Genomic DNA, 57671 nt, shown 5'->3' with positions numbered 1-57671 from the left:
GGCGGCGCGCGGCCGGGTGCTCCGTACCGCCGCCCCCGGCGCCACCGTCGCCGTGGGCGGCACCGTCGCGGTCGTCGATCCGGTCACCGGACCACTGCGGGCGCTGCTCCTGGTCGGCCAGGACCGGGTCGGCGCGCTCACCGCCGGACAGCCCGTCACGGTCGGCGGCACGGGCGGCACGGGGCAGGGACGGGTGCGCGACGTCGATCCCTACCCCGCCTCAGGCGAGTTGCTCCGCCCACTGTTCGGCGAGGCGCTGCGGGCGGACGGCCGGTACCTGGTGACCGTCGACCTCGACCGCCCGGCCTGGCCCGGCGCCACGCTCACCCCGGTGTCGGCGGAGATCACCGTCGCGGTCGTCCGGCCCGTGGATGCGCTCTTCCCCGGGGGCAACCGTGGATAAGACGGCGAAAAGGCCACGCCCCGTACGCACCGAGCGCCGCCCGCAGATGGAGGACGCCGACTGCGGACCCGCCTGCCTCAGCATGATCTTCTCCTACCACGGCCTGCGCGTACCCCTGCACGAGATCAGGGAGCGGTGCGGGGTCGGCAGGGACGGGCTGACCGGAGCGGGGCTGAAGGCGGCGGCGCAGGAGTACGGCTTCGACATCAGCGGCTGGCGGGTGGCGGCCGATGAGCTGGAGACCTACCCCGTCCCATCGATGATCTTCGTCGATCACCGGCACTACGTGGTGCTGGAGGGCATGCGCAGGCGGTGGGCGTACGTGAACGACCCCGCCGTGGGCAGGATCCGGCTGAGCCGGGCGGAGTTCCGGAAGCGGTTCAGCGGGATCGTGCTGGTGCCGCGCCCGGGCGAGGGCTTCACGCCGGGCGGGGCACGCTTCCCCCTGGCCCGTTCGGCGCTGGCGAAGGTGCGTCCGTACCTGTCCGCGCTGCTCGCCATCGCCGTCATGGCCTTCGCGCTCGCCCTCCCCGCGGCGGCCACCTCGCTGCTCACCCGGCTGCTCCTGGGCAGGGTGCTGGTCGCGGGAGATCCCACCTGGTCCGCGCCCGTGCTGCTCGGACTGCTCGGCTGCGCCGCCTTCACCCTGGCCGGGGTCTGGGCGCAGCAGCGGCTGCTCGGCGCCGTGCAGACGGCGATGGCGGCCGACCTGTCTGGCCGCTACCTGTGGCGGATGCTCAGGTTGCCGGGCGACTACTTCCACCGGCGGATGACGGGCGGCCTGGTGACCAGGACCTCCTTCGGCGCGGGACTGGCCCTGCTCCTGTCGGACCGGGTCGCCGCGGCCGTCGCGGCGGTCCTGGCCATGCTGGTGCACTCCTCGATCCTGTTCTTCTTCCACCCGGCCTTCGCCGCGGTCGCCGCGGTGCTGGCGGCGGTCAACCTGGTGGCGATGCGCGCGGTCAGCCGCCGCAGCGCCCCGCACCAGCAGCGGCTGATCTTCGACGAGCACCGCAGGGACAGCATGGCCTTCAACGGGATCTCGATGGCCGAGTCGCTGAAGGCGGACGGCGCCGAGGGCTGGTTCTTCGCCAAGTGGGCGGGCCTGTCGGCGCGTACCCTGTCGGCCACCCAGGACCTCATCCGGGTGACGCAGGCGCTGCTGGTGGTGCCCGCCGCCCTCGGCTCGCTCGCCGGGGCCGCGATAGTGATCACCGGGGCGGTGCTGATGGCCCGCGGCGAGGTCACCATGGAGACGGTCATCGCCGCCCAGCTCCTGGTCGGCGCCTTCCTCGTGCCGGTGAGCTCGCTGGTCGGGCTCGGCGCCGAGGCGCAGATCGTGGTCGCGCAGACCAGCATGCTCGACGACGCGCTCACCGCCGAGCCCGACCCGCAGTACGCGACGCTGCCCGAGGCGCCCGAGCGGGCCGGCGGCCTGCGCGGCACGGTGGAGTTCGACGAGGTCACCTTCGGCTACGACCGCCAGCACGGGCCGGTCGTCAAGGGGCTGTCGTTCCGCGTCGAGCCCGGCCGGCGGGTCGCCATCGTCGGCCGTACGGGCAGCGGCAAGTCCACGGTCGCCCGCCTGCTCACCGGCGCGGTCCGGCCGTGGTCGGGGCGGATCCTGCTCGACGGCGTCCCCAGGGAGCAGACGCCCAGGGAGACGCTCACCACCTCGGTGGGCTACGTCGAGCAGAACCTCCAGGTGTTCGAGGGCACGGTGGCCGACAATCTCACGCTCTGGGATCCGACGGTCCCGCCGCACCGGCTGCGCGGGGCACTCGCCGACGCCTCGCTGGCCGAGGTCGTCGACCGCAGGGGCGGGCTCTCCGGCGGCTGGATCCAGGAACGGGGCCGCAACCTGTCCGGCGGCGAACGGCAGCGCCTGGAGATCGCCAGAGCGCTCGCGCTCTCCCCCTCGGTCCTCGTGCTCGACGAGGCCACCAGCGCGCTGGACGCCGAGACCGAGGCGCTGGTGGACGCGAACCTGAAGGCCAGAGGCTGCACCTGCGTGGTGATCGCGCACCGGCTCAGCACCGTACGGGACAGCGACCTGATCCTCGTGCTCGACCGGGGCGAGGTCGTCCAGCGCGGCACGCACACCGAACTCATCACCGCCCCCGGTCCCTACCGCGCGCTCGTCGAGGAAGCCTCATGAACGGACCCACGGTCAACGAGAACGGGACGCTGGCGCTCCTGCCGGGCGATGTGGCGGAGGCCGGCCGGGACGACTGGCGCGCGGCCAGGGTGGCGGCCACGGGCGAGACGCTGAGCCGGTCCTTCGCCGACCTCGCGGCCGCCGCGGGCGCGCGGCCCTCGCCCGACACGCCCCGTACGGGCGCCGACCACGCCGTGGAGGTCGTCAAGGCGCTCGGCGACCACTGCGGTTTCACCGCGCGGGACATCGGGCCCGCGCCGGGCGACCCACTCGGCGCGGCGCTGGACGCCGCCAGGGTCAGGTACCGGCGCGTACGCCTGGAGGAGCGGTGGTGGCGGAAGGCCACCGTCCCCCTGGTCGGCTTCACCCGGGAGGGCGAGCGGCCCGTGGCGCTCCTCCCGCACCGGGGCGGCTACCGGATCGCCGACCCGGCCGCGGACGTGCGCCGGGTGACCGAGGACGTGGCCGCCACCCTCGCCCCGGACGCCTGGCAGGTCTACCCGCCGCTCGGCGAAGGCATCACCTCGCCGCTCGCCCTGCTCAGGTTCGGCCTGCGCGGCGCGGGCAGGGAGCTGGCCTGGCTGCTGGCGGCCGGGGGTGGCGCCGCGCTGCTCGCGCTCGGCGTCCCCCTGTTCACCTTCGCCCTGCTGAGCGCCGCGGGAAACCCCGCCGACCGGCCGGGGATGGTCTGGATCGCCGTGGTCATCGCGGGCGCGGTGTGCGCGAGCGCCATGCTCCTCGCGGTACGGAACTCGGTGCTCGTCCGGGTGCAGGGCCGCCTGCAGGAGCGGCTCGAACCCGCTGTCTGGAGCCATCTCGTCTCGCTCGACCTGCCGTTCTTCGCCCAGTACAGCACCGGGGAGCTGGTCCAGCGGGCCAACGCCGTCTCCGACATGCGCAAGTCGCTCGGGGAGGCCGCGGTCAACTCGCTCCTGGGTGGCGTGTTCTCCCTGCTCGGCCTGCTGGTCCTGGTGGCCGTGGACTGGCGTCTCGCGCTGGCCGCGCTGGGCGGGGTGGTGGCGCTGCTGGCCGTACTGGCCGTGCGCGCGGCCCGCCAGCAGCGGCACGAGCTGGTCACCCACGAGCAGTACGGGAAGGTCTACTCGCTGCTGTACTCCTGCCTCACCGCGATCGACAAAATCCACGTCTCGGGCCGGGAGGCGCAGGTCTTCGGGCTCTGGGCGCGGCTGTTCGCCACGCAGCAGCGCGCCGCCGCCGCCGCGCGGCGCGAGCAGGCGGTGTCGGCGGCGATCGGCGCCGCGGCACAGCCGACGCTGCTGCTCCTCCTCGCGGTGACCGGACTGGCCCTGGGCGTGCCCGCGGTCTCCTTCGTGATCGCCGCCGTGGCGCTGGGCCAGTTCGTGCTCGCGCTCGGCCAGATGAACCGGGCGGTGGAGGCGGCCTTCGCCCTGCTGCCCCGGTTCGCGCGCCTGCGGCCGCTGCTGGAACGGGCGCCCGAGACGCCGCCGGGGGCGAAGGACCCGGGCGAGCTGACCGGACTGGTACGGCTCAGCGGCGTCTCCTTCGCCTACCCCGGCACCACGAAGCGGATTCTCGACGACGTGTCGATGGTGTTCCGGCCGGGCGAGTTCGTCGCGGTCACCGGCCCCTCGGGCGCGGGCAAGTCCACCCTGGTACGGCTCCTGCTGGGCTTCGAGCCGCCACGCACCGGCCAGATCCTCTACGACGGGGGCGATCTGCGCGACCTCGACCTGCGCCGGCTCCGCGCCCAGGTGGGCGTGGTGATGCAGCAGGCCAGAGTGCTCCGGGGCGCGATCCTGGAGAACATCATCGGGGACGTGCCCGGCGCCACGGAGGAGGACGCCTGGCGGGCGGCCCGCCTCGCCGACCTGGACGGCGACATCGCCCTGATGCCGATGGGCATGCACACCGTCGTCAGCGAGGACAACGCCTCCTTCTCCGGAGGCCAGCTCCAGCGGCTGCTCATCGCCAGAGCGCTGGTGAAGCGGCCCCGGATCCTCATCCTCGACGAGGCCACCAGCGCCCTGGACAACCTCACGCAGGCGCTGGTCAGCCGGAGGATCGCCGAGCTTGACATCACCAGGATCGTGATCGCGCACCGGCTGAGCACCATCAGGTCGGCGGATCGGATCTACGTACTCGACCAGGGCAGGGTCGCCGCCAGCGGCTCCTTCGAGGCGCTGGTGGACCAGAACCAGCTCTTCGCCCGCATGGTCCGCCGACAGGAGGTCTGAGATGCCGGTCCCGGTTCACCAGGGAAACGCCGAAGCGCAGAGCGAGGGGCTGCTCGCCGTCCCCGGCGGGGACGAGCGGCTGATAGCCGTGCTGGCGGCCGCCGCGCCCTTCCACGAACGGGTGGCGGGCGAGTTCTTCGTCCCGGTCGTGGGGCGCGGCCTGCGCCAGGCGTCCGAGCGCACCCAGCGCTGGCTCAGGGCGGCCGTGGGCGACGACGAGGACGCGAAGCGGGCGGTGCTCCACCACCGCAGGCGCTCGGGCCGTGACCTGGGCGCCGGGCTCGTCGACGTCCGGGTGGCCGATCCGCGCAGGCTGCCGGACTGGGCGTACGCCCTGGTGGACTTCCTGCTCGCGCAGCCGCCCACGGCCGCGTCCGACCCGGCGACCGGGCGACCCGGCGCCCCGTTCGTGGCGTTCCGGCGGGCGGTGAACCGGCTCGTCGACATCAACGACGGGACGGTGCGCGGCGTGCCGGTGACCGCCGAGGCGTGCGAGGACATCGCGGGCCAGCTCGTCGAGCGCCTGACGCAGGTGTGCTTCGCGGGGTTCGCGTTCGAGGCCCAGCTCGCCGGCACCGCGGGCGACGTGACCGCCTGGCTGCAGAGCCCCGGCCTGGACGTCAGCCAGTCGGGCTGGCTCGACCGGCTGGAGACGCTGCCGGGGCTCGCCTACGTGATGGGCATGACGTGCCTGCAGTGGCGGCGCGTGGTCCACGAGCTGTTCGACCGGCTCGGCGCCGACCTGCCGGACCTGCGCAGGACGCTGTGGAGCTGGGCCTCCCCCGGCCCCGTCACCGGGTACTCCGGCGACTCGGGCGACCCGCACAACCACGGCAGGGTGGTCACCCTGCTCACCTTCGCCTCGGGCGAGCGCGTGGTCTACAAGCCGAAGGACCTGCGCTCGGTGGCCGGGGTGATGGACGTGTGCGCCCTGCTCAACAACCACGGGCTGGCGCTCCCCCTGCACACCCGCGAGGTCGTGCTGCGCGACGGCTACGGCTGGGAGGAGTACGTCACCGCCGAGCCGGGGACCGACGAGGCCAGCGTCCGCCGCTACTACACGCGCCTGGGCATGTTCGCCAGACTCGCCCAGTTCCTGGAGTGCCGCGACCTGTGGGCGGACAACCTGGTCGCGATGGGCGACACACCGGTCTTCATCGACCTGGAGAACGTCCTGCAGGCCCGCATCAGCAAGCCGACCCTCATCGGCGAGCGGATCCAGTCCCTGTGGGGGAGGGTCGAGGACACGGTGGCCAAGACCGCCGTCGTCACCTTCCCCCGAGTGATCGCGGGCGGTGTCCAGGCGCAGGACATCGGCTGCCTGGCCGCGCTCCAGGAACAGGTCGCGCAGAACTCCCAGGGGTTTCCGTTCGGCTGGGAGGCGCCGCCGTACCGGCCCACGTGGGGCGCGGGCGAGCTGGCCGACCCCCGCCACTACGCCGACGAGGTGGCCGAGGGCTACCGGCAGATGCAGGACTGCCTGGCCCGCAACCAGGAGCTGCTGGCCGACCCGCGCGGGCCGCTGGCCCTGCTCAGGGACGCGCCGGTCCGCTACATCTGGCGCAGCACCTGGGACTGCGTCGACCTGCTCCGCACGAGCGTCGGCCCGGGCGCGCTGATCGACGGCGTGGCCAGGGAGATCTGCCTGGCCCACGTGTTCCGCAGCGCCCTGGGGACGCTCCGGGTGGACCCCGGGCGTACCGACATCCTGGAGATCATCGAGCAGGAGATGGACGCGTTCCGCCGGATGGACGTCCCGCTCTTCACCGCCAGGCCGAACTCTGACTCGGTGTTCACGCCCGACGGCGTCGAGATCCCCGGGCACTTCGCGGGTACGGCCTGGCAGCGCCTCCAGGACCGGGTCGCCGACCTCGCGGGGTTCCCGCTGGCGGAGCACCTCGCGGTCCTGGAGACCTGCCTCGACATCACCGGCGCGGGCGAACTGCCCACCTCGTTCCCCAGTGCCGGGCGACGGCCCCGGACGGTACGTGAGATCGGCCTGCACGCCTACGACCTGTCTGGCCGGCGGGAGGAGCCGCCGGCCGAGGTGCTGCTCGCCCGCGCGGGCGAGGTGGCCGACGAGGTGCTCGCCGCCGCCGTGCCGCTCGGCGAGGACCGGTCGGCCTGGATGGGCGTGGTCTCCTACCCCGCGCACGGTCTCGACCAGATCGAACCCCTCCACGGTGACCTGCTGACCGGTACGGCGGGCCTGGCCGTCTTCCTCGCCGAGTTGTACGCCAACACCGGCGCCCCCGGCCACTGGACGGCCGCGCAGGAGGCGCTGGACGCCTCGGTCGAGTTCGTGACGCTGGCCCCCCAGTCGGGCTTCTACCGCAGGATGTGCGGGGCGATGGCCCCCGTCGGGGCCTTCGTCGGCATCGGCTCCGCCATCTACGCGCTGAGCCGCTGCGGCGGCGCGCTGGCCGACCCCCGGCTGGTGGAGCGGGCGGCCGGGTTGGTGCCGCTGGCGGAGAGCGAGCTGGCCAAGCCGACCTCGGCCGAGCCCGTGCTCGGCCGGGCGGGACTGTTGCTGGCCCTGCACAAACTGCGCGAAGCCTCCCCCGTGGCGGTTCCCGCGGCCGACGCGCTCGCCGCGCGGCTCCATGCGGAGCTGCTGGCCGAGCTCGCCTCGGGCGCCGCGTCCCGGCCGCCGTACCCGCCGGGGGTGCCCGCCCTCGACGGGCTGCCCACCGGCGTGGACGGGCTGGTGTGGGCGCTGGCCGCCAGCGCCGCCGCGCTCGGGGAGACCGGCGCGGCGCTCGCCCCGCTGCTGGCGCACCGCTTCGGTCTCGGCACGCCTGGCTCGCTGCTCGCCGCGGTCGCCACGGCCCACACCCTCACCGGGGAGGTCCCCGACGCGCTCCGGGAGCGGGTGGCCAGGCACTGCGCGCCCGCCTCGGGACGCGCCTGCGTACGGCTCGTGGTGGACGCCGAGGTCGCGATCCACACCGCCCGCCTGACCGGCGATCCGGCGACGGCGCGGTCCGCCAGGGAGCTGACCGCCGAGCTGCTGAACCGCCGGAGTCACACCGGCCGCTGGTTCGCCGACCGGCGGCGCGCCGATCGGCTCACCCTGTCCGCCGTCAACGGGCTGGCCGCCGCGGGCCTCACCCTCCTCCGGCTGGCCGACGACCAGGTCGCCTCGCTCCGACTCGTGCACTGAAAGGAACCTCATGGACGCCCGGCCAGCATTCCGCCGCCACTTCCGCGTGGAGACCATCGACGGAGAAGGGGTCTTCCTGATCTCCGAGCGCGACCTGCACCTGCTCACCGGCCGATCGATCGAGGCGGTGGCGGGTCTGCTCGACGGCAAGCACACCGTTTCCGACATCCTCACCGCGGTGGACCCCGACATCCCGCCCGAGCACGTCTACTACGTGCTCCACCAGCTCAGGACGCGCGACCTGCTGGTCGACGTCACCGAGGACCTGGAGCGGGGCACGGCCGCCTACTGGGAGATGGCGGGTCAGCAGGCCGAGGCGGCGGTCGCGGGCGTACGGAACGGGCGGGCCGAGGTCCTCACGGTGGGCCAGGTACCGGGCGAGGAGTTGCGACGGCTGCTCGCCGCCGAGGGAGTGGCGGTCACCGGCCCCGGGCCAGGGGTGCTGACCGTGGTGCTGACCGACGACTACCTCCACGGGGAACTCGCCGAGATCAACAGGCGTCACCTGGCGGAGGGACGGCCGTGGCTGCTGGCCCGCCCCACGGGCCCCGTCCTGTGGCTGGGGCCCGTCTTCCAGCCGGGCGAGAGCGGCTGCTGGCGCTGCCTGACGCAGCGGCTGGAAGGGCACCGGCAGTCGGTGAACTACCTGGAGAACCGGCTGCGCAGCGCGCGTCCGCTGACCCTGCCCACCGCCGACCTGCCGCTGACGCGTGACGCGGGGACGCGCCTGGTCGCGGCCGAGGTGGTGAAGTGGCTGGCGGGGGCCAGGAGCGAACAGCAGCGCGACGTGATCACCTTCGACACCCAGCGGCTCGGCACCACCCGCCACCCGCTGCGCCGCAGGCCGCAGTGCCCCGAGTGCGGCGACCCGGGGCTGATGGCCGCGGCCGCCGGGCGGCCGGTCGACCTGCGCTCCCGGCCGAAGACCTTCACGGCCGACGGCGGCCACCGCTCCCGGCACCCCGAGGACACCGTCGAGCAGTACGGCCACCTCGTCAGCCCGGTCACCGGCGTCGTCAAGGAGCTCACCAGGCTGGACACCGGAACGCCCTTCGTCAAGACGTACGTGGCGGGGCACAACTTCTCCCGGCAGATCCGCGACCTGCGCGGGCTCCGCAGCGGCCTGCGCAGCCAGAGCGCCGGCAAGGGCACGACCGACCTGCAGGCGAAGGTCAGCGCCATGTGCGAGGCGATGGAACGCTACTCGGGCATCTTCCAGGGGGACGAGGCCAGGCGCGAGGCCAGCTTCCGGGAGCTGGGCGCGGACGCGGTCCACCCGAACGCGTGCTCGCTCTACAGCCAGGCGCAGTACCGCACCCGGCGGGAACTGGGCGCGACCTCCAGCTACGACTACGTCAACGATCCCCTCGACGAGGACGCCGTGCTGGAGTGGACGCCCGTGTGGTCGCTGACCGAGCGGCGGCACAAGTACCTGCCCACCGGCTACCTGTACTACTACCACCGCGACCTCTCCCCCGCCGGACCGGTCTACGCCTGGGCCGACTCCAACGGCAACGCCGCGGGATCCTCGTTGGAGGACGCCGTGGTCCAGGGCTTCATGGAACTCGTCGAGCGGGACGCGGTGGGCCTGTGGTGGTACAACCGGGTCACCCGTCCCGCCTTCGACCTCGGCAGCTTCGCCGACCCGTGGATGACCGAGTTCCAGGAGGTCTACGCGGGGCTCGGCCGCGAGCTGCACGTGCTCGACCTCACCACCGACCTGGGCGTCCCGGTGGCCGCCGCGATCAGCCGCCGCGTCGAGGGGCCGAGCGAGGACATCCTCATGGCCTTCGGCGCCCACTTCGACGTGCGGATCGCCGTCCAGCGGGCGCTGGCCGAGATGAACCAGTTCATCCCGGCGGTCATCGACGTCGGACCGGACGGCGCCACCCAGTACCGGTTCCACGAGAGCGACCAGCTCAACTGGTGGAAGCACGCGCGCATGGCGGCACACCCCTACCTGATGCCCGGCGGATCGCCCGTGCTCGCGTCGGCGTACGCCAGACCCGCCACCGGGGACCTGCTCGACGACGTCGCCGCGGCCCGCGCCCTGGTCGAGGAGCGCGGCATGGAGATGCTGGTCCTGGACCAGACCCGGCCCGACATCGGCCTGCCCGTGGTCAAGGTCATCGTGCCGGGGCTCCGCCACTTCTGGCGGCGGCTGGCACCCGGCCGCCTCTACGACGTGCCCGTCCAGCTCGGCTGGCTGTCCGAGCCCACCCCGGAGGAGCGGATGAACCCCATCACGATGTTCCTATGAACCCCCCAACGCGCCTGATCGGCCTGCGTGAGGACGCCGTTCTGGCGTGGGCGGACGGTGTGCTGACCATCACGCACCCCTTCGGCACGGTCACCGCCCGCGGCCTGACCCCGGGCATCGCCGCGCTGCTCCAGGAGCTTCCCGGCACGCTGGCCGACGAGGACGAGCTGGCGGAGCGGCTGCTGGCGGCGGGCGGGACGAGCCAGGAGGTCGCCCTTTTCTATCTGGCGCTGTCCCGGCTGCGCCCGGTCCTGGTCCATGCGCTGGAGCCGCTGCTGCGGGTGGTCCCGATCGCCCGCGACGCGGTGTTCGAGCCGCCCGCGCTGTCCGCCGACGACACCGTGCGGCTGTCCCGGTTCGCGCTGGTGCGCAGGTCGGGCGAGGGACTGATCCTGGAGTCCCCGCTGTCGCGGCACCGGGTCACGCTGACCGAGGAGGCCATGCCGCTGATCGCGGCGCTCGGCCGTGGGGTCCTGGTGAAGGAGGCGCCCGAGGCGCTCGGTCACCTGGTCGCGGCCGGTCTGGCGGGCGCGGACGAGGCCGAGGAGGAGCATCCCGCGCTCCGCGCCTGGGAGTTCCACGACCTGCTCTTCCACAGCAGGACCCGGGTGGGGCGGCACGACCAGCCGTTCGGCGCGACCTTCCGGTTCCTCGCGGAGGAGCCGCCCGAGCCGGTGGCCAAGCCGCTGCCCGAGGGCCCGGCGGTGGAGCTGTTCCGGCCCTCGCTGGACGCGGCCGCCGCGGCCGATCCCCCGTTCACCACGGTGCTGGAGTCGCGCCGGTCGGTGCGCGCGTACGCGGACGAGCCGCTCACGGTCCGGCGGCTCGGCGAGTTCCTCTACCGGGTGGCCCGGGTCAGGGGCGTCTTCGGGCCGGCGCCCGGCATGCCGTACGAGGCCAGCAGCCGTCCCTACCCCGGCGGCGGGGCCGCCTACGAGCTGGAGCTGTACCTGACCGTCGGCAGATGTGACGGGCTGGATAGCGGCGTCTACTACTACGACCCGTTCGGTCACCGGCTCATCAGGCTGCCCGCCAGGGACCAGGACGCGCGGGCGATGCTGGCCACCGCGAGCGTGTCGACGGGCGGGACCGCCCAGCCCGAGGTGCTCATCACCATGACCTCGCGCTTCCGGCGGATGTCGTGGAAGTACTCCGGCCTGGCGTACGCCGCCACGCTGAAGAACGTCGGCGTGCTCTACCAGACCCTCTACCTGGTGGCCACCGCGATGGGGATGGCGCCCTGCGGCCTCGGCAGCGGCGACGCCGACCTGGCGGCCCGGACCTTCGGGCTCGACTGGGCCACGGAGTCCTCGGTCGGGGACTTCCTCATCGGCGGCGCCCCTCGTGTGCCCGGTTCGTGATGTCCGTCATGGGTGACAGGTGTCGTCTGCATCTGCCCGCCCCTGCCGGTATTCGGGATCGTTGCAGGTGAGAGACCCCGCTAACGGAGAGAACGGGAGTTGTCGATGGCCGAGAGCATCTACATTCTCGGAGATGAGGATCGTAAGAAGTTCGCCCGACTGATCGCGGCGGCGTGGGGCGACGGTGAGCTCCGGGAGCGCTACGAGACCGACCCCAGAACCGTGCTCAGCCAGTACGGCATCGTCTACCCCGACGGCGTGCCCACTCCGCCGCTGCCCGCCAAACCCGACGGCGAGTTCGACATCGCCAACCTGGAGTCCGCGGCCGGTTACAGCGTCAGCTCGGTCAGCTGCGTCACCATTCCCACCGCTGCCACCTACTACATCGACCCCGGGGAGACCACGGGATGAGCGAGACGGTGATCGAGGTCGCGGGCCTCCGCAAGCGATACGGGGACTTCACCGCCGTGGACGGCATCTCCTTCGACGTCCGCAAGGGCGAGGTGTTCGCCCTGCTCGGCACCAACGGAGCCGGCAAGACCACCACGATCGAGATCCTGGAGGGCTACCTCAAGGCCACCGAGGGCACGGCCAGGGTGTTCGGCCACGACCCCGCCGACCGCGGCCCGCTGCGGTCCAGGATCGGCCTGGTGCTCCAGGAGTCCGGCCTGTTCGGCGACCTGTCTGCGGCCGAGACGGTGGCGGCCTGGCGCAGGTTCACCTCCAACGCCAGGCCCGTGGCCGAGGCCCTGGACCTGGTGGGGCTCACCGGTCAGGCGGGGACCCGGGTCAAGCGGATGTCCGGCGGGGAGCGGCGCAAGCTCGACATCGCGCTGGCCACGCTCGGCCACCCCGAGCTGCTCTTCCTCGACGAGCCGACCACGGGTCTCGACCCCGAGGCCAGGCGCCGGGTCCGTGACCTGGTCAGGGATCTGGCGGGCCGGGGGATGACCGTGCTGCTCACCACGCACTACCTGGAGGAGGCCCAGGAGCTGGCCGCCCGGGTGGCCATCATGGACAAGGGCAGGATCGTGGTGCACGGCACGATGGCCGAGGTGCTCGGGCAGGGCTCGGGGCGGGTCGCCTTCGAGCTGCCCGACGGCGTGGTTCCCGAAGGACTGCCGGTGGGCGAGTCGGGCACGCTGACCGTGACGGGCCGGCGGTGCGTGATCGTCACGGCGGAGCCCGAGTCGGTCGCGCACGCCGTACTGGGCTGGGCGCAGAGCCGGGGCGTGCGGATCAGCGGCCTCGACGTCCGCCAGGCCACGCTCGAAGAGATCTTCCTGGACGTCGCCGAGACGAGCGGGCAGGAGGTCAGGACGTGACCGCCTACACGCTCGCGCACTACCGGCTGACCCTGACCCTCTTCTGGCGCACGCCCGTGTCGGTCGGCGTCGCCCTGGGCTTCCCCATCCTGTTCTCCTGGCTGCTCCCGATGATGGTCCCGGGCGGGGTCAAAGGCGGGGCGCCCGTCGAGGTCGCCATCGTCACCGGCGTCATCGTGATGGGGATCGCCTTCCTGGGGTTCATGACGCTGGTGGAGTCCTTCGTCATCAAGCGGCAGCTGCTGATACTCAAGCGGCTGCGCGGGACGGAGCTCCCCGATCTGGCCGTCTTCGGCGGGGAGATCCTGACCGTGGTGTCGGCCGGCCTGCTCCAGCTCGCGGGCATCGTCGCCGTGGCGAAGATCGTGCACGGTGTCGACCTGCCGGCCAACCCCGTGCTGCTGGTGGTCACCGTGGTCCTGGCGCTCGCGGTGTTCGCCGCGATGGCCATCGCGGTGAGCGGCAGGATTCCCGCGCAGGGCTCCACCGTGGTGGTGAGCCTGCCGTTCCTGGTGCTCACTCTCGGCCTGTCGGGGTTCGCGTACCCGGTCTCGGCGTTTCCCGACTGGCTGCGGACCGCCTCCTCCTTCCTGCCGTTCGGGCGGGTGGCCGAGGGGATCACCACCGCCTACCTCGGGCGGGACTACGTCGGCTACGCGGGCTCGGCCGTACCTCCCGAGGTCGGGTTCCTGGAGGGGTTCCAGGTGATGGCGCCGGGGTGGCTGGTCCTGGCCGCCTGGCTTGTCCTGTCGTTACTCGCGGCGAAGAGGTGGTTCAGGTGGGAGCCCCGGAGAGGCTGACGGGCGTGGGGCCGGGCACCGTACGGCTCGCGCGCGCCGGAGCCGCGGTCTTCTCGGTGGGCATGGCGGCCTTCGCCGCCGTCCCCCTCATGGAGGCACTCGGCGGATTCCCCGTGCTCAGGGCCGCCGCCGCGGTGCTCCTCATCACCGGCCTCACCGGCTGCTACCTGTGGCTCGGCGTGCGGGCCGTGCTCGACCGGAGCTCCCGGCGGGACCTGGTGGTGCTGGCGGTGATGGCGGCGCTGGCCGTGGCCGTGCCGTTCGCCGCGGGGCCCTCCTGGCTGGGTCTCGGGTTCATGCTCCCGTTCGCGTTCGCGGTCACCCTGCGGGGCTGGCGGGCGGCGGCGGGCTTCTTCGCCGCGCTCGCCGTCAACGTCGCCCTGTCGGCCTCCCAGGAGCTGAGCTGGGTGCTCTTCGGCGGCCTGCAGAGCATGCTCACGGCGGGCGCGCTCGCGGGCCTGACCATCTTCGCGACGCTGCTGAGCGAACTCCAGCGCACCCGCGAGGAGCTGGCCAGGCTCGCCATCACCGAGGAGCGGCTGCGGTTCGCCCGCGAGCTGCACGACGTGCTCGGGCACAACCTCTCGGTCATCGCGATGCGGACGGAACTGTCCACGCGGATCCCCGCGGAGCAGATCGCCCGGCTGCACGGTGAGCTGGCGGAGATCCACGACATCGCCAGGCGCTCCCTCCACGACGTACGGGCGGTGGTCAAGGGCTACCGCGAGATGTCGCTGGAGCGGGAGCTGAGCGGGGTGCGCCGGGTGCTGGAGACCGCGGGCGTCAGGTGTGACTTCGCCGAGCTGCCGGCCGCGCTGCCCGCCGAGGTCCGCGTGGCGCTGGCCTGGGCGGTACGCGAGGCGGCCACCAACCTGCTACGGCACAGCAACGCCACCGTCTGCCTGCTCGGCGTCGAGACGGACGGCGACCGGATCAGGGTCACCGTGGCCAACGACGGCGTACGTCCTTCGGAAGGCGACGCCAGGACCGACGGTGTCGGCGGCAGCGGCCTGGCCGGACTCGACGAACGGCTCGCCCAGGTCGGCGGGAGCAGCGAACGGTACACCGAAGACGGCTGGTTCACGCTGTCGCTGGACGTTCCCGGCCGCCCCATGGCGGCCGCACTCACCTCTGCCACAGGAGACCGGAAATGATCAAAGTTCTTATCGCGGAGGACCACGATCTCATCAGGGGCGCGCTCATCGCCCTGCTGTCGGAGGAGCGGGACATCCGCGTGATCGAGGAGGTGTCCAGGGGCGATGAGATCCTGCCCGCCGTCGTCGGCTGCAAGCCCGACGTGGCCCTCCTCGACATCGGGCTGCCGGGCATCGACGGCCTGGCGGCCGCGGGCCTGATCAAGGAGCTGGAGCAGCCGCCGCCGGTGCTCATCCTCACCAGCGTCGGCTCACCCGGCAACTTCGACCGGGCCATGGCCGCGGGGGTGCGCGGCTTCCTGGTCAAGGACGCGCCCGCCCACCGGCTCACCGACGCCATCCGCGCCGTGGCCAGGGGGGAACGCTACATCGACCTGGACCTGGCGGCCGACGGTGGCGAGCCGGAGGTCAACACCAACCCGCTGACCGCGCGGGAGATCAGCGTCCTGTCGGCCCTCGCGGCCGGCGAGCGCGGCAGCGACCTGCGGGGCAGCCTGGGGCTGTCCGCCCACACAATCAGGAACTACCTCGCCGCCGCCCGCCTGAAGACCGGCGCCCGTAGCGACGAGGAAGCGGTCCGCATCGCGCGGGCCAACGGCTGGTTACAGGAGTAGGCAGATCGCCGCCAGCGGTTGATCGGGGCTCCGGAAAGCGTCACGATCAGTACGAAAACATGACGCCTCGGACATGTGTGGAGACCACCCGTGGCTCAGGAGACCGAAGCGCAGGTCAAGTGGCTGTCCACAGGCGTCGTCGCGGTGACGGGGGCCCTGTGGGCACTCACCCCCCTCGCGTTCCTGCTCATCGGCGACGTGGTCCGGGCCCTGCTGTCGAGCGTGGTTCTGGGCGGGTTGCTGGTGGTGTACACGCGGGTCGTCACCGGGCACATCGCGGGAACGGGCCCAGGGCCGCACCGGGTGCGGACCTTCGCCCTGTTCGCGGTGGCCGTCTACGGGGCCTTTCCCTTCCTCGGCCCGGTCTGGGTCTACACGCCGCTCATCGTCGCCACCGCGGGCCTGCTCCTGCTGCCGTTCAGGTACGCCGTCGGCGTCCTCCTCGTGGTGGCCGTCGCCGAGTTCCCGCTCACGCTGACCCTGGACGGGGCCAAGCCCTTGGACGCGCTGCAGGACGGCGCCGGAGTGCTCGTCTCCTCCGTGGTCGCCGCGGGGATCGTGCACTACGCCAGGTTCGTACGGGAGCTGCGTGAACTGCGGGCGGTGCTGGCGGAGATGGCCGTGGACCAGGACCGGGTCCGCATGGCGGGAGAACTCCACGACCTGCTCGGCCAGACCCTGGCGTCGATCACGCTCAAGACCGAGGTGGCCCTGGCCATGGTGGACCTGGACAGGAAGCGGGCCATCGGTGAGGTCGAGGCCACGATCGCGATCGCCCGCGCGGCGCGCCAGGAGGTCGGTGACGTCGTGGCGGCCAGGCGCTCGCTCGCCGTCGGCGCCGAGCTGTCGGCGGCCGTCGCGCTGATCGAACTGACCGGCGCGTGCTGCGACCTGCGCCTGGGGATCAGCGAGATCGACGAGGAGACGGGCGATACGCTCGGCTGGGTCGTGCGCGAGGCGGCCACGAACATCGTCAGGCACAGCGACGCCCGGCACTGCCTGATCGAGTTGGACCGCGTCGACGGGCGGATCCACCTACTGGTGCGGAACGACGGCGCCCGCCGCGAATCGGGCAAGGGGCACGGATCTGGACTCGCCGGGCTCAGACAGCGGGTGGACAGGCTGGGCGGGTCCCTGCACGCGGGTAGCACAGGCGGTGACGGGTTCGAAGTGCGGGTGTGGCTGCCCGCCGTACACGACCAGGAGAGAGTGATCACCATTGATTCGTGTTCTGCTGGCTGAGGACCACGGCGTGGTCAGGGGCGCGCTCACCGTCCTGCTGAACCTGACGGGCGACATCGAAGTGGTGGCCGAGGCGGATCGGGGGGACAGGGTCGTCGCCCACGCGCTCGCCGCTTCGCCCGACGTGGCCGTCCTCGACATCGAGATGCCGGGCGTGGACGGAATCGAGGCCACCTGCCGTCTGCGGCGGGCCGTGCCGACCTGCCGCGTGCTCATCCTCACCGCGCTCGCCCAGACCACGCTGCTCAAGCGGGCGATGGAGGCGGGCGCGAGCGGCTTCCTGCTGAAGGACTCCCCCACCGAGCGGCTGGCCGAGAGCATCCGCAGGATCGCCCAGGGCGAGCGGGTGATCGACGCGTCCCTGGCCGTGGCGGCGATGAACGCGACGGCCAGTCTGCTCACCGACCGGGAGGCGGCCGTGCTGAGCCTGGTCGGCCTGGGGGCCACGACCGGGGAGATCGCCGCTGAACTGCACCTGTCGGCGGCGACCGTCCGCAACTACGTCTCCAGCATCATCACCAAGACCGGGGCCCGTAACCGGACGGACGCCGTGCGCATCGCCGTGGACTACGGGTGGATCGAACGGCCGCGCCCCAACTGCGTCACCCCGGGCCTTCGACGCTGAATTCCCTCCCCGTACCGTTTCGAGTTGTGGATCTGCTCATACGCAACGCCGCCCTCCGGGGCCGTCCCGGCCGCTGGATGATCGCCGCCGAGGACGGGCTGATCTCCGCCGTCACTCCCGAGGATCGGGACGCGCCCACCGCCGCCACCGTCCTGGACGCCGACGGCCACCTGGTCACCGAGCCGTTCACCGACGGCCACCTGCACCTCTGCAAGGTCCACACCCTCGACCTGGCGGGGCCGTCCGCGCTGGCCGACTACACCGGCGGCTCGATGGGCGCGGCCATGACCGCGATCGAGAGTGCCGCCGCAGTCAAGGCCGACCAGTCGGCCGCCGCGGTCCGCGCGCGGGCCCGCGCCGCCCTGACCGAGTCGGTACGGCACGGCGTCCGCCGCGTCCAGGCGTTCGCCGACGTGGACCCCACGGCCGGGCTCACCGGGGTGACGGCGCTCCTCGAACTGAAGGAGGAGTTCCGTTCCCTGGTCGACATCCAGGTGGTCGCCTTCCCCCAGGACGGCCTGCTCCGCTCCCCCGGCGCCGAGGAACTGGTCGAGGAGGCGATCCGCGTGGGCGCGGACGTCGTCGGCGGCATCCCGTGGATCGAGTGGACCGACGCCGACGCCGCCGAGCACGTCCGCCGCATGGTCGCCCTCGCCCACCGGTACGGCAAACGCGTCGCCATGCTGGTCGACGACGCGGGCGACCCCTCCCTGCGTACCACGGAGATGCTGGCCACCGCCCTCCTGGAACACGGCATGTACGGCCGCGGCACCGCCCAGCACGCCCGTGCCATGTCGCTCTACCCGCAGCCCTACCTGCGCCGCCTGATCGGGCTGTGCCGCGCGGCGGGCCTGGGCTTCGTCAGCGACCCGCACACCGGCCCGCTCCACCTGCCGGTCTTCACCCTCGCCGACGCGGGCATCCCCGTGGCCCTCGGCCAGGACGACATCGAGGACGCCTACTATCCCTTCGGCCGCCACAACATGCTGGAGGTCGCCTTCCTCGCCGCCCACCTGCTCGACGCCCGCACCGACCCCGAGCTCGACCGGCTCTACGACATGATCACTGTGACCGCCGCCCGCGTCCTGGGCGTCCCGGCGCCGGAAACAGTCCCCGGCGCTCCCGCCGACCTGGTCGTGCTCCAGGGGCGTACCATCAGGCAGGCCCTGACCGCCCACGCGCCGCCGAGCCACGTGGTGATCGGGGGTAGGGTGGCCGCCTCGACCACCACCCGGACCGAATTCCACTGACCGCGAGGGAGCCCAGTGGACGATGCGTTCGCCGAACTCGCCGAGCGGCATCGGCATGAGTTGCGGGTGCACTGTTACCGGATGCTGGGGTCGTTCGGTGACGCCGAGGATCTGGTGCAGGAGACGTTCTTGCGGGCCTGGCGAGGGCGGGCGGGGTTCGCCGGGCGGTCGACGTTTCGGGCCTGGTTGTATCGGATCGCCACGAATGTGTGCCTGGATGCGCTGGCTCGTCGCGAGGTGACGACGGCGGCGTACGGGACGGCGGGGTCGCCGATGGTGGAGGTGCCGTGGCTGGAGCCGTATCCGGATGAGTTGCTGGATCTGGCGGCGCCGGACGAGGGCGGGCCCGATGCGGTGGTGATCACGCGGGAGACCATCGAGCTGGCGTTTCTGGCGGCGATCCAGCATCTGCCGCCACGGCAACGGGCCGTGCTCATCCTGCGGGACGTGGTCGGCTGGCCGGTGCCGGAGATCTGCGAGGCGCTGGAAGCGCGTGAGGCCTCGGTCAAGAGCGCGCTCCAGCGGGCCAGGGCGACGTTGCGGGAACGGCTGCCGCGGCGGCGTGAGGAGTGGGCGGCGACCGCCGCTCCCAGTGCGGAGGAACGCGCCCTGCTCCAGCGCTATGTCACCGCCTCCCGGCAGGCCGACCTGAGGGCCCTGGCGGAACTGCTGCGCGAGGATGCCCGGCAGACCATGCCCCCACTCAACCTGGTGTACGAGGGGCGCGCGGCGATCCTGGACATGTGGCGGCCGTTCCTGGAAGGGGACCGGAGCTGGGACGAGTGGCGTTCGGTTCCGTTGGCGGTGAACCGGCAGCCCGCCGCGGCCACCTACGCCCGGCGGCCCGGCGAGACCGCCGTCACCGCGATCAACATCGACGTGCTGCGGATCGAGGACGGCCTGATCGCGGAGATCACCACGTTCGGTCCCGAACTCCTGTCCGTCATCGGCCTGGGCGCACCGCCCGCCGTAGTGTGACAGAGGTCACATCGATTCACCGATTCCGTTCGCGGGCCGTCCCGGTCATACGGGCGACATCAGCGGAACGGAAGCGGGAGAGCACCATGGCGGAGATCGAGAACACCCAGGCCGCGCAGCCGGACGAGCAGGTCCTGGCGCTGGACCGGCTGGCCGGCACGTGGCGGGTGAGCGGCGGCGCGAAGGGCACGGTCACCTACCGGTGGCTGGCGGGCGGATTCTTCCTCATCCAGGACATCGCGCTGGAGCACGACGGGCGGAAGATCACCGGCATCGAGGTCATCGGCCGGGAGAGGCCCTTCATGTCGGACAAGTCCAGCGAGGACATCAAGTCCCGCGTGTACGACAGCGAAGGCAACACCCTCGACTACGTCTACGAACTCGATGGCGACACCCTGACCATCTGGGGCCTGGAGAAGGGCTCCCCGGCGTATTACCGGGGCACCTTCGACGCCGACGGCGACACCGTCAGGGGCGGCTGGGTCTTCCCCGGTGGTGGCTATCAGACCGTCATGACCAGAATCGGCTGACCCGAATTCCGGTGAGTACGGGGTTACTCATGCGCGGAGGCCCCCTCCGGGCGCACTGTGTTGTCGGAGGCGTACCGACAGGCAGGAGGAGAGCCGATGACCATCGGCGAGCGGTACACGTTCGACCCCGTCCGGCTGGCGCTGCGGGCGGGCGAGGAGCCCGAGGAGGGGGCCGCGGAGGCCGAGGCGGCGCCGGTGTGGCAGCTGACGGATCTGAAGCTGGACGACTTCCTGGCCGGGGCGGGCGAGCTCAGCCAGGAGGAGCGGCTGGCGCTGGTGGAGCAGGCGCTGGTGGTGCTGGAGGGCAACTACGCGCACCTGCCGCTGAAGATCGCCATGCACGGGGTCAACCCGTTGCAGCGGCTACGGCTGCTCCAGGCCCGGGTGCTCCGGCAGATGACCGGCACGCCGGACCCGGAGTGGGAGTTCCACTCCGAGCTGCTGTCGATCTTCCACTCGGTCCGGGACCTGCACACGCTCTACCTGCTGCCGCGCCCGTTCGCGGACACGGCGGCGGTGCTGCCGTTCCGGATCGAGGAGGCCGCCGAGGCGGACGGGCGGTCCCGGTATCTGGTGGCCGGGGTGGACAACCCGGCGCTGCTGCCGCAGGACCTGGCGGCGGTGTTCGTCAAGGGCGTGACGGTCACGCACTGGAACGGCGTGCCGATCGGCCGCGCGGTGGACCGGCAGGGGGCCCGGTTCTCCGGGGGCAACGCGGCCGCCCGGCACAGCAGGGCGCTGGCCTCGATGACCAGCCGCTCGCTGGTGGTGCACCTGCCGCCGGACGAGGAGTGGGTGCAGATCGGCTTCCTGGACCTGACGGGCAAGCCGCAGGAACTGCGCATGCCGTGGCTGGTGCTGCGCAGGACGGTCCCGGCGGCGCCGGGCGGGAACGGGGTCACCGCGGCGACCCGCGGGGTGGACCTGGAGGGCCTGGAGATCGCCAACATCCGGCGCACCCTGCTGCCCCCCGAGCAGGCTGCGGCCGTGTCGGCGTCGGCGTACACGGCGACCGGCAGTTTCCTGTGGCGCCGGGTGACCACGTCCACCGGCACGTACGGCCACATCCGCATCCGCGATTTCGACCTGGGCGAGTTCCAGACCAACGACGAGTTCGAGGCGGCGCTGTTCAAGTTCCAGTCCGACTTCGTGACGATCGCCACCAGCCTGCCGGAGGACGGGCTGATCCTCGACATTCGCGGCAACCCGGGTGGGGTGATCCTGGCCGGGGAGACGCTGCTCCAGTTCCTCACCCCGGGCCGCATCCAGCCGGAGCCCGCGCAGCTGCTCAACACGCCGCTCAACCTGCGGCTCGGCCGCCAGGCGCCCGGCGTCTTCGGGGCGTGGGCGCCGTCGATGGAGCAGGCGGTGGAGACCGGGGCGGTCTACTCGGACGCGTTTCCGCTCACCCCGGTCGAGCTGGCCAACGCCTACGGGCAGTACTACCACGGCCCGGTGGTGCTGATCACCGACGCCCGGTGCTACTCCACCGCGGACATCTTCGCGGCGGGCTTCGCCGACCACGGCATCGGCACGATCATCGGGGTGGACGGCAACACCGGCGCCGGGGGCGGCAACGTGCTGCACCACGCCTGGTTGCGGAGTGCCCTGGAGGACGATCAGGGCACTCCTTACCAGGAGCTGCCGAAGGGGGCCGACATGACGGTGGCCATCCGGCGGCTGCTCCGGGTCGGCGGCTCGGCCGGGGTGCCGCTGGAGGACCTCGGCGTGACGCCCGCCGTGCTGCACCGGATGACCCCGGCCGACGTGCTGCAGGGCAACCCCGACCTGATGGAGCTGGCCGGGCGGGAGCTGGCCGCGCTGCCGAAGCGGCGGCTGCGGGTCTCGGCCGTGCCGGGCGACGACGTGCTCAACGTGACGCTGGACACGGTGGGTCTGGACCGGGTCGACCTCTGGCTGGACGGGCGCCCCCGCGGCTCGTTCGACATCGGCGCCGACCCGGCCCCCACGGTGGTGGTGCCCGGCGTGGTGAGCGCCGGGGTCATCCGGGCCGAGGGTTACCAGGAGGGCGCGCCGGCCGCGGTGGCCACCGTTTTCCTCTGAACCCGGTGCCCCCGCTGGCCCCATCCCGGGCTGCGCTGTCCCCGGGGCACCCGGCGTACCCGCTTGTCCAGCCAGGTGGGCCCGCTGGAGGTCACGGTGACCGGGGCGCCCAGTTCGTCGGCCACGAAGGCCGGCCACGGGCCCGGCACCGGTTCCAGGACCGGCCGGGCCGTGGCCAGCCGCTCGGCCAGCGCGGCCTGGTTGGCCAGGTCGCCGGGCGTGAGCCGTACCTGCTGGTCATAGGCGCGGCAGACGCGCAGTTCGCGGTGCTCCTCGGCGACGTCCAGGTGGGTGAGGGCCAGCTCGTCCACGCCGCCGCAGACGCGCACGGCGTACCGGGTGGCGACCAGGTCCAGGTGGCCGACCCGGAACGCGCCCTGCCACTCGCCGGTGGCGTTGTGCCGTTCCGGCAGGGTCAGCGCGGGGTCCTCGGTGACGAACGGCCCGGCGCCGTGCCGGGTGGCGTAGGTGCGCAGCACGCCCATGCGCTTGGCGTCGCCCGCGCCCGCCTCGCCGAGCAGCAGGAAGGCATTGGTGAAGGTGGTGGTGGACCAGGTGGTGTACGGATGGAAGCCGTACCGCTCGTCCAGCAGCACCCCCTGGGCGCCCTCGAAGACGAGCGGCCCGCCGGAGGGCAGCCGCCCGGTGCGGATGCGGCCGGCGAAGGCGTGGAAGGCGTCGGCCACGTCCTCCACCGCCGGGGTGGGCACCGGCCCGACCTCGTCCAGCACCCACTCGCGCAGCCGCCGCAGCAGTAACCGGAGGGCGCGCGGGTTGCCGCAGTCGGCCACCCGGGGCGCGGCGGCGGAATGGGAGACCGCGTAGGAGGCCGTCTCTCCGACTCCCATTCCGCACGACCCGTGGCGGGCCGCACCCCGCGCACGCTCCCTGGCCCGGTTGACGGCCTTGTGGTAGGGCGTGGTCACCAGCGCCTCCGGGGCGACGGTGAGCAGCTCGAACGGGTCCGGCACGCCGAGCCAGCGCAGGTGCGCGTGCTCGGCGGCCAGGGCCAGCGGGTCCACCATCATGAACCGGGACAGGAAGGTGGGCACGCCCCAGAAGGTGCCGGAACCGAACTGCGCGAAGGTGTGGTGCCGCCCGTCGGGGGTGACCACGTTGTGGCCGGCCTGCGCGCCGCCGTTGTACCGCACCACCGCGTGCACCTGGCTGCGGGAGCAGAGCCAGTCCACGATCGTGCCCTTGCCGGCGTCGCCGTACCCCAGGTCGGCGATGATCAGGTGCTCGTCCATCCCTGTCTCCTCCGGTTACCGCGCTCGTTGGGACATGACCCGGTCGACCACGGTGAGCGCGATGGTCTCGCAGATCTCCGACAGGTCCTCGATCTCGATCAGCCGGTCCCCGAGCAGGGTGCGCCAGAAGCCGGTGACGATCTGGTTGCGCCCGTGCGAGGTGCCGCCCGGGATGATGAAGTTGATGTCCCAGCTGGCCATGGCCTCGTGCAGGATGCTCTCCAGCCGGATGTCCTGCTGCAGGGACTCGCCGAAGATGTGCGCCACCTCGTCGGCCTTGACCGCCGGGTAGGCGGTCTCGTCGCCGATCACGAAGGCGATGCCGCGCACCCCGCGCTTGCGGAGGCAGTCCAGTTGGGTGTGCCGGGCCAGGAAGTAGAAGGCCAGCTCGTACGACTCGGTCAGGTTGCCCCCGCCGCCGCCCTCCAGCAGGATGCGGCGCAGGTCCTCGTCCATGCGGTTGTCCGACTCGAACTGGCCGATCTGGAGCGGGGCCCGGTCGCAGGTGGCGTCCCCGATGGCGCCGAACAGGATCTGCGGGTCCTTGATGTGCCGGCTGATGGTGCCGAGCAGCCGGGGCAGCCGGGCCTGGAGTTCGCGCGGCACCAGCTGCATGGAGCCGGTGACGTCGAAGAACACGGCGATGGCCAGGCTCTCGGGGTGTTCGTCGGAGTCCATGGCCTCCCGCGTGCGCACGCCGATCGGGTCGAGCGCCTGGTGCACCCGCCACTGGTGGCGGTTGAGCCGCCGCATGTCGTCGGTGTGCCCGAAGGCGCTCAGTCCGTGCTGCTCGCGGTAGGCCTGGGCGGCGTCATAGGAGTCCAGGGACCAGCGTCCGCTCCCCATCGGGATATCTCCTTCGTCTATCGGATCTCGTCTTCACGTGAAGGGCGCAGCAGGGCCGGGTGGAGCAGCCTGGCGTCGCCCTTGCGGTAGAGGCGGGCGCGGGGGCCCCCACGTGGTCCCCCGCGCTCGGTGGTGGTTCCGGTGGCTTCGACGAATCCCGGCACCGAGAGCACCTTGCGGTGGAAGTTGCCGGGGTGCAGCGGCTCCCCCCAGACCACCTCGTACACGGCGCGGAGCTCGGAGATGGTGAACTCGTCGCCGACGAACGAGGTCGCCAGCGGCGTGTACTCCAGCTTCGAGCGGGCCCGCTCCAGGCCGTCCTCCAGGATGTCGCCGTGGTCGAAGGCCAGCTCCCTGGTGGCAGTCAGGGGGGTCCACGCGGCGGCTTCCGCGTCGGATCCGGCTTTCGGGTCGGGCATCCAGGCGGCGAAGGCGAGGAAGGCGACGGTGACCACGCGCATCCGCGGGTCCCGCCCAGGCTTGCCGTACGTGCCGAGTTGTTCCAGGTGGACGCGGTCGAGGTCGTGCGGGAGCAGGCCGGTCTCCTCCGCGAGCTCGCGGGCGGCGGCGTCCTTCAGGTCGTCGCCGCGGACGAAGCCGCCGGGCAGCGCCCACATGCCCTGGTGCGGCGGTTCCGCCCGCCGGATCAGCAGCACGTGCAGCCGCCCGTCCCGGATGGTCAGCGCCACGACGTCGGCCGTGACGGCCATCGGCTCGTAGGCCGTGGGGTCGTAGTCCCGGAGGAAGTCCGACTCGTTCATCCGCCTCGTCTTTCTCAGTTCGAGTAAATCTCCATCTGAGAATAACCGGCGAAAGGCCGGAGAACAAGGAGGTTGGTGAACGTTTCACCGCCTTTGCGACAACTGCGCACGTCGGCGGTGACGTAGGCGAAACACCCTGTACGCCAACCCGAAACGAACGGACATTGGGAGCGCTCCCAATACGGGGATTGGGCGCAGCTTGGAGCCGTTACCGCAATTCGGGACGGCGCGGACCCCATATGGCTGGGAGATGATCAGTTTGAGATCAAGATCCTGGCGAGGTCGCCTCATGGCGGTGGCTACCGCTTTAGCCACCGCCCTGGCCCTTGCCACCATCACCTCCACCCCGGCGAGCGCCGCCGTGGCCTGCCAGGTGACCTACACCAGGACCTGGGAGGGCGGTAACGGCTTCGGTGTGCAGGTTCGCCTGCAGAACCTCGGTGACCCGGTCAGCAACTGGCGGATCACCTACTCCTACTCCGGCAGCCAGACGTTGCAGAACGGCTGGGAGGGCAACTGGTCCCAGTCGGGGCAGAACATCACGATCGCGGCGCCGGACTGGGCCCCGAACCTGGCCGCCAACGCGGTCGTGCAGCCGGGCGCCAACTTCACCTTCACCGGGACCAACACCAACCCGACCGCGTTCTCGCTGAACGGCACCCCGTGCACCGGCCAGCCGCAGACGCAGTCCCTGGTCGTCTCGCCGACCAGCCTGTCGGTGAACTCGGGCGGCACCAACACCTTCTCGGTCCGCCTGTCCTCCGCTCCCACCGCCAACGTGACGGTGACCAGCACCGCCGCCTCCAGCGGTGACACCGGCATCACGGTGTCCGGCGGGGCGTCGCTGACCTTCACGCCGTCCAACTGGCAGACCCCGCAGAACGTGACGGTGTCCGGCGCCACCGGGGGCACCCCCGGCACCAGGACCGTCAACGTCGCCTCCAGCGGCCTGACCACGGTCCCGGTCACCGTGACCCGGACCACCGTGACCCCCCAGTCGCTGATCGTCTCGCCGACCAGCGTGTCGGTGGCCTCGGGCAGCACCGCCACCTACTCGGTCCGCCTGGCCGCCCAGCCGAGCGGCAACGTGACGGTGACCAGCACCGCCGCCTCCAGCGGTGACACCGGCATCACGGTGACCGGCGGCGCTTCGCTCACGTTCACCACCAGCAACTGGGCGACACCGCAGACGGTGACGGTGACCGGCGCGACCGGCGGCACCCCCGGCACCCGGACGATCAACGTCGCCTCCAGCGGCCTGACCACGGTCCCGGTCACCGTGACCCGGACCACCGTGACCCAGCAGTCGCTGATCGTCTCGCCCACCAACGTCACCGTGCCCGAGGGCTCCACGGCCATCTTCAGCGTCCGCCTGGCCGTCCAGCCGAGCGGCAACGTGACGGTGACCAGCACCGCGGGCTCCGGCGACACGGACATCACGGTGACCGGCGGCGCCTCGCTGACCTTCACCACCGGCAACTGGGCCACCCCGCAGAACGTGACGCTGTCCGCGGCACAGGACGCGGACCAGACCAACGGCACGCGGACCATCAACGTCGCCTCGACCGGCCTGACCACGGTTGCGGTGACCGCGACCGAGGCGGACGACGACAGCCCGGCCAACAGCTACATCACCGAGTTCCAGGCCCAGTACAACAAGCTGAAGGCGTCGGCCAGCGGCTACCTCTCCCCCGAGGGCATCCCGTACCACTCGATCGAGACGCTGATGGTGGAGGCCCCCGACCACGGTCACGAGACCACGTCGGAGGCGTTCAGCTTCCTGATCTGGCTGGAGGCCCAGTACGGCCGGGTGACCGGCAACTGGGCGCCGTTCAACGCCGCCTGGACGCTGATGGAGACCTACATCATCCCGTCCGCGGCCAACCAGCCGGGCGGCCAGACCTCCTACAACCCGGCCGACCCGGCCGACTACGCGCCCGAGTTCGGTCAGCCGAGCCAGTACCCGTCCCCGCTCAGCACCTCGGTGGTGGCGGGCCAGGACCCGCTGGCCAGCGAGCTCCAGTCGACGTACGGCAACCGCAACATGTACGCCATGCACTGGCTGCTGGACGTGGACGACATCTACGGTTACGGCACCGGCCGGGGCAGCTCGCTGACCGAGTGCGGCGACAACACCAAGCGGGTCACCTACATCAACACCTACCAGCGCGGCCCGCAGGAGTCGGTGTGGGAGACCGTCCCGCACCCCTCGTGTGAGACCCAGCGGTTCGGCCAGTCGGGCGGCGGCTACCAGCCGCTGTTCATCCAGGGCACCGCGGCTCCGCAGTGGCGGTACACCAACGCTCCGGACGCCGACGCCCGCGCCGTTCAGGCCGCCTACTGGGCGCTGACCTGGGCGACCGCGCAGGGCAACCAGTCGCAGATCTCGGCCACCCTGGCCAAGGCGGCCAAGCTCGGCGACTACCTGCGCTACGCGATGTACGACAAGTACTTCAAGAACCCCGGCTGCGCCTCGCCCACCTGCACCGCCGGCAGCGGCAAGAGCAGCTCGGCGTACCTGCTGAGCTGGTACTTCGCCTGGGGTGGCGCGCTGGACGGCACCTGGGCGTGGCGGATCGGCTCCAGCCACAACCACGGTGGCTACCAGAACCCGCTCGCCGCGTGGGCGCTGTCCCCGTCCGGCCCGTCGGCGCTGCGCCCGCAGTCGCCGACCGCCGCGTCGGACTGGAACCAGAGCCTCACCCGGCAGGTGCAGTTCTACAAGTGGCTGCAGTCGGCCGAGGGCGCCATCGCCGGTGGCGCGACCAACAGCTGGGACGGCGCCTACGCGGCCCGGCCGTCCAACCTGCCGCAGTTCTTCGGCATGACGTACGACGTGGCCCCGGTCTACCACGACCCGCCGTCGAACCAGTGGTTCGGCTTCCAGGGCTGGGGTGTGCAGCGCCTCGCGGAGCTGTACTACGTGACCGGCAACACGATGGCCAAGTCCGTGCTGGACAAGTGGGTGGCCTGGGCCGTCTCGCAGACCACGCTCGGCACCGGCAGCACCTTCCAGATCCCGAACGAGATGGACTGGAGCGGCGCGCCGTCGGCCAGCTTCAACAGCACCACCGGCACTCCGGCGGACAACCCGGGCCTGCACGTCACGGTGCGCAACTACACCAACGACGTCGGTGTCGCCGCCGCGTACGCCCGGACGCTGATCTACTACGCGGCCAAGGAGGGCAGCACCACGCTGGGCACCTCGGCCAAGAACACGGCCAAGGGCCTGCTGGACCGGATGCTGCTGCTGAAGGACTCCCGCGGCATCGTGGTGCCGGAGACCCGCGGCGACTACAACCGGTTCAACCAGGTGTGGAACTCCACCACCCAGCAGGGTCTGTACATCCCCTCCGGCTACAGCGGTGTCATGCCCAACGGCGACACCATCGTGCCGGGCAAGACCTTCCTGGGCATCCGCTCGTTCTACCTGAACGACCCGGACTGGCCGAAGGTCCAGGCCCACCTGGACGGCGGCCCGGCGCCGACGTTCACCTACCACCGATTCTGGGCCCAGGCGGACATCGCGATGGCGTTCGCCGACTACGGCTCGTTCTTCCCGACAGGCTGACCTAAGCCCGTCAGGTACGGCCGCCGCCCCGGCGGGGTGGCGGCCGTACCGCCCGCATGAAAGTTTCACTCCCGCTTGACGCCGGTGGGGGGAGGTGGGAGCGTTCCCATCGTCTCCCCACCGGCTCCTCGTACCACTTATCCAAAGGGTCCAAAGAGCTTCGATGCTCCACTTGTCCTTGTCACTCGCTCAGGAACGCCTGTGGTTCCTGCACCGGCTCGATCCCCGGGACCCGTCCTACCACCTGTTCCACGTCGCCCGGCTGACCGGCCCGCTCGACACCGGACAGCTGGCCGCCGCGCTGACCGGGGTGACCACCCGGCACGAGGCGCTCCGGGCCCGCTTCCCGCTCCAGGACGGCGCCCCGGTCCAGGTCATCGACCCGCCCGAGCCGTTCGCGCTCGACGTGCTGGACGCGCTAGACCCGGACCCACTGGTCACCGAGCACATCTGCCGCCCGTTCGACCTGGCCGCCGACCGCCTGATCCGGGCTCTCCTGATCCGCACCGGCCCCGAGCGTTTCACCTTCTGCCTGGTGGTCCACCACATCGTGGCGGACGCCTGGTCGATGGGGGTGCTCCGCCGCGAGCTGGCCCAGTTCTACGGGGGCGAGCAGCCGCCGCCGCTGCCGGCCTCGTACGCCGACTTCACGCACGAGCCGCAGAGCGGGACCGAGGCCTCCCTGGCGTACTGGACCGAGACGCTGGCCGGGGCCGCGCCGCTGGACCTGCCGACCGACCGGCCGCGCCCGCCGGTGGCCACCACCCGGGGCGGGCACGTGCAGCGGGAGCTGCCCGAGACGCTCTTCGCCGACCTGGAGAAGTTCGCCAGGGGGGAACGCTGCACCCTGTTCATGGTGCTGATGGCGGCCTACCAGGCCCTGCTGGCCGGGCGGAGCGGCGGCACGGACATCTCGGTGGGCTTCGCGGTCGCCGGGCGGCACAAGGTCGAGCACGAGCCCCTGATCGGCCTGTTCGCCGACACCCTGGTGCTCCGCGGCGACCTGTCCGGGGATCCGACCTTCCGTGAGCTGCTGCGCCGCACCCGGACCCGGCTGCTGGCCGCCCACCGGCACCAGGACGTGCCGTTCGACCGGCTGCTGACCGCCCTCGACGTGCCCAGGGACGAGAGCAGGACGCCGCTCTTCCAGACCATGTTCGGCCTGTTCAACCTGGCCGACCCGCAGATCGAGCTGCCGGGGATCGCCGCCGACTACGTGGAGCCGGAGGTCCCGCACGCCACCCACGAGCTGCGCTTCGCCCTCTACCCCGGCGGCATGCTGGCGGTCTACAACGCCGACCTGTTCGACGCGGCCACCGTCGCCAGGTACACCGAGGACTACCAGGCCATCCTGGAGCGGGTGCTGCGCGACCCCGAGATCCGCCTGTCCCGGCTGACCGCCCCGCGCGGCGCGGAACGCGAGCTGCTGGTGCACGGCTGGAACCAGGCTCCCCCGGCCGTGACCGGCACCTTCGACGCGCTGTTCACGGCCCAGGTCCGGGCCACGCCGGACGCGCTCGCCCTGGTCGGCGGGGACGAGCGGCTGACCTACGCCGAGCTGGACGCCCGCGCCCGCACGCTGGCGGCGCGTCTGCCGGTGGGTCCCGGCGACCTGGTGGCGATCAAGCTGCCCCGCACGACGGAGCTGCTGGTGGCGCTACTGGCCGTGCAGAAATCGGGGGCGGCCTACGTACCCCTGGATCCGGAGTATCCGCCCGCCCGGCTGACATATGTGCTGGAGGACTCGGGGGCCACGCCGCTGGAGGACCTTCGCCAACCGGAAGGCGTCCCCGCGGGGCCGCGTCCCGGCGACCCGGCGTACGTGCTCTACACCTCCGGCTCGACCGGCCGCCCGAAAGGTGTGGCGGTGCCGCATTCGGCGCTGGTCAACCTGCTGGTCTCGATGGCCAGGCTGCTCGGCTCCGGGCCCGGGGACGTCTGGCTGGCGGCCACCTCGCTGTCCTTCGACATCTCGGCGCTTGAGCTCTACCTGCCGCTGGTCACCGGCGGCACGGTGGTGCTGGCGGAGGCGGGCGGGGACTCGCCCGCGCTGGTCCGGCTGATGGCAGCCGAGCGCGTCACGCACGCGCAGGCCACCCCGTCCGGCTGGCGGGCCCTGCTGGACGCCGGAATGCCGCCGTCCCCGATCACGGCGCTGGCGGGCGGCGAGGCGCTGCCGCCCGCGCTGGCGCGCGAGCTGCGGGCCCGGGTGGACCGGCTGGTCAACGTGTACGGCCCGACCGAGACCACCATCTGGTCCACCGCCTGGGAGGTCCCCCGCGACCCCGGCGAGATCCGGATCGGCTCCCCCATCGGCGGCACCCGCTGCTACGTGGTCGGCGAGCACCTGGATCCGCTGCCCATCGGCGTGCCCGGCGAGCTGGTCATCGGCGGCGCCGGGGTGGCCCTCGGCTACCACCGCCGCCCGGCCCTGTCCGCCGAGCGTTTCGTCCCCGACCCGTACGGCCCGGCGGGCGCCCGCCTCTACCGCACCGGCGACACCGTGCGCCGCCGCCCGGACGGCGCCCTGGAGTTCCTCGGCCGCGCCGACAACCAGATCAAACTCCGCGGCCACCGGATCGAACTCGGCGAGATCGAGGCCGTGCTGGAACAGCTCCCCGGCGTACGGCAGGCGGTGGCCGCCGTACACGAGGAGATCCTCGTCGCGTACCTGGTCCCGCCGCCCGCCGACGCGGGCGCGCTCCGCGCCCGGCTGGCCGAGCGCCTGCCCGGGTACATGGTGCCCGCCCTGCTGCTCGGCCTGGACGCGCTGCCGCTGACCGCCAACGGCAAGGTGGACCGCCGCGCGCTGTCCGCCCTTGACTTGGCCGCCCCCGGCCTGATCGCCGGCCGGGCCGAGTACGTCGCCCCACGCACCGACGCGGAGGCACTGGTCGCGGAGGTCTGGGCCGAGGTGCTCGGCGCCCCGGCCCCGATCGGCGTCTTCGACGACTTCTTCCGCCTCGGCGGCCACTCGTTGATGACCGTCCGGATCAGCGTCCGGCTGGCCGTCATCACCGGCGTCGAGGTGCCGCTGCGCACGCTCTTCGCCCGGCGTACCGTCGCCGAGCTGGCCGCCTGGCTGGAGGAGCGGCTGACCGAGGAACTGGCGGCGATGACCGAAGAGGAGGCCGAGCGGCTGCTCGATTCAGCCGGCACGGGGGCGGCCTCCGAAGAGCCCACCCGGATCTGGAGGTGACACTGGTGCACAACCCGACAGCCCAGGACGAGCTGGCCGGGCGCTTGGCCGAGATGGTCGCGGCGGCAACCGACGATCAGATCTCGCCCGCCGACGTGCTCGCGGGGGAACATTCGCTGGCGGCGCTCGGGGTGACCTCGCTCAGCCTGATCCGGCTGGTGGACGCCATCGAGGACGAGTTCGGCGTGGACGTGGACCCCGGCCTGGTGGACGACTTCGCCACCCTGGTCGAGGACGTCGCCGGGATGCTGGGGTGAGCGGACGGTGTTAGACGTGGGCGTCACCTTCGCTGGAGCCCGGGAAGGCCGGTCCGGGCTCGCCTGGGGGCAGCGGGCGATCTATGACGCGATGCGGATCGCCGGGCCGGAGAACGCGCACTACTTCAACATCTGGCGGCTGCTGGCCATGCCGCGCGGGCGGGGGCCGTACAGCCCGGCGGAGGTGTGCGCGGCGGTGGGGGCGCTGATCGCCCGGCACGACGCGCTCCGCGCCCGGGTGTCCGTGGACGGGGACGGCCTGCCGTACCAGACGGTGGCGAGCGGCGGCGGGCTGACCGTGCGCACGGTGGCCTGCGCGGAGCCCGAGGCGGAGAAGGCGGCCGAAGGGCTGGCCCTGGACCTGGCCTCCACCTCCTTCGACCTGGCTTCCGAGTGGCCGATCCGGATCGGCCTGATCACCTGCGACGACGCGGTGCGCCAGGTGGCGGTGGTGCTCTGCCACACCGCCGCCGACGGGTACGCGGCCGACATCGTCATGCGCGACCTGCGGCAGCTGCTGCTGCGCGGGACCATCGCCAGGCCGCCCTCCCAGCAGCTGCTCGACCTGGTGGCCGAGCAGGAGTCGGGGGTGGGCCGCAACCGTTCCGAGCGGGCGATCGCGCACTGGGAGGCCGGGTACCGGGTGATCCCGCCGGTCATGTTCCCCGACCTGGTGGCCGAGCCGGGGGCGCCCCGGTGGAGCAAGGCCATCCTGGAGTCGCGGGCGCTGGAGGACGCGGTCACCATCGTGGCCCGCCGCCACCACATGAGCACCGCGACCGTGCTGCTCACTGCGGTGACCTCGCTGATCGGCACGATCATCCCGCACGAGCTGTGCGCGATCACCCCGATCGTGCACAACCGGTTCCGGCCGGAGACCCGGGACCTGGTCACCACGCTCAGCCAGCTCGGCCTGTTCACGCTGGCCCCCGAGCCGGACGCGACGCTGGCGGAAACCCTGGAGGCCACCCAGCCGGAGGCGATGCGCGCCTACCGGCACGCCCAGTACGACCAGCCGGCCTGGGACGCCATGGTGGACCGGGTGAGCGCCGAACGCGGGGTGCGGGTCTACCCGTCCTGCTGCTTCAACGACCTGCGGCCGGTGGACCACTCGGGCCTGCCGGACAACTCCCCCGGCGAGGACGCGGTGCGCACCTCGGTGGCCGCCTCCCGGATCGAGTGGCTGCCCGGGGTGGACCACTTCAACTGCGACTTCTGCTTCTTCGTCACCCGGCAGAGCGGCATCCTGTCGATCGGCCTGAGCGCCGACACCTGCCGCCTGCCGCAGGACCGGATCGTGGGGCTGCTCCGCTCGGTGGAGGAACTGGTGGTGGAGTCGGCGTTCCGCGACGCCAAGCCGGGCGAGGTGGCTCCGTGACCCTGGCGAACCTGCTCAGGACCCGGGCTGCGGAGGACCCGGGACGGGTGGCGATCGAGGTGGCGGGCGTGGACTCGCTCACCTTCGGCGCCTGGGAGCGCCGGGCGGCCGCGCTGGCCCGCGGCCTGCCCGCCAAGCCCGGGGAGCGGGTGGCGCTGCTGTTCGGGTCGCGGGACTGGGCCGACTACGCGGTCGCGTACGCCGGGGTGCTGATGGCGGGGGCGGTCGCGGTGCCGCTCTCCGACCGGCTGGCCGCGCCGGAGCTGGAGTTCCTGGTACGGGACTGCGGGGCCGCCGGGATCGTGCACGCCGCCCGGCTGCGCCCGCCCGCCTGCGACGGCTGGACGGCCGTGCCCCAGGAGCTGGAGACGGCCGACGGCGACCTGCCCGCCGGGCCCCGGCCCCGCGACCTGGCCCAGATCCTCTACACCTCCGGCACCACCGGGCGGCCGAAGGGCGTCGGCGCCACCCACGCCAACCTGGTGTTCGGCCGGGGCGCCCCGCCCGCCCGGCGGATGTTCCGGCACTCCAAGCACTTCCTGCACGCGTTCCCGATCGGCACCCAGGCCGGGCAGACCATGCTGCTCAACGCGCTGGACACCGCCCCCGCCATGCTCACCCTGCCCGCGTTCACCCCGTCCCGGTTCGCCCGGCTGATCGAGAGCCACGGGGTGGGCACGGTCTTCGTGGTGCCGACCATGGCCAACGAGCTGCTCGCCTCCGGCGCCGCCGACCGGCACGACCTGTCCTCGGTGGTGCTGCTCGGCTCGGCCGCCGCCGCGCTGCCGCCCGCCCTGGCGCTCCGGCTGACCAAGGCGTTCCCGAAGGCGACGGTCACCAACTACTACACCTCCACCGAGGCGGCCCCCGCCCAGACCGTGATGATCTTCGATCCGGACCGGCCCGCCGCGCTCGGCCGCCCCGCCTTCGGCAGCGGCCTGCGCATCGGCGACGGCACCCTGCCGCCCGGCGAGCCCGGCGAGGTCTGGCTGCGTTCCGGCGCCGCGCCCCGCTCGTACGTCGGGGACGGCGCCGCCACCGCGGCCGTCTTCCAGGACGGCTGGGTGCGGATGGGCGACCTCGGCTATCTGGACGAGGAGGGCTACCTCTACCTGGTGGACCGGGAGAGCGACGTGGTCAAGTCGGGCGCCTTCAAGGTGTCCACGATCATGGTAGAGGCGGCGCTCTACGAGCATCCCGACGTGGTGGAGGCCGCCGCGTTCGGGGTGCCCGACCCGGTGCTCGGCACCGCCGTGGCTGCCGCCGTGGTCGCCCGCGTCCCCGTCACGCTCGCCGAACTCCGCGCCTTCCTGGCCGAACGGCTGGCCCGGCACGAGCTGCCGGCCCACATACTTCTCCGCGACACGCTCCCAAAGAACCAGTCAGGAAAAGTCATCAAGAGAGAGCTTCGCGACCTGATCGCCAAGCCTCGAGAGAGCGAGTGACATGTCCTCGTCACTGATCTGGGAGCAGGCGTCCCCTGCCCAGCACGGCATGTGGGTCACCGATCGGCTGGGGGGCGACCCGCGCGCCCACCACATGCCGATCGTGGTCCGGCTCACCGGCGAACTCGACCTCACCGCCCTGGAACTGGCCTGCACCGCCGTGCTCCGGCGCCACCCGGGGCTCGGCAAGGCGCTGGCCGACCGGGACGGGATGGTCGGGCTGGTCCCTGCCTGGCCGTCCGGGCTCATCGTGTACGACCTGAGCGGCCCATCGGCTCCGGATGTCGAGGAGGAACTCACCCGGGAGATCGGCCGGGGATTCGACCTCGGGCACGGGCCGCTGATCCGGTTCACGCTGTTCCAACTGGGCGCCGGCCGGAACGTACTGCTGATCGTCGCCCACCACGCGGTCTTCGACGGGGTCTCCAAGGACCTGCTGGTCCGCGACCTCGCCCAGGCCTACGGCGGAGCCACCCTCCCCGAAGCCCCCTCCGGCAGCGTCGTCCCCTCCGACGGGGAGATCTCCGCCCCCTCCGGCAGCATCGTCCCCTCCGACGAGGAGATCACCGCCGCCGGTGACTTCTGGCGAACCCGCTGGCACGACCCCGCCGAACTCGCCCTCCCCGGCCTGACCGGCCTCTCGCTGCGCGCCACCCCCGCCGAGTCCATCGACCTCGACCTCGGCCCGCTCCCCGAAGACCTCGCACTCACCCGCTTCGAAACCCTGGTCGCCGCCCTCCTGGCCCTGCTGCACGGCTACCGCCCGGGCCCCGTCGCCCTCGCCGTCGACCTGTCCACCCGCGGCGAGCAGCACCGGGACACCGTTGGCCTGTTCGCCAACGAGGTCCCCGTGTTCTGGACCCCGGACCCGGCCGACACCTTCGCCCAGCACGCCCGAGGGGTGCGGGCGGAGCTACGGGAGATCTACCGGCATCGGCGGGTGCCGGTGGCCCGGGCGCTCAGCGGGATCAGCCCTCGGGCGGCGCTCGCGCCCTTCTCCCTGAGCTACCGGAAGCGGTCCGACGCCGACCCGGTCTTCGGCGGCCTGGGCAGCTCGGTGGAGTGGATGGCGGCCAACGGGGCCATCCGGAACACCGTGCACCTCCAGGTCGTCGACGGAGTGGGGGCGCGGCTCTCCTACGACCCCGCCTGCCTTGACCGCGCCTCGGCGGAGCTGGTCGCCTCCGATCTCCAGCGGTTGCTGGCTTCGGTCACGGCGGCCCCGTACCAGCGCCTTCGTGACCTCCCCCGGGGCCACGCCGCGGCGGTGGCCCGCCTCGCCTCACCCGCGGAAAACGGTTCCGCCGCAGTCGCGACACCCGTCGACCACGAAACCCTCGCCGTAATGACCAGCATCTGGTGCGAGGTCCTCGGCATCGACGACGTACACCCCGACGACGACCTGTTCGACCTGGGCGGCCATTCACTGACCATCACCCAGATCATCGCCAGAGTGGACAAACGCCTGGGCGTCGAACTCACCCTCGACACCTTCTTCGAAACCCCGACCCTGGCCGAACTCGTCACCCAGGTGGAAGCCGCCCGAACCTCCTGACGCAGATGGCGCCCGAAACTCGGGCGCCATCTGGTGGGCGGGTGAACCAGCAGTAGGTCAGAACGCGTGGTTCATCCGGTGGTGGACTCGGCTTGGCCGGAGTCCTCCGCGAGGAGGCCGCAGGTGAAGCCCTCTTCGCGGTCGGGGTCCAGTTGCAGCTGGGTGAGGTTGGTGCCGTCCTTGGGGTGGCGGAAGGTTTGCTGCTTGTCGCAGTCGTACAGAACATAGGTGCCGTCGCTCTCGCCGAGCAGCATCATCCAGCGGCCGTCGTAGAGGGGTTTGTCGTCTTCGGCGTTGGTCAGGATGGTCCACTGGTCCTGGAAGCCCACGATGCTGAGGAGCAGGTCGGCCTTTCCGGTGCGCTGCACGTCCAGGGCGGCGGTGGTGAGATTGAGGACGAGCAGGAAGCCCAGTCCCAGTCCGGTCAGGGCGCCGACGATGACCCGCATTCCGGCTCGCGCGGCGGGTCTGCGGCGGAGCAGCTGGAACGGGATCAGGAAGGCCAGCACGCCCAGGCCCACCGCGATGATCATCATGGTGGTGAGGTCGAGGTCCGCGAAGTAGTTGTAGAAGCCCCAGTAGGTGGCGCCGCACCAGAGCGCGGCGAACAGCGCGGCCACCCAGGGGCGCTGCCGGATCCCCTGGATCATCCGGCCGAGGACGCCGAAGGTCGCTTTGTCGATCAGCCAGCCCAGGCCGACAAGTAAGCCCAGCAAGGGGATGCCGATCAGGACCGCCAGGATCAGCGCCGCGATAAGCCGACTGAACAGGACGGACTGGTCGATTCCCGCCTGCTGCGGGTTGACGCCGAAGACCGCGTAAACCTCCTGGATGCCGAGGTAAAGCACGGCGTACAGCGCGACGCCGACCGGCAGGACCACCGAGGTGACCCGTTCCAGCAGGTCAATGACGTTCCCGCGGCGGTCCCCCTCGTCGGGTTGACCGTTCCCGTTCTCGGGCGCGACAGAATTAGATTTTTGTTCTGGCGAGATCTCTTGATCTATCACGGCGCCTGAGCGTAGTGCCCCAGCCTTGGCCAGATACCGAAAATTCCAAACATTTGGCGTCTCGGTATGACATCAAGTCAGACGCACTGAAAAGCACGTTTTGTCGGTTTTAATCAAGTGTTCAGCACCCGTTCACGGATTCCCACGTCCATCCGGCCACGGACTGGCCCAATGCCGACAGGATGACGATCGTCGCGTCCGTGCACGGGCCGCGGTGGGCGCCTCGGCCGCGGCGCCGCCGGTCCGGGCGGGAACCCGCACGTGGCCGACGGCGAGTTCGTCACTTGTAGGTGGGGTCTACGTGCGTTTTCTCCGGTGAGCCGCAGCAGATTCCGCCCCAGCTTCCCCACAGGCCGCCGGACGTATTGGATCTGATCTTGTACAGGGTGCCGTTCGGGCGGCGGAAGAGGGCGACCGCGTGGATTTCGTCCACGCCGCCCAGGTCCTCGTTGAGCAGTTCCTGGCTGATGGAGACCGTGTACGTGAGGCGGTTGGTGTAAACGGTGAACACCAAGTCGTCGGACCACGGGTCCTCGCCCCACACCTTCCATTCCCGTAGCTGGTCGCCGGTGGCGCTCGGGACGCAGGCGAGAGTGGCGTTGGCGAAGTATTTGCTGGTCTCCTTGATCGTCAACTGACAGTTGCCCGCCGCGTTGGCCGCCCCCGCGGGTGCCAGGGAAAGGCCCAGCGCGGCGACCAGCGACAGCCCGCCGAGCCGTAAATTTCTTTTGTTCATTTTCTGTTTCCCCTCCTCCGGTGCAAATACCGGTACATCTATGAAGCGCAGCGGGGAAACGTGGCGGCCAGGTCCGGACAGCGGCGGAAACGCCACCCAAGTGGTATGGAAGATCGGGTCTGCCAAGACGACGCCCAGCCGGATGCAAGATCTCTCCAAGTCGGGTCGCCTAGCGTCCTGGCCATGAGAAAGACACATGTCATCGGTGGAGTTCTGGCCTTGGTGATCGGCGTGGGGGTCGCGGGCCCGGCGCAGGCGGCCTCGCGCATTCACTGGGGTCCCGTCCAGTCGTCGGCGGGGCACTCCGGGTATGCCAAGGCCGACGTCTGGATCACCGGCTTCAAGGCCGAGACGTTCGTCGTGTCCGGGAAGCTCTACGACCGCGACAAGCACCGCGATCATTGCGCCTACGTCCGTGCCCGCTTCCACTACGCGGGCGGCGGCACCGGATGGAGCCAGCCTCGCGTGACCTGCTCGGCCAAGAGTTCCTTCCGCCTCAGCTCGGACGGAGAGATCAAGCGGGTGGACGTGCGGGTCTGCCTCTACGATCGCGGGCTGCGCAAGACCTTCAAGTGTTACGCGGACGCCATCAAGCCGGAAATCATCGCGAACTGGCCCCAGTGACCAGGCTGGTCCATCGGGTAATGACGGACCGGCCCGCCGGATTCGCGGCGGGCCGGTCCGGTTGATCGCGGGTCAGCCTCGGGCGCTCAGGGGGCGCATGTCCGTCCAGACCTCCTCGATGTGGGCCAGGCAGGCCTCCTTCTCGCCGGAGAAGCCTTCGGCGCGCCAGCCGTCGGGGACGGGGCGGTCGGCCGCCCAGATGGAGTACTGCTCTTCGTGGTTGAGGACGACCAGGTATTCGCTCACACTCGCTCCTTGATTCGGTTCTTCAGGGTTTCGTAGCCGATGACGTCGTCGGGCAGCGCGTCGGGGACCATCTCGTCGAAGCGCCACAGGCCCCTGATCCAGCGGGCCACGAAGACGGCCGATGCCATGACCAGGGCGAACAGGATGTACATGAAGGCGATGCCGCGGCCTTCGCCGGTGCCGATCACCGCGCCCACCGTGGTCGCCAGGGCGCCGCCCTCGGCGAAGAGAGGTTCGAACAGCGCGGTGCCGTACGGGGCGACCAGGCCGAAGCCGAGGGGCAGGGTGGAGAAGGCGACCAGCTGGTTGAGGGCGAAGACCCGGCCGTGGAAGCGCTGGGGGACCTTGACCTGGATGATCGTCGCGTAGATGCCGTTGAGGATGGTCAGCGACAGGAACATGCCGAAGACGCCGGCCGAGATGACCACCAGGTCCTCGCGGAGGCCGACCACGATCGCCCCGGCGGAGAGGGCGACGGTGGACCAGAGCTGGCCGCGCAGCCGGAGGCGGCGGGGGCCGCCCCAGACGGTCATGATCAGGCCGCCGAGGAAGACGCCGAGGCCGCCGAAGAAGGTGACCCGGCCGACGTCCTCCAGTTCCGCGAAGGACAGCACGAGCGGCGAGACCAGGATGAACAGCGGCGACATGAACAGGTTGACGACGGCGAAGAACAGGAGCATGCGGCGGATGCCGAGGTTGCCCCAGGTGTACCTGAAGCCGTTCACCATCTCGGTGAGCATCGGCTCGCGCCGCCGCCAGGCCATCGTTCTGGGGAACCTGACCAGCAGGACCGTGATGATCGCCACCGTGTAGCTGACCACGTCGATGATGAGGATGCCGCCGAGCCCGATCACCGCCATCAGTCCGGCCGCCACCAGGGGGACGACCAGCTGGGCGACGCCGTTCACCATGCCCATCAGGCCGTTGGCGTGGCCGAGGAAGCGTTTGGGGACGATCTGCGGGATGGCGGAGCCGTACGCGATGCGCTGGAAGGTGAGCGCGATGGACAGGCCGACCAGGAGCGGGTAGATGTGCCAGACCTGGAGGTTGTCCGTCCAGGTGAGCACGCCCAGGCAGAGCTGGGTGCCGCCGGCGGCGATGTCGCTGAACAGGATCACCCGGCGTCGGTCGAACCGGTCCACCACCGTCCCGGCCAACGGGGCGACCAGCATGCCCGGTAGCAGCGCGAGCACGGAGAACAGCGCGAAATTGGCCAGCGATCCCGTGGTGATGTAGATCCACAGCGGCAGCGCGAACTCGGTCAGCGCCGACCCGGTGATCGACACGAGCTGACCGGCGGCCAGCGCCACGAACCGCCGCATGCTCGGTTTGGGGCCGATCCGCACGGCTTCCCGGCCGTCCGGTCGCCCGGCCAAGGCGCCTTCCGGGGACCCCGCCGGGGCACCGCCCGGGGATCCAGCCGAGACGCCGTCCGAGGGCCCCGAGGCGCCGTCCTGGGGCCCAGCCGTGGTGCCGTCCGTGGTGCCGTCCTGGGTGCCGTCCTGGGTGCCGGCCGGTTCGGGGTTCAGGCGGGAGACGCCCTCCAGCCACCAGGTTTCCTCGCCGGTTGTGCGCTCCAGAGGTTCGGTTTCGCCGGAGAGGACGGCGCGGTGGGTGCCGGTGAGGATGTCCGCCAGCTCCTCCGCCCGATATTTCATGAAGTAGTGGGCTGCTTCGTCGAGGACGACGCAGGCGGTCGTGGCGGACACGCAGTGCCACTCCCGGAAGCGCTCCTGGTAGTACTCGACGGCGGGATCGCGTTCGCCGACGACGGCGATGACCGGGGTGGACAGCAGCGGAAGGTCCTGCTCGAAGATCTGGGTGAAGTACCGCTCGGCCTCCCGGGTGCCGACCCGCCGGTTACGGACGATCAGTTTGAGCTCGTCCAGGTCGAACTCCGAGACGTCGAGCCCGGCCGCGCTCAGCGCGTTGATGCGGCCCTGGTCGCCGCCGAGCTCGTCCATCCAGGCGGCGAACTTGGCGAACGGCCCGCGAGGGCGGGCGAAGGGGAAGACGCCGCCGAGGTAGACGGCCTCCGGCGGGCGGCCCGCCGCTTCGAGGATGCGGGCCGCCTTGGTGGTGATCATGACGCCCAGGCCGCAGTGGCCGTACAGGACGATCGGGCCGGTGATGGTGTCGAGGATCTCCTGGGCGTACTCGGCGGCCACCTCGTCGATGGGCCGGGGCTCCTCGCCCAGTTCGTTGCCGGGCACGGCGAGGGAGTAGAGCGCCCAGTCGGCGGGGAGCACGTCGGCGAGGGGCTTGTAGATGATGGCGCTGCCGCCGCCGTAAGGCGCGCAGACCAGGGTGGCCTTGACGGCCCTAGGAGGGGTGAGCCGGTGCAGGAGCCGGGCCGGGCCCTTGACGGTGCCGGGGTCGAGGAGGTGGGCGAGTTGCCGTACGGTCGGGTGTTTGAACAGGTCGAGCAGGGTCGCGGTGTGCCCGGCCTTGCGGAGCCGGGCGACCACCTGCATGGCGAGCAGCGAGTGCCCGCCGAGGTCGAAGAAGTCGTCCAGCACGGATACCCGCTCCAAGCCGAGCACGGCGGCCCAGACCTCGGCCACGGTCTCCTCGATCGGCGTGGCGGGGTCGGTGAACTCGGCCCCGGGTTCCGGCCCGGAACCGGGGTCGGGCAGTGCGGCCCGATCCACCTTGCCGTGCGACTTCAGCGGAAGCCGGTCCAGCCAGACGTAACGCGCGGGAACCATGTAGTCGGGCAACCGCTCGCGCAGCCAGGCGCGTAGTTCGGCGGTGTCCCCGGCCTCCCCGACCAGGTAGGCGACCAGCCGCTGCTCCCGCAGGTCGACCACGGCCTGGGCGACCCCGGGATACTGCCCGAGCAGGGTCTCGATCTCCCCGAGTTCGACCCGGTACCCCCGCACCTTGACCTGGAGGTCACGGCGGCCGAGGAACTGGAGTTCCCCGGAGGGCAGCCACCGCCCCAGGTCCCCGGTCCGGTAGAGGCGTGACCCGGCGGGGCCGTACGGGTCTGGTACGAACTTCTCGGCGGTCAGCCCGGGGCGGCCGAGGTAGCAGCGCGCCAGCCGCTCCCCGCCGAGATGGATCTCCCCGGGCACCCCGACCGGCACCGGCCGCCCGTAAGTGTCGAGCACCCGGACCTGCGCCCCCCGCAGGGGAACGCCGATGGGCAACATCCCGGACAGCGTCCCGACCTCGTGCGTGGTGACCCCGACCGTGGCCTCGGTCGGCCCGTAGTGGTTGACCACCCGCACCCGGGTCGCCAGCTCGGCCGCCCATTCGGCGGGCGCGGCCTCCCCGCCGAGGATGAGCAGCTTGCGCGGCAGCAGCTCCCCGGGCTCGGCCTCGGCGAGCAGCGCCGCCAGATGGGATGGCGTGATCTTCAGGTAGTCGGCCGGCCATCGGCGGAAATAGTCCACCAGATCCGGCGCCGCCGTCCGCGACGGCAGCAGGTGCAGGCACCCTCCGCTCATCAGCGACAGGTAGAAGACCGTCACCCCGAAGTCGAACGCCAGCGACTGCAGCAGCGCGAACGCCGACCCCGGCTCGACCCGGAACCGATCGTGCACGCCGGACAGGTAGACCAGCACCTCCCGGTGCTGCACGGCGACCCCCTTGGGCCGCCCGGTGGTGCCCGAGGTGTAGATCACGTACGCGAGATCCCCCGGCGTGACCGCGCTGTCCACCGGTTCGGCCCGCTCCCCCACCGCGTCCAGACAGACGGGTACGAGCCCGGCAGGCAACAGCTCAGGGGTGGTCACCGCGATCGAGATCCCGGCGTCCGCCACCATGTACGCCACCCGCTCGCCCGGCAGCTCCGGGTCGATCGGCACGTACGCCGCCCCCGACTTGAGCACCCCGACGATCGCCACCGCGAGTTCCGCCGACTGCTCCAGGCAGACCCCCACCCGGTCCCCCGGCCGTACCCCCAGCTCCCGCAGCCGCCAGGCCAGCCCGTTGGCCCGCCGGTCCAGTTCCCGGAAGGTGAGCCGGTCGGCCCCGAACACCACGGCGGGCGCGTCCGGCGTACGGGCCGCCGCGGCGGCCACCAGCTCGTGCAGGAGTTCCCGCTCCAGCGGCTCTGCGGGCTCCGCGGCGCCCAGCGCGAGCACCCGCTCGGCCTCCCCCGGCGGCAGCAGATCCAGCTCGGAGATCCGCGCCCCGGGATCGGCCACCATCGACCGCAGCAGCGCCACGAAGGACGCGGCCAGCCGCTCGATCGTCTCCGCCGTGAACAGATCGGTGCAGTAGATGAAGGTGGCGGCCATGCCGTCCACGCCCTCGTACAGGTAGAGGGCCAGGTCGAACCGGCTCACCGTGACGTCGGCCGCGAACCCGCTCACCTGGACGGCGCCCGCCGCCGGAGCCGCCCCCGTCTGGTAGTTCTGCAACGCGAACATGACCTGGAAGATCGGGGTACGGCTCACGTCGCGGGCCACGTTGAGCTCGTTGACCAGCTGGTCGAACGGCAGCTCCTGGTGGGAGAAGGCGTCCAGCGCGGCGTCCTTGACCCGCCCGAGCAGGTCGGTGAAGGCCGGGTCGCCGTCCAGGTCGGCGCGGAGGGCGAGGGTGTTGACGAACATCCCGACCAGCCCGTCCAGCTCGGGCAGCCCCCGGCCGCTGATCGGGCTGCCGACCGCGAAGTCCTCCTGCCCGGACCACCGCCCCAGCAGCACCTGCAGCGCCGCCATGAAGGTCATGTACGGCGTCGCCCCGTGCGCGGCCCCGAGTTCGGCCACTGCGGCCTCCAGCGCACGGGGGATCACGAAGCCGTGCCCTGCCCCCCGGGGGCTCTGCTCGGCCGGGCGGGGCAGGTCGGCGGGCAGGTCCAGCGGGGGCACTCCGGTCAGCCGGTCCCGCCAGTAGGCGACGTCGGCCTGGTAGGCGGGGGTGCCGGTGCGGGCGCGCTGCCAGATCGCGTAGTCGCCGTACTGGATGGGGAGCGGCTTCAGCGGCCGGCCGCCGAGCATGGCGAGGAGGTCGCCGAGCAGCACGTCCCCGGACCAGCCGTCGGTGACCGCGTGGTGGGCGGCCAGCTGGAGCACATGCCGCTCGGGGCCCAGCCGGACCAGGGTGGTCCGCAGCAGCGGCCCTTTCGCCAGGTCGAACGGCCGGGCCAGCTCGACCGAGATGAGCTCCTTGGCCTGGTCGGCGGTGTCCGCGGTCAGCACGGTCAGGTCGATCTCGGGCTCGTCGGCGACGTCGATGGACGGCAGCCCGTCCTCGGAGGTGCGAAACCGCGTGCGCAACGTCTCGTGCCGCGCGGTGACCTGCCGCAACGCCTCGGCCAGCGCGTCGGGGTCGAGCGGGCCCTCCAGCCAGACCGCGAACGGCACCGTGTACGCCGCCGTGCCCGGCCGGTACTGCTCCAGGAACCAGAGCCGCTCCTGGGCGTGCGAGAGCGGCGGCGCCGTGCCGGGCTCACGCGGGCTGATCGCGGCGGCCACGGTACGGCGGCGCAGCCGCTGCCGAAGCAGGGCCTGCTTGGCCTGGGACAGGTCGGGGGAATGGGTCACGAGTTCTTCTCCATCAGGCGCTGTGCTTCCTCGTCGGAGAGGTCATCCAGTTCGGCGAGCAGGAGGTCCTCGACCGCCGAGGCGAGGTCGGCGACGGTGGTGTGGGTGAACAGGGTCCGGATCGACACCTCCACGCCGACCGTGCCGCGCAGCCGGGCGGCCACCCGTACGGCCAGCAGGGAGTGCCCGCCGAGCTGGAAGAAGTCGTCGAAGGCGCCGATGCCGTCCAGACCGAGCAGGTCGCTCCAGACGTCGGCGACCAGTGCCTCGGCGTCGGTGCGCGGGGCGACGAAGGTGTCTTCCCTGCCGGGTTCCGGGTCGGGCAGGGCGAGCCGGTCGAGCTTGCCGTTGGGGGTGAGCGGCAGCGCGTCCAGCCTTACGAAGGCGGCCGGGACGAGCGAGGACGGCAGGCGGGCGATCAGCTCCTCGCGCAGCCCCGCGGTCTCGCCCACGACGTACGCGACGAGGTTGTCCCCGCGTACGGCGACGGCGGCGCGGTCGACCCCGGGGAGGGATTCCAGGACGGATTCGATCTCGCCGGGTTCGATGCGGTGGCCGCGCAGCTTGACCTGGTCGTCGTTGCGGCCGAGGTATTCGAGGGTGCCGTCCCAGCGCCAGCGCACCAGGTCGCCGGTGCGGTAGAGGCGGGTGCCGCCGGGGCCGGGGACGAAACGTTCCGCGGTGAGTCCTGGGCGGCGGAGGTAGCCGTGGGCCAGGCCGAGGCCGCCGATGAGGAGTTCGCCGGGGGCTCTGGGCGGGACCGGGCGCAGGTGCTCGTCGACGACCGCCACCTGGGTGTTGCCGATCGGGCGGCCGATGGCGAGTTCGGCGGGGTCGGCGGGGACCTCCCAGGCGGTGGACCAGATCGTGGTCTCGGTGGGGCCGTACACGTTGATCAGGCGGGTGACGCGGGTGCGCAGTTCGCGGGCCAGACCCTGGGTCAGCGCCTCGCCGCCCACCAGTGCGGTCACCTGGGGCAGTTCGCCGTCCAGCAGCACCCGCCAGCCGGACGGAGTGGCCTGGACGTGGGTGACGCCGTGGTCGGCGACCAGACGGGCGAGCGCCCGTCCGTCGAGTGCCGTCTCGGGGTCCGCCATGACGATGCGCCCACCGGTGACCAGCGGCAGATACAGCTCAAGTCCCGAAATATCGAAGGAAAGCGACGTCAGCGCCAGCCAGACGTCCTCGGGCCCCGCATCGAGCAACTCCCGCATCGAGACCAGGAAGTTCAGCAACGCCCGATGCGGAACTACCACGCCCTTCGGCCGCCCGGTCGAACCGGAAGTGTAGAGCACGTATGCGGGATCCTCGGGCAGGGGCGAGGCGAAGTCGCTCCCGCTGATGTCCCGGGTGGCCTCGTCCATGCCGCCGAGGAGTGGCCCCGCATGCCGAAGCGGGATGACCGGGATCGCTCCCGACCCCCCGGCTGCGCCGTTCTCCGCCGATCCGGCATCCTGCCCAGCGACCGTCGAGGGGCTTCCTTCCTCTCCTGCGGCACCCAACTGGATGACCGGAATCTCTCCGGCCTCTCCGAACGAGCGGTCGGCGAGAATCACTCGGGGCCGGGCGTCCGCCAGGACGAAGGCGATGCGGGCCTGCGGATAATCCGGGTCGAGGGGCAGGTAGGCGGCGCCCACGAGCATGGTGGCCAGCATGCCGGTCAGCGCGTCCGGGGAACGTTCAGCGAGGATGGCGACGAGATCGCCCCGGCCGACCCCCTCGGCGCGGAGCCGGGCAGCAAGGCGGTGGGCGGCGGCGCGAAGTTCGCCATAGGTCAGGTGACCAGAGGTCACCCCGCCGGAGCTTGGGCCGCCGTGGGCCGGAGTGGCGTGGGCCGGAGTGGCGTGGGCCGGAGTGACGTGGGCCGGAGTGGCGTGGGCCGGACCGCCGCGGGCCGGACCGCCGCGGCCCGGAGTGGCGTGGGCCGGACCGGCGCGGCCCGGAGTGGCGTGGGCCGGACCGGCGCGGCCCGGAGTGGCGTGGGTCGAGCTGCCGGTGACGGCCACCCGGTCGGCGGGCTGCCGTTCGATCAGGTCCAGCAGTGTGCCGCCGGATATTTCGAGATTCGGGCCTTGTGTCCAGGTTGCTAAGGCGGCGTCGTCCTCGGGTGTCCGCATCGACAACATCGACACCCGCGTCGTGGGATCGGCGGCGATGTCGTACAGGCACTCGACGAGCCGCGCGGCCAGCCGCTCCACGGTCGGCCCGTCGAACAGCGCGGCGTCGTAGTCGAAGACCAGGTTGAGCCCGTCCGTCACCGGCCACGCGGTCAACGTCAGATCGAAGGCCGTCTTGATCGCCCCCGCGTTGTACGGCTCATGCCGCATCCCCGCGAACCGCGCCGGCAGATTCCCCTCAGTCGTCTGGCTGTGCAGGATCAACATCGTCTGGAACAGCGCCGACTGCCCGAGATCCCGCCGCACCCCGAGCACCGACTTGAGCCGCTCGACCGGCACCTCCTGATGGGCCAGCGCGTCCACCACCGTCGCCCAGGTCCGCCGCAGCAGCTCATGGAACGGCGGATCCCCGGACAGATCCGCCCGCAACACCAGCGTGTGCGCGAGATACCCGATCACCGACTCCAGCTCCACCCGCCCCCGCGCGGCCGTCGGCGATCCCACCGCGAAGTCGGGCTGCCCGGTGTGCCGGGCCAGCAGCGCCTGGTAGGCGGCGAGCAGCACCATGAAGAGGGTGACCCCGCTCTCCCGCCCGGCCTGCTCCAGCCCGGCCACCAGGTCGGCGGGCACCCGAGCCTGGTGCACCGCGCCGCGCCGTACGCCGTCGAGCGGCCGGGGCCGGTCCAGCGGGAGTTCCAGCACCGGGACCCCGGCCAGCCGATCCCGCCAGTGCGCCAGCGCGGCCTCGCCCTCGTCCAGGGCCTCCCGCTTCAGCTGCCAGATCGACACGTCCCCGGCCTGAACGGGGAGCGGCGGCAGCGCGACGCCCTCGTACAGGGCGGCCAGCTCACTGAACATCACGTTGACCGACCAGCCGTCGGCGATGATGTGGTGCATCGCCACGCAGATCACATGGTCCTCGGGCGTGATCCGGATCAGCGCGGCCCGGACCGGCGGCGCCGCAGCCAGGTCGAACGGGACGTTGACCTGCGCGGCGCAGTACCCGCGCACCCGCTCCTCGGGCAGCTCCAGCCAGGCCGGCTCCGCTTGCCCCTGCTGGTCGATGACCAGCAGGGGACGCCCGTCGTCGGCGGGGAACCGGGTGCGCAGCGACTCGTGCCGGTCCACCAGCGCGGCGTACGCGGCGGTGAATCGCTCCCGGTCCAGCGGCCCGTAGATCCGCCGGGCCAGGTACATGTTGCCGGAGGCGTCGCCCGGGTCGAAGTGGTCCATGAACCACAGCCGCTCCTGCGCCGCCGAGAGCGGCACCGGCGTGCCGGGCGGGCGCGGCTCCAGCGGAACCACGCCGGGGTCGGCGCCGATGGCCGCCGCCAGCCCGGACACCGTCGGATTGGCGAAGATCGCGCGTACCGGCACCGGCACCCCGAACGCCTTGCTGAGCAGGGCGGCGGCCCGCGGGGCCAGCAGCGAGCGCCCGCCGAGCGCGAAGAAGTCGTCGTCGGCCCCCATCTGCTCGACCCCGACCACCTCGCCGAACACCCTGGCGATCCGCCGCTCGGCGGGCGTGCCGGGCGCGCGGCCGGTACGCGGCGCGGGGGCACGGTCCACTTGGACGACCGGCCGCGCTTCTACGCCCGTCACCCCCAGGTCGGCGCCGTTCAGCACGGCCGTGAACCGGGCCGCCAACGCGTCGATGCGGGCTTGGTCGAAGAGGGTCGCGTCATAGGTGAAGACCAGGGCGAGCTCGCCACCGTCCCGCCAGGCGTCCAGGGTCAGATCGAACCGCGCCGGAACCTGGTCGAGCTCGAACGGTTCGGCGACCGCGCCACACACCTGCACAGGCTCCGGCAGGGTGTCCAGAGCCAGCATGGTCTGGTAGAGCGGCGTCTGCCCGGTGTCCCGTACCAGGTCGAGTTCGGCCTGCAGCCGCTCGACCGGCACCTCCTCCTCGGCCATCGCCGCCAGCACGGTGGCCCGCGCCCGGGCCAGCAGCTCGGCGAAGGACGGGGCGCCGGACAGGTCGGCCCGGAGCACCAGCACGTTGCCGAGCCGCCCGAAGACCGGCTCCAGCTCGACCCGGCCCCGGCCCGCGGTGGGCGCGCCCACCCCGAAGTCGTGCTGGCCGGTCTCGGCCGAGAGCACCGCCTGGTACGCGGCGAGCAGCACGCTGAACAGGGTCGTGCCGTGCCGCTGCGCCAGCTCCTCCAACGGCCCGACCGGCACCCTGGCCCGGACGACGGCCCCCCGGCGGGCGGCGACGGCCGGACGGGGACGGTCGGTGGCCAGCCGGAGCACCGGCAGCCCGGCCAGCCGCTCCCGCCAGTGGGCCAGCGCGTCCGCCCCGAGGCCGAGCGCCTCCCGGCCCTGCTGCCAGGCGACCACATCACCGTGCTGTACGGCCGGGGGTTCCCGGTCGGGGTCGGCCAGGTCCTCGATCAGCACGTCCAGCGACCACTCGTCCCCGGCGATGCCGTGGAAGACCACGCAGAGCATGTGCTCGCCACCGACCCGCACCAGCACGGCCCGGACCGGCGGCGCGGCGGCCAGGTCGAACGGGGCGTTCACCCGGGCCGCCAGCAGTGCCCTGGCCTCGTCCTCGGTGGCGGCGGCGAGCTGTTCGAGGGTGATCGCCGGGTCGGGTTCGATGACCGCGACCGGGCGGCCCTCCAGGTCGGGGAAGCGGGTGCGCAGCGCCTCGTGCCGGGCGACGGCGGCGGTCAGCGCGCGTTCCAGCGCCGCCACATCCAGCGGGCCGCGCAACCGCCGGGTCAGGTGCAGGTTCTGGGAGGCGTCCTCAGGGTCCAAGCGGTGCAGGAACCAGAGGCGTTCCTGGGCGGGCGAGAGCAGTACGGGGGTGCCGGGCGGGCGGGGCTCCAGCGGGATCGACACGGTGTCGAGCCCGTCCAGCACGGCGGCCAGTCCCGCCACGGTGGGAGCCGCGAACAGCTCCCGTACGGGGATCTCCACGCCGAGCCGCCGGGTCAGCCGGGCGGTGACCTTGGTGGCCAGCAGCGAGTGGCCGCCCACCGCGAAGAAGTCCGCCTCAGCGCCGACCTCGTCCAGGCCGAGCACCTCGGCGAACGCCTCGGCCACCACCCGCTCCGACTCGGTGCGCGGCGCGATCTCACCGGTGCTCCGCGCGGGCGCGGGCAGCGCGCGGCGGTCCACCTTGCCGTTGGGTGTGAGCGGCATCGCGTCCAGACGCACCACGGCCGACGGCACCATGTACGGCGGGAGCCGCTCGGCCAGCGCCTCCCGAGGATCGACGCCGTCCCCCACCAGATACGCGACGAGCACTTCGCCGTGCACGGCCACGACGGCCTGGCGTACCCCGGGGAGCTCTTCGAGCACGGTCTCGATCTCGCCCAGCTCGATGCGGTGGCCGCGGAGTTTGACCTGGGTGTCGGCGCGGCCGAGGAAGTCGAGCGCGCCGTCGGGGCGGCGGCGGACCAGGTCGCCGGTGCGGTAGAGGCGGGCGCCGGGCGGGCCGTACGGGTCGGGGACGAAACGCTCGGCGGTGAGGGCCGGGCGGGCGAGGTAGCCGTCGGCGACGCCGAGGCCGCCGAGGTGGAGCTCGCCTTCGGCGACCGGTTCCAGGCGGTCGTCCAGGATGTGGACCTGGGTGTTGGCGATGGGCGTGCCGATGCTGACCGTGGCGGTGCCGCGCGAGACCTCCCAGGCGGTGGACCAGATCGTGGTCTCGGTGGGGCCGTACACGTTGACCAGGCGGGTGAGGCGGTCGGTGAGGGTGCGGGCGAGGGAGACGGGCAGGGCCTCGCCGCCGACCAGGCCGGTGACGGTTCCGGCGAAACCGGCGTCGAGGAGGACGCGCCAGCCGGAGGGGGTGGCCTGGAGGTGGGTGATCCGCTCGGTTTCGACCAGGGTGCGGAGGCGGGCGCCGTCGCGGGCGGTCTCGGTGTCGGCGATCACCAGGCGGGCGCCGGTGATCAGGGGGAGGTAGAGCTCCAGGCCCGAGATGTCGAACGACAGGGAGGTCAGAGCCAGCCAAATGTCGTCAGGGGCCGCGTTGAGCAGGGTGCGCATCGCCCAGAGGAAATTGAGCAACGCCCGATGCGGGATGACGACGCCTTTCGGCCGGCCGGTGGAACCCGACGTGTAGAGCACGTACGCCCGATCCGACCCTTTCCTCTCGCTTTTTGGCGATATTTCGGGATTTGGGGTTATGTCTTCGAGGGTTAGCACGTTCCGGTTGGGCAGCGAGGAGCGCAGGTGGCGCTGGGTGAGAATGGCCGCGGTGCCGGAGTCCTCCAGGATCATCGCGATGCGGGCCGCCGGGTAGGCCGGGTCCAACGGCAGGTAGGCGGCTCCGGCCTTCAGTACGCCCAGCAGGGCGGAGACCATGTCCGCGGACCGGTCCACGTACAGGGCGACCAGGTCGCCCGGGGTCACACCGGCCTGTTCCAGGCGGAGCCGTACCGCCTCGGCGGCGGCGTTCAGCTCGGCGTAGGTGAGGCGGCGGTCACCGGCCACCACGGCGATCCGGTCCGGGGCCCGCTCGGCCTGGGCTTCGAACAGGTCGACAAAGGTAGGCACGTCGGGCAGGTCGTCGGCGGTGAGGGTACGCACGCCCGCTGGGGTCGTCGTTTCCGTCATCGCACACGTCTCCCAAGCCGGGGGTAACAGAGGGCAGGCACCTGAAAAGGCCGCACTGCCGGCGGCGGGAGCGAGCCAGTGGTGGGAGCGTTCCCACGCACTCCGAGGCTAGGATTGCGGGTGAACGCCGTCAACAGATCATCCATATTTCAGAAAGATTCAATGGAAATACGGCCTTCATCTGGGGAGATTTAATACGGCCGGAAATAGCGCTTGACGGATGCCCGCCCGGATCCATTAGTGTTTCATGGGAGCGCTCCCAACATCTCGGGTGTCTGGGACACTGTGGGTGCCCGGACATGTCAGGGAGAATCGCGGGATGACCATGTCCGAGCAGGCGTCCGAAGACCGGCGGCGTGCCCTGGTGGCCAGGCTGCTCGCCCAGAAGGCGGCCCCGCAGGGGGTCACTCCGGTCCCGCGCGACGGCTCCCCGCTCCCCTGCTCGCACGAGCAGCGCCGGATCTGGCTCGCCCAGCAGTCCGACCCAACCGCCGCGCCCAACGTCACCCTGGGCGTCCGCCTCAGCGGACCGCTCGACCTGGGCAGGCTGGCCGCCGCCTTCACCGCGCTGACCGCCCGGCACGAGGCGTTCCGTACCACGTTCACCCTGATCGACGGCGATCCGCACCAGGTGATCCGCCCGGGCCTGCCGTCCCCGCTGGAGTACCTGGACCTGAGCGCCCTCCCCGAGCCCGAGCGCGAACCCACCGCGCTGGCCATGGCCCTGGCGGCCGGAAGCGAGCGTTTCCCCCCGGCCACTGGACCGCTGCTCCGCCTGAATGTCTACCGGATCACGCCGGACGACCACCGGTTGTTCCTGGTCTGCCACCACATCGCCGCCGACGGCGGCTCGCTCGCCCTGGTCGCCGACGACCTGGCCGCGCTGTACTCCGGGCGCGAACGGCCACCGCTCCCCATCCAGTACGCCGACTACGCCGCCTGGTCGGTCCCCCGGAGCGCGGCCCGGCTCGCCGAGCGGTTGCCGTACTGGACCGAGCGACTGCACGGCAGCCCGCCGCCGCTCTTCGGCGGCAAGTCCACCGGCGACCCGGCTTCCGGCCGCGCCGGGGCGACGGCGCTGGTGCGCGTGGACCGGGAACTCGTAGACCGGCTGCGCCGCCTGGGCGACGGGGCCACCACGCCGTTCGTGACGCTCTGCGCGGCCTATTTCGTGCTGCTCCAGCGTATGACGGGACAGCGTGACCAGACCGTCGGCATCGTGTCCGCGTCCCGGACCCGCCGGGAGCTGGAGCCGGTGGTCGGCACGTTCGTGAACATGCTCCCCCTGCGGGTGGCGTTGCCCGCCGGGCAGAGCTTCCCCTCGCTGATCACCAAGGTCCGGGAGGCCGCCGCCGGGGCGCTGGCGCACGAGATTCCGTTCGACACGCTTGTCTCCCAGGCCGGGATCGCCCGCATTCCCGGGGTGCATCCGGTCTTCCAGACGTCCTTCGTCCACCGGGAGGATCCCAGGCCGCCCGCCGACTGGGACGGGCTCGCCGCCTCGGTCTGGGATCACGAGGTGGACGACGCCACTCTCGATCTGGCGATGACCGCGACCCCGCGCGGCGGGGAGTACGAGCTGGCCTTCACCGGACGGCTGGCCCGGTTCTCCCCCGCCGAGGTACGCGAGCTGCCGGCGACCTTCGCCGCCCTGCTGACCGAGTTGTCCGCCTCCCGATAATCGGCTTTCCGGCGACCGGGCCGGAATTCCCGTCACTCCACCCACCAGCACCGCTGTCTCCCAGCTCGCCAGCCGACTATCACGCGCGCATGTCATGGGATCGACCCGGGGTCCGATCCCATGTTTCCGCATTGCATCATGTACCGCCCGAATAGCGGTACCCGCGTCTCAAATCGGGGGACTCGTCGCGGTGAGAAATGGCATCGACGCAGGTGGAGCGTGCCAATTACGCACCCGGTCCGGCCGCCCGCCCACAGTTAACACGAACTTCACGCCGAGTTCGGACGACCCGCAAAGGCGGCACCGCGCGTCCGCCCAGATCAGCGAAGGGTCTCCCACTCCATCGGGCGGGATCACACGAATTGTCCCCATCTGCATAGTCAAAGCCTGATATTTCAGCGTTTGGTGGGCGATGCGACTGTCCCTTCTAGTCCGGCCCCGTAAACGACCGGGTTCCGCCTGGCCGGGGTTGGACGAAGGAGGGACTCGTGCAGCGAGTCATCGCGCCCCTGGTGGCGTTATGCGCCACTCTCGCCCTGTCCACCGCGCTCAGCTCCCCCGCCTCGGCGACGCCGCCCGGCATCCCGTCGGCGGCGACCGCCACCTCCCAGCTCGCCGCCCTGACCGTCGCCAACGAAAGCAACTCCGGCACCTACAACCGCGCCCTGTTCCCGCACTGGATCACGATCTCCGGCACCTGTGACACCCGGGAGACCGTGCTCAAGCGGGACGGCAGCAACGTGGTCACCAACTCCAGCTGCTCCGCCACCTCCGGCAGCTGGTACAGCCCGTACGACGGCGCCACCTGGACCCTCGCCTCCGACGTGGACATCGACCACATGGTCCCGCTCTCCGAGGCCTGGAAGTCCGGCGCCTGGGCCTGGACCACCAGCCGCCGCCAGGAGTTCGCCAACGACCTGTCCAGCCCGCAGCTCTGGGCCGTCACCGACAACGTCAACCAGTCCAAGGGCGACAAGGACCCCGCCGCCTGGAAGCCCTCCCGCACCGCCTTCTGGTGCACCTACGCCAAGTCCTGGATCGCCGTCAAGTACAAGTACGGCCTGAGCCTCCAGAGCACCGAGAAGTCCGCCCTCACCACCATGCTCGGCTACTGCTGACCCAACTCCCGGGGGCTGCCGCCGGTCAAAGCGGCGGCAGCCCTCCCCTCAGCATGCCGCGTGCAACAAGTGCGGCGATCCTTGGCATTCGTTTCCCAAGTGACCGGTGTGCCTGGTCTGATGCCCGAGACACAGGGAAGGTCTTTTAGGAGGTGATATTTCCAACTAAGTTTGTAGGGATAGTAGGAGGTTCTGATGACTCTGCCCGACTTCCTGGTGATCGGTGTGCCCAAAGCGGCCACCACCGCCCTGCACACCGCGCTCGCCCAACATCCCGACCTGCACATGTCACCCATCAAGGAACCCAAGTTCTTCCTGACGGACGGCCCGCCCCCGGCCGAGGGCGGCCCCGGCGACGCGGAGACCTACCGGGAGCACGTCTGGCAGCGCGCCGACTACGAGGCGCTCTTCGAGCCTGGCAAGATCAACGGGGAGTCCACTCCCTTCTACCTTTATGACCTTGAGGCCCAGCGCAGAATCCACCGCCTCATCCCCCAGGCGAAACTCATCGTCGTGCTACGCGACCCGGTGGAACGCGCCCACTCCAACTGGACTCACCTGTGGTCGGCCGGCCTGGAGCCCATCGGCGACGTGGTGGAGGCATGCGCCCAGGAGAAAACCCGCATCGAGCAGGGCTGGGCCCCCTTCTGGCACTACATCTCCCTCGGCCGCTACGGCGAGCAACTCACCCACCTCTACACGCTCTTCCCCCGCGACCAGGTCCTGATCTTCCGCTACCGCGATCTCCTGAACCACCCGGCCACCACCCTCGACCGCATCTGCGCCTTCCTCGGCGTCCCCCAGGGCATCCTCACCACCGTCCCCCGCGAGAACGTCACCGCCCACCCCTCCGACTCCCGCCTCCACAGCGCCCTCTCCCACCTGGTCCGTCTCGCCGACCGCCTCGCCGGCCAAACCCTGACCACCCCCCTCTCCCGCCTCCTCCAGCACCGCGCCCACCCCCGCCGCCCCCTCACCTGGACCCAACGCCGCGAACTCCTCACCTACTTCGCCGCCGACATCGCCCTCCTCCAGCAGACAACAGAAGAAGACTTCTCCGACTGGCTCCGCCCCCGCGACCGCTCCGGCGGACTGGTCGGCACCCGCCCCACCGGCCAATCCCAATCCCGCAACGGCCGTCCTCAGGCCTGACGGGTCGTCATGCCAGCCGCTCAGCTCGCCGCGCGTTCACCGCGAGAGCGAAGACGGGCCGGACCTCGGTACATTCGCCTCGCGAGAATCGCGCCGAGACGACGACCACGAACGCCGTGGAATGTCGCCGGGCCCGGATCCCCGTCCGCCTGGCCAGCTTCCTCGGCGACAGCCGGACAAGATCTTCGAACAGGTACTCGGCGGAGGCGGCGGTTCCATAGGTGGTGAACCCGGCGCACAAGATCGAACGATGCGGCCGGTCGTTGCCCCCGCTGTGATCGGTCAGGATGATCAAGCCATAGTCGGTGGCCGGATATCCGCCCGCGATGTGCGGGTCGAAGTCCTTTATCGAGAACTCACGGCCGTGGTAATCGGCGATCTCCAACGTGTCGGCCACATCATCGAAGGAGAGCTTGCGCAGGTCATGAGCTCGAAGAAAGTCTTCCAGGAACGCCACGGCGGCCTCGTTCTTCGCGGGGCCGCCGAGGATCACCAGATCACGATCAAGTCGATTGCGGATGAACCCGCTCAGGTGAATGGTGACGTCCTTACCCGGATACAGCGATGTCAGCGCTCGCACGCAGCTTGCCACCGCCCGCACCTGGCCGTACCCCGTCAACGGACGGCTGGCCGGAACGCCGTGCGTCGCCCGTTTCACCGAGGACGTCGTCAGCACCAGGTCGATCGGAGCGGTACGGGAGAACCGCAGGATCCGCCGTCCGCGCTGGAACCGCTGGACCCAGTACCAGATCGCGGCCAGGACGGGTAATGTCCCCAGAATCGACAGAGCGAGGCTGATAGCGGTCATCGCCCTCGTGTGGCCTCCGGCCGAATCCCCACCATGGCTGTGACCTCCTCCATAAGTTCGGCCGTCCGGGTGACCACGAAATCGAACTCGAGCGGCAGCAGGTCGGGCCGGGACGGCCCTCGCGGCACTGCGCGCACCGAGCAACCGGCCTCCGTGGCGATCAGGGCTGCGGCGGCGAAATCCCAGTACATCAACCCGTACTCGAAGAAGGCCGCCCAAGAACCGGTGGCCACCTGGCAGATATCCACCGAGGCCGCCCCCTGCTGGCGCGTCACCCAGCCCGCCGAATAGAGGCCGCCCAACGCGTGCGCCATACGCGCGGCCACACCGGGTCCGTCCTTGGGGACACCGAATGCCGCGATCCGCTGCGCCCTCGGGGCGATCGCTCCGACGAACTCGTCCTTTACCAGCACTCGGCCGTTGCGCCTGGCGCCCTCCCCGTGGATGGCGGTGAAGATCTGGCCAGTACGGGGGAGATGCACGACACCGACCAGGGACCGCAGGTCTTTGGCGTCGACAAGCGCGGCGCACACCGCGAATTCCCCCGCACCGGCGATGACGTTGATCGTCCCATCGACGGGATCGACGATCCAGCAGAGACCCGAGCGCCCCAGAACTCTCCCGGGATCCTCTTCCGACATCAGCGGCACGTCGAGAATCCGGGGCAGGGTGGCGGTCAGATACGCGTCTATTCGTTTGTCCAGGTCTGTCTGCGGATTGTCGTCGGCTCTGGTCACATGAATCTCGGTCAGCTCACCGTGTGGCACGTCGAGGACAACCTCCTCGACCAGCTCCGCGATCCGAGCCAGGTTCATCATTTTCCGTCTCCGCAGCCCATCGCTAATGATGGCCGCACGTCACGGCATCCAAATGTCCCATCTGGCCGTAAATCCACCGATATGTGACACGAATGCCCTCCGAAAGTGGGACCGAAGGATACCAGCCGAGTTCTTGCCGGGCGCGTCCGATATCGGGAATCCGCGCCCGCACGCCGGTCGGCCCCGCTTCCTCGTACCGCGCTTTCACCTTGACGCCGGCGACCTCGGAAACCATTTCCACCAACTCCCCGATATTGACCAGTTGGTCACTGGCCAGATTGACCGGTCCCGTAGCGCCGGCCTGGGCAAGAGCGATCAATCCCGTAACACAGTCGTCGATGTAAAGAAAGCTCCTCAACTGTGCCCCGTCGCCCCAGACAAGAACATCCTCCGACTTCCCGAGGGCCACTTCAGCGACCTTCCGGCAGATGGCGGCGGGTGCCTTCTCCCGCCCGTCACACCAGGAGCCGAGAGGGCCGTAGACGTTGAACAACCGCGCGATCCGCACCTGAAGACCGCTGGACGCGGCGGCATAGCCGCACAGCCGTTCGGAGAACAGTTTTTCCGAACCGTATCCGCCCTCCGGAGCCTCCGGGTACACCAGCGACTCGCTCAACGGAACAGGATCGGCACCCTGCAGGGACGTCGGATAGACACAGGCGGAGGACGCGTAAAGAAGCGTGCCCACACCATCATCGATACAGGCACGTAACATGTTCACCGTGATGGCGGCCGTCGCGGCACAACGCCAGTCGTTCTCGGAGATATAAGCGATGCCACCCATATCGGCGGCAAAATGATATACGGTCCGCACGTTACGCGTGAGACGGGCACAGGTCGTCGGTTCTCGTAGGTCGGCGACCACATTGCGGGCCGCGGACCGCTGCCA

At 71.4% G+C, this 57671-nt stretch carries 38 protein-coding genes (2 of these 38 cut by a window edge); 27 read left to right on the top strand and 11 right to left on the bottom strand.

The window, feature by feature from the left end; translation table 11 throughout:
- The 17 genes from KIP79_RS07835 to KIP79_RS07755 form a co-directional block, all read left to right on the top strand.
- Window positions 1-403 carry the 3' portion of a biotin/lipoyl-binding protein gene (locus KIP79_RS07835; protein WP_214103998.1) on the top strand. The gene continues 320 nt to the left of window position 1, outside the view, so only the last 403 of its 723 coding nucleotides appear in the window; its start codon lies off the left edge, out of view; it ends in the stop codon at window positions 401-403.
- Window positions 396-2561, top strand: a complete 2166-nt coding sequence (locus KIP79_RS07830) for a cysteine peptidase family C39 domain-containing protein (RefSeq protein ID WP_214103997.1) — start codon at window positions 396-398, stop codon at window positions 2559-2561. The genes KIP79_RS07835 and KIP79_RS07830 overlap by 8 nt, the downstream gene beginning before the upstream one ends.
- Window positions 2558-4777, top strand: a complete 2220-nt coding sequence (locus tag KIP79_RS07825) for an ATP-binding cassette domain-containing protein (protein ID WP_214103996.1) — start codon at window positions 2558-2560, stop codon at window positions 4775-4777. Before KIP79_RS07830 ends, KIP79_RS07825 begins: the two co-directional genes overlap by 4 nt.
- A 1-nt stretch (window position 4778) precedes the next feature.
- Window positions 4779-7940, top strand: coding sequence for a type 2 lanthipeptide synthetase LanM (gene lanM / locus KIP79_RS07820; RefSeq protein WP_214103995.1), 3162 nt, complete (start codon window positions 4779-4781; stop codon window positions 7938-7940).
- 10 nt (window positions 7941-7950) lie between these two features.
- Window positions 7951-10200: a TOMM precursor leader peptide-binding protein gene (locus KIP79_RS07815; RefSeq protein ID WP_214103994.1), complete on the top strand. Its 2250-nt coding sequence runs from the start codon at window positions 7951-7953 to the stop codon at window positions 10198-10200.
- Window positions 10197-11561 (top strand): SagB/ThcOx family dehydrogenase, encoded by a 1365-nt coding sequence (locus KIP79_RS07810; RefSeq protein WP_214103993.1) that lies wholly within the window; start codon window positions 10197-10199, stop codon window positions 11559-11561. Before KIP79_RS07815 ends, KIP79_RS07810 begins: the two co-directional genes overlap by 4 nt.
- Window positions 11562-11666: 105 nt before the next feature.
- Entirely contained in the window at window positions 11667-11972 is a 306-nt protein-coding gene (locus tag KIP79_RS07805; RefSeq protein WP_214103992.1) for a hypothetical protein, read from the top strand.
- A complete protein-coding gene (locus KIP79_RS07800) occupies window positions 11969-12886 on the top strand; it encodes an ABC transporter ATP-binding protein (protein WP_214103991.1) in 918 nt (305 codons plus the stop codon). Before KIP79_RS07805 ends, KIP79_RS07800 begins: the two co-directional genes overlap by 4 nt.
- The gene (locus tag KIP79_RS07795) at window positions 12883-13686 is read left to right on the top strand and encodes an ABC transporter permease (RefSeq protein ID WP_214103990.1); all 804 of its coding nucleotides are present in this window, start codon (window positions 12883-12885) and stop codon (window positions 13684-13686) included. The genes KIP79_RS07800 and KIP79_RS07795 overlap by 4 nt, the downstream gene beginning before the upstream one ends.
- Complete coding sequence (locus tag KIP79_RS49270) at window positions 13665-14840, top strand: sensor histidine kinase (protein ID WP_214103989.1); 1176 nt, start codon at window positions 13665-13667, stop codon at window positions 14838-14840. Before KIP79_RS07795 ends, KIP79_RS49270 begins: the two co-directional genes overlap by 22 nt.
- Window positions 14837-15454 carry a response regulator transcription factor gene (locus KIP79_RS07785; RefSeq protein WP_214103988.1) on the top strand — a complete coding sequence of 206 codons (618 nt, stop codon included), beginning with the start codon at window positions 14837-14839 and terminating at the stop codon, window positions 15452-15454. Before KIP79_RS49270 ends, KIP79_RS07785 begins: the two co-directional genes overlap by 4 nt.
- A 90-nt stretch (window positions 15455-15544) precedes the next feature.
- A complete protein-coding gene (locus tag KIP79_RS49265; RefSeq protein WP_214103987.1) occupies window positions 15545-16696 on the top strand; it encodes a sensor histidine kinase in 1152 nt (383 codons plus the stop codon).
- Window positions 16674-17321, top strand: a complete 648-nt coding sequence (locus KIP79_RS07775) for a response regulator transcription factor (protein ID WP_214103986.1) — start codon at window positions 16674-16676, stop codon at window positions 17319-17321. The genes KIP79_RS49265 and KIP79_RS07775 overlap by 23 nt, the downstream gene beginning before the upstream one ends.
- A 26-nt stretch (window positions 17322-17347) precedes the next feature.
- The gene (locus KIP79_RS07770) at window positions 17348-18571 is read left to right on the top strand and encodes an amidohydrolase family protein (RefSeq protein WP_214103985.1); all 1224 of its coding nucleotides are present in this window, start codon (window positions 17348-17350) and stop codon (window positions 18569-18571) included.
- 15 nt (window positions 18572-18586) lie between these two features.
- Entirely contained in the window at window positions 18587-19549 is a 963-nt protein-coding gene (locus KIP79_RS07765; protein ID WP_214103984.1) for an RNA polymerase subunit sigma-70, read from the top strand.
- Between the two features lie 86 nt (window positions 19550-19635).
- Window positions 19636-20079, top strand: coding sequence for a hypothetical protein (locus KIP79_RS07760; protein ID WP_214103983.1), 444 nt, complete (start codon window positions 19636-19638; stop codon window positions 20077-20079).
- A gap of 96 nt (window positions 20080-20175) precedes the next feature.
- Window positions 20176-22143: a S41 family peptidase gene (locus tag KIP79_RS07755; protein WP_214103982.1), complete on the top strand. Its 1968-nt coding sequence runs from the start codon at window positions 20176-20178 to the stop codon at window positions 22141-22143.
- On the opposite strand, the gene KIP79_RS07750 is transcribed toward KIP79_RS07755, so the two are convergent.
- Genes KIP79_RS07750 through KIP79_RS07740 form a run of 3 tightly spaced genes read right to left on the bottom strand, consistent with a single transcriptional unit; the run spans window position 22098 to window position 25000 of the window.
- Window positions 22098-23393 carry an adenylosuccinate synthetase gene (locus KIP79_RS07750; protein WP_214103981.1) on the bottom strand — a complete coding sequence of 432 codons (1296 nt, stop codon included), beginning with the start codon at window positions 23391-23393 and terminating at the stop codon, window positions 22098-22100. The two genes, KIP79_RS07755 and KIP79_RS07750, sit on opposite strands and share 46 nt — an antisense overlap.
- Before the next feature lie 15 nt (window positions 23394-23408).
- A complete protein-coding gene (locus KIP79_RS07745) occupies window positions 23409-24239 on the bottom strand; it encodes a hypothetical protein (RefSeq protein WP_214103980.1) in 831 nt (276 codons plus the stop codon).
- A gap of 17 nt (window positions 24240-24256) precedes the next feature.
- A complete protein-coding gene (locus KIP79_RS07740) occupies window positions 24257-25000 on the bottom strand; it encodes an NUDIX hydrolase (protein WP_214103979.1) in 744 nt (247 codons plus the stop codon).
- Between the two features lie 295 nt (window positions 25001-25295).
- On the opposite strand from KIP79_RS07740, the gene KIP79_RS07735 reads away from it, so the two are divergent.
- The 6 genes from KIP79_RS07735 to KIP79_RS07710 all read left to right on the top strand — a co-directional run bounded on the left by KIP79_RS07735 (window position 25296) and on the right by KIP79_RS07710 (window position 36405).
- The gene (locus tag KIP79_RS07735; RefSeq protein WP_214103978.1) at window positions 25296-28571 is read left to right on the top strand and encodes a glycoside hydrolase family 48 protein; all 3276 of its coding nucleotides are present in this window, start codon (window positions 25296-25298) and stop codon (window positions 28569-28571) included.
- Window positions 28572-28734: 163 nt separating this feature from the next.
- Window positions 28735-31770, top strand: coding sequence for a non-ribosomal peptide synthetase (locus tag KIP79_RS07730; protein ID WP_214103977.1), 3036 nt, complete (start codon window positions 28735-28737; stop codon window positions 31768-31770).
- 5 nt (window positions 31771-31775) lie between these two features.
- A complete protein-coding gene (locus KIP79_RS07725; RefSeq protein WP_214103976.1) occupies window positions 31776-32027 on the top strand; it encodes an acyl carrier protein in 252 nt (83 codons plus the stop codon).
- A 16-nt stretch (window positions 32028-32043) separates the two neighbouring features.
- Window positions 32044-33405 (top strand): condensation domain-containing protein, encoded by a 1362-nt coding sequence (locus tag KIP79_RS07720; protein ID WP_214103975.1) that lies wholly within the window; start codon window positions 32044-32046, stop codon window positions 33403-33405.
- On the top strand, window positions 33402-34850 hold the full coding sequence (locus KIP79_RS07715) for a class I adenylate-forming enzyme family protein (protein ID WP_214103974.1): 1449 nt from the start codon (window positions 33402-33404) through the stop codon (window positions 34848-34850). The genes KIP79_RS07720 and KIP79_RS07715 overlap by 4 nt, the downstream gene beginning before the upstream one ends.
- A gap of 1 nt (window position 34851) precedes the next feature.
- Window positions 34852-36405, top strand: a complete 1554-nt coding sequence (locus tag KIP79_RS07710; RefSeq protein WP_214103973.1) for a condensation domain-containing protein — start codon at window positions 34852-34854, stop codon at window positions 36403-36405.
- A gap of 71 nt (window positions 36406-36476) precedes the next feature.
- Here KIP79_RS07710 and KIP79_RS07705 read toward each other — a convergent pair whose 3' ends face one another.
- On the bottom strand, window positions 36477-37412 hold the full coding sequence (locus KIP79_RS07705) for a hypothetical protein (RefSeq protein ID WP_308169615.1): 936 nt from the start codon (window positions 37410-37412) through the stop codon (window positions 36477-36479).
- A 280-nt stretch (window positions 37413-37692) separates the two neighbouring features.
- Window positions 37693-38148: a hypothetical protein gene (locus KIP79_RS07700; protein WP_214103972.1), complete on the bottom strand. Its 456-nt coding sequence runs from the start codon at window positions 38146-38148 to the stop codon at window positions 37693-37695.
- A gap of 183 nt (window positions 38149-38331) precedes the next feature.
- Between KIP79_RS07700 and KIP79_RS07695 the strand changes: the two genes are divergently transcribed.
- Window positions 38332-38772, top strand: coding sequence for a hypothetical protein (locus KIP79_RS07695; RefSeq protein ID WP_214103971.1), 441 nt, complete (start codon window positions 38332-38334; stop codon window positions 38770-38772).
- 72 nt (window positions 38773-38844) lie between these two features.
- Here KIP79_RS07695 and KIP79_RS07690 read toward each other — a convergent pair whose 3' ends face one another.
- From KIP79_RS07690 to KIP79_RS07680, 3 genes are read right to left on the bottom strand one after another with little or no spacing between them, the layout of a single operon-like run.
- Window positions 38845-39018 (bottom strand): MbtH family protein, encoded by a 174-nt coding sequence (locus tag KIP79_RS07690; RefSeq protein WP_214103970.1) that lies wholly within the window; start codon window positions 39016-39018, stop codon window positions 38845-38847.
- Complete coding sequence (locus KIP79_RS07685; protein WP_214103969.1) at window positions 39015-44513, bottom strand: non-ribosomal peptide synthetase/MFS transporter; 5499 nt, start codon at window positions 44511-44513, stop codon at window positions 39015-39017. The genes KIP79_RS07690 and KIP79_RS07685 overlap by 4 nt, the downstream gene beginning before the upstream one ends.
- The gene (locus KIP79_RS07680) at window positions 44510-51205 is read right to left on the bottom strand and encodes a non-ribosomal peptide synthetase (protein ID WP_214103968.1); all 6696 of its coding nucleotides are present in this window, start codon (window positions 51203-51205) and stop codon (window positions 44510-44512) included. The genes KIP79_RS07685 and KIP79_RS07680 overlap by 4 nt, the downstream gene beginning before the upstream one ends.
- 319 nt (window positions 51206-51524) lie before the next feature.
- Here KIP79_RS07680 and KIP79_RS07675 point away from each other — a divergent pair, with 319 nt between their 5' ends.
- The 3 genes from KIP79_RS07675 (at window position 51525) to KIP79_RS07665 (ending at window position 55156) form a co-directional block, all read left to right on the top strand.
- The gene (locus KIP79_RS07675) at window positions 51525-52886 is read left to right on the top strand and encodes a condensation domain-containing protein (protein ID WP_214103967.1); all 1362 of its coding nucleotides are present in this window, start codon (window positions 51525-51527) and stop codon (window positions 52884-52886) included.
- Window positions 52887-53374: 488 nt separating this feature from the next.
- Entirely contained in the window at window positions 53375-54004 is a 630-nt protein-coding gene (locus tag KIP79_RS07670; RefSeq protein ID WP_214103966.1) for an HNH endonuclease family protein, read from the top strand.
- Window positions 54005-54199: 195 nt separating this feature from the next.
- Window positions 54200-55156 (top strand): sulfotransferase family protein, encoded by a 957-nt coding sequence (locus KIP79_RS07665; RefSeq protein ID WP_214103965.1) that lies wholly within the window; start codon window positions 54200-54202, stop codon window positions 55154-55156.
- Between the two features lie 7 nt (window positions 55157-55163).
- Here KIP79_RS07665 and KIP79_RS07660 read toward each other — a convergent pair whose 3' ends face one another.
- The 3 genes in view from KIP79_RS07660 to KIP79_RS07650 are tightly spaced (at most 25 nt apart) and all read right to left on the bottom strand, a layout consistent with a single transcriptional unit that may run on beyond the window.
- Window positions 55164-55964, bottom strand: a complete 801-nt coding sequence (locus KIP79_RS07660; protein WP_214103964.1) for a hypothetical protein — start codon at window positions 55962-55964, stop codon at window positions 55164-55166.
- The gene (locus KIP79_RS07655) at window positions 55961-56779 is read right to left on the bottom strand and encodes an inositol monophosphatase family protein (protein ID WP_214103963.1); all 819 of its coding nucleotides are present in this window, start codon (window positions 56777-56779) and stop codon (window positions 55961-55963) included. Before KIP79_RS07655 ends, KIP79_RS07660 begins: the two co-directional genes overlap by 4 nt.
- Before the next feature lie 25 nt (window positions 56780-56804).
- Window positions 56805-57671, bottom strand: partial view of an NAD-dependent epimerase/dehydratase family protein gene (locus tag KIP79_RS07650; RefSeq protein WP_214103962.1) — the 3' portion only. The gene runs 120 nt beyond the window's last position; 867 of the gene's 987 nt are visible here — the last part of the coding sequence; its start codon lies off the right edge, out of view; it ends in the stop codon at window positions 56805-56807.

It is taken from the genome of Acrocarpospora catenulata, assembly GCF_018476525.1.
Classification (GTDB): Bacteria; Actinomycetota; Actinomycetes; order Streptosporangiales; family Streptosporangiaceae; genus Acrocarpospora; species Acrocarpospora catenulata.
The sequence above is the reverse complement of the archived record's forward strand: the minus strand, read 5'-3'. Positions and strand labels throughout refer to the sequence as shown.

Coding starts and splice junctions, on each gene's coding strand:
- KIP79_RS07825 (WP_214103996.1), top strand. CDS start 2,558: ATGAACGGACCCACGGTCAACGAGAACGGGACGCTGGCGCTCCTGCCG.
- lanM (WP_214103995.1), top strand. CDS start 4,779: ATGCCGGTCCCGGTTCACCAGGGAAACGCCGAAGCGCAGAGCGAGGGG.
- KIP79_RS07815 (WP_214103994.1), top strand. CDS start 7,951: ATGGACGCCCGGCCAGCATTCCGCCGCCACTTCCGCGTGGAGACCATC.
- KIP79_RS07810 (WP_214103993.1), top strand. CDS start 10,197: ATGAACCCCCCAACGCGCCTGATCGGCCTGCGTGAGGACGCCGTTCTG.
- KIP79_RS07805 (WP_214103992.1), top strand. CDS start 11,667: ATGGCCGAGAGCATCTACATTCTCGGAGATGAGGATCGTAAGAAGTTC.
- KIP79_RS07800 (WP_214103991.1), top strand. CDS start 11,969: ATGAGCGAGACGGTGATCGAGGTCGCGGGCCTCCGCAAGCGATACGGG.
- KIP79_RS07785 (WP_214103988.1), top strand. CDS start 14,837: ATGATCAAAGTTCTTATCGCGGAGGACCACGATCTCATCAGGGGCGCG.
- KIP79_RS07760 (WP_214103983.1), top strand. CDS start 19,636: ATGGCGGAGATCGAGAACACCCAGGCCGCGCAGCCGGACGAGCAGGTC.
- KIP79_RS07755 (WP_214103982.1), top strand. CDS start 20,176: ATGACCATCGGCGAGCGGTACACGTTCGACCCCGTCCGGCTGGCGCTG.
- KIP79_RS07750 (WP_214103981.1), bottom strand. CDS start 23,393: ATGGACGAGCACCTGATCATCGCCGACCTGGGGTACGGCGACGCCGGC.
- KIP79_RS07745 (WP_214103980.1), bottom strand. CDS start 24,239: ATGGGGAGCGGACGCTGGTCCCTGGACTCCTATGACGCCGCCCAGGCC.
- KIP79_RS07740 (WP_214103979.1), bottom strand. CDS start 25,000: ATGAACGAGTCGGACTTCCTCCGGGACTACGACCCCACGGCCTACGAG.
- KIP79_RS07730 (WP_214103977.1), top strand. CDS start 28,735: ATGCTCCACTTGTCCTTGTCACTCGCTCAGGAACGCCTGTGGTTCCTG.
- KIP79_RS07710 (WP_214103973.1), top strand. CDS start 34,852: ATGTCCTCGTCACTGATCTGGGAGCAGGCGTCCCCTGCCCAGCACGGC.
- KIP79_RS07700 (WP_214103972.1), bottom strand. CDS start 38,148: ATGAACAAAAGAAATTTACGGCTCGGCGGGCTGTCGCTGGTCGCCGCG.
- KIP79_RS07695 (WP_214103971.1), top strand. CDS start 38,332: ATGAGAAAGACACATGTCATCGGTGGAGTTCTGGCCTTGGTGATCGGC.
- KIP79_RS07680 (WP_214103968.1), bottom strand. CDS start 51,205: ATGACGGAAACGACGACCCCAGCGGGCGTGCGTACCCTCACCGCCGAC.
- KIP79_RS07675 (WP_214103967.1), top strand. CDS start 51,525: ATGACCATGTCCGAGCAGGCGTCCGAAGACCGGCGGCGTGCCCTGGTG.
- KIP79_RS07665 (WP_214103965.1), top strand. CDS start 54,200: ATGACTCTGCCCGACTTCCTGGTGATCGGTGTGCCCAAAGCGGCCACC.
- KIP79_RS07660 (WP_214103964.1), bottom strand. CDS start 55,964: ATGACCGCTATCAGCCTCGCTCTGTCGATTCTGGGGACATTACCCGTC.
- KIP79_RS07655 (WP_214103963.1), bottom strand. CDS start 56,779: ATGAACCTGGCTCGGATCGCGGAGCTGGTCGAGGAGGTTGTCCTCGAC.